The organism is Vibrio sp. 10N.247.311.49 (assembly GCF_041467655.1).
Taxonomy (GTDB): Bacteria; Pseudomonadota; Gammaproteobacteria; order Enterobacterales; family Vibrionaceae; genus Vibrio; species Vibrio crassostreae_C.
Genome location: NZ_JBFSVA010000015.1, coordinates 1 through 57,671, shown reverse-complemented (window position 1 = coordinate 57,671; position 57,671 = coordinate 1). Strand labels below are relative to the sequence as shown.

Genomic DNA, 57,671 nt, shown 5'->3' with positions numbered 1-57,671 from the left:
ACGTGAAAGTTCCGGGCTGGATGGCCAAGCAATTTGAAGGTTTGGATGATGATCCAACGACTCGCCAGTTAGTGGGTGCTAGTCAAGCGATCGATATGGTTCGTACGTTGAGCCGTGAAGGTGTGAAAGACTTCCACTTCTACACGCTAAACCGTGCAGAAATGACTTATGCACTTTGCCATACTTTGGGTGTTCGTCCATAAGTCGCTGCCTTGTAGTTAAGCTCAGGCTCGGATAAAAAGCCATCGGCTGTACCTCTCAAATCTTATAGATACAAAAAAGGCTTGGACTCTAAGAGTTCAAGCCTTTTGCTTTTCAGCTTCTAGCTTAACTTAAGCAAGAGCGCCAAGTTCAAGCAGTACTTCTTCAGCCCATACAATCCATGCTTCACGGATAAGTAGGTTACGACGAAGCGTTAGGCGTTCAAGGCGTGCTTGCTTGTCTAGCGTCGATGGCGTTGCGTAGTAAGCTGCTTCGATTTCTTTGTAGTGAGAAACCAGTTTGCGAGACTCTTCTACTAGCTCAGCAAGTTGTACGCGGTAAGCGTCAGAAGGTTGCACAGCACAAGCCATTAGCTTAGCTGAGAACTCGTCACGAACAGTTGGGTGTGCAGTTGGTTGTTCAAACCATTCACCTAGCGCGCCACGGCCTGCATCAGTGATAGAGTAAACTTTACGATCAGGTTTGCCTTCTTGAGGCTCAAGCACGCAAGTTACCTGGTCGTTCTGAGCCATTTTATTTAGCTCGCGGTAAACTTGTTGGTGGCTAGCTTTCCAGAAGTAACCAATGCTTGCGGAGAATTCTTTTGTGATATCGTAACCAGTAGCATCGCGTGTACTTAAAACGGTTAGAATTACGTGTGGTAATGACATGTCTGAAATCCAAATGGTAAACAGTAAACAAATACTTAAACAACAAGTGTGCTTCTAATGGCACGTTATATTGGTTATGTCTAAGTAGCACCAACTCATCGGTTGGTTATGTCACCTTACAAAGCCGTTTATCACCTAGGTTGACCAGTTTATTGGTCAAGTTGCTGCAGATTATTTTTTTGGAGTGTTTCCGCAGCGGAGCAGTAGTATATCTAAATAATAAGCATAAAGTAGAATACATGGACAAAATAACCCAAAAAACTGACAAAATACTCATTAATTGTTTTATGACAAAATAAAAAGGTCGCACATGGCGACCTTTTGTTCTTTTTTTAGAGGTAAATGCTACTTAGATTATAGTAGGGTTCGCTAATTAACCTGTATTTCGCATACCAGCAGCAATACCTGCAATCGTCACCATTAGTGCTTCTTCTAGCTCTGCTGGTGGTGTCTCACACTTACGAGTTCGGTAAAGCAGCTCTGCTTGAAGCATGTTTAGTGGCTCAACATAGATGTTACGTAGACGAATCGATTCAAGCCCCCAAGGGTCGCTTTGCATCAAGTTCTCGTTATTTTCTACATTCAGCACTGCTTTGATGTCTTTTTGCAGCTGTTCACGCAGTAATTCACCTAGAGGTAACAGTTCTTCGTCAACAAGACGTTGATCGTAGTACTTGGCAATTTCCATGTTGCACTTAGAGTACACCATTTCTAGCATGCCAAGGCGAGTCGAGAAGAATGGCCATTCACGACACATCTCTTCAAGTAGCGCTTGATGGCCTTGGTCTACTGAGTATTGAATCGCTTCACCAGCGCCTAACCATGCAGGAAGAACTAAACGGTTTTGGCTCCAAGAGAAGATCCACGGAATTGCACGTAGGCTTTCTACGCCTCCGTTCGGGTTGCGTTTTGCAGGGCGAGAACCAAGAGGTAGTTTACCTAGCTCCAGTTCAGGCGTCGCTTGACGGAAGTAAGGTACGAATTTCTCTTCACCACGAACCACGTTGCGGTAAGCCTCGCAAGAGACTTGAGACAGAACTTCCATTAGGTCGCGCCACTCTTGTTTTGGCTCAGGTGGCGGCAGAAGGTTCGCTTCTAGAATCGCACTTGCGTATAAGTTGAAACTGTTTACGGCAACATCTGGTAGGCCAAGCTTAAAGCGGATCATTTCGCCTTGTTCTGTTACACGTAAGCCGCCTTTTAAGCTCTTAGGTGGCTGAGAAAGTAGGGCTGCGTGCGCTGGAGCACCACCACGACCAACCGTACCACCACGACCGTGGAATAGAGTCAGCTCAATGCCTTCTTCTTCACAAACCTTAACTAGCTTGTCCATTGCGTCATACTGAGCCCAACCTGCAGACATTACGCCAGCATCTTTTGCTGAGTCAGAGTATCCGATCATTACCATTTGGTGGTTTTGGATAAAGCCACGGTACAAGTCGATGCTCATTAGCTGTTTCATTACGGCTTCTGAGTTGTTCAAATCGTCTAGCGTTTCGAACAATGGACAAACGTCCATGCGGTACGGGCAACCACATTCTTGCAGAAGCAAATGAACAGCCAATACATCAGAGGCTGTACGAGCCATTGAGATTACGTAAGCGCCGAAGGCTTCACGAGGTTGAGCTGCAATTACCTTACAGGTGTCTAAAACCTCTTTAACCTGTTCAGATGGCTCCCAATCGCGTGGTAGCAGTGGGCGTTTAGAGCTTAATTCATTGGTTAAGAAAGCAATCTTGTCTTGCTCGTTCCATTGGTCGTAGTCGCCAATGCCTAGGTAGCGAGTCAGTTCAGACAGTACATCTGAGTGACGAGTACTTTCTTGACGAACATCGAGACGAACTAGGTGTACACCGAACGCTTTTAGGCGGCGCAGAGTATCAAGCAGAGAACCGTCTGCGATTACGCCCATGCCACATTCGTGCAGCGATTGGTAACATGCGTAAAGCGGTGTCCAAAGTTGCTCGATGTTCTGTAGTGTTTCTTTCTTCGGAACCTCTGTGTCATGCAATTTTGCATCCAGCACTTCTAGCGTGTTGTTCAGTAGAGTGCGTAGGTTCTTCAGGATTGCACGGTAAGCTTCGTGTTCATCACCTGCTAGCTCACGAACGGCATCATTACACTTAGTCATCGACAGTTCGGTAATCAGCTCGTTTACGTCGCCTAAGTAAAGATCGGCAGCTTTCCAACGAGATAGGCGCAGAACTTCCTTAGTGATGGTGTGCGTTACGAATGGGTTGCCATCGCGGTCACCGCCCATCCAAGATGAGAAGTGTACTGGGCGTGCATCGATCGGCAGGCCTTCACCAAGATAACCTTTTAGTCGGCCATCCATTTCACGTAGGAAGTCAGGAACGGCTTCCCATAGAGAGTTTTCTACAACCGCAAAGCCCCACTTAGCTTCATCAAGTGGCGTTGGGCGTTGTTGACGAATCACATCTGAGTGCCAACCTTGAGCGATCAGTTGCTCTAGGCGGCGTTCGGTTTTCACGCGCTCTTTGTGTGATAGGTCGCTTAATTCTAATTTAGACAGACACTCGTTGATCTTAACTAGCTTGTTGATCATGGTGCGACGAGTGATTTCTGTTGGGTGTGCAGTCAGAACGAGTTCAATGTTCAGGTCGCGAACGGCTTGAGCCGCGTCTAGCTTGCTGATGTCATTCTGGTTTAATTTGGAAAATAGAGATTGCAGCACGTCTGGTTCACAAACATGCTCCTCACAGTGGCGAGAGATGGTGTGGTACTGCTCTGCCATGTTGGTGAGGTTGAGAAATTGGTTAAATGCACGAGCAACAGGAGTGAGTTGTTCGTTCGGCAGGTTTTTGATTTCTTCAACTAGGCTGTCACGGTCAGCTTTGTTGCCTGCGCGGGCGGATTTGGAAAGTTTACGGATAGTCTCCACTTTCTCTAAGATAACGTCACCATGTGCATCTTGGATTGTGTTACCTAGCAAGCGTCCCAGCATGCTTACGTTACTCTTGAGAGCGGCGTATTTCTCGTTCATTGTCATCCTGCCTCGTAAAAAAATTACATCCATTGTTCCTTGTTAAGTACACAATCTAGCGAAAAGTGCTGTATCTAGTCAAATAAAGCATTCTAAGTTTGCAATTATTAGTTTTCGAAATGCGGGAGAAGTAAATTTTCCAAGACTTCGGAATAAAGTGAAATTTAATTACAAGATCAGGCTTTGGCTGGGATAACAGAATAAAAGCCACCTTTTCGGGTAGCTTTTATACGAAAATATTGGAAGAAAAGTAATAACTAGAAACAATATTTGCGGATCGACTTACTCAGAACATCAATCGTTGGATCGATAAAATCGAAGCTTAGGAACTCATCTGGTTGGTGAGCTTGGTCGATTGAGCCCGGCCCCAGCACTAAGGTTGGGCAAAGTTCTTGAAGGAAAGGTGCCTCAGTGCAGTAGTTGACGGTTTGCGATTCAATCTCACAAACGGATTCCATGCCACCAATAAATGGATGGTCGTGTTGGCACTCATAACCTGGGATAGGTTCGTGCAGTGGCGTAATCTCGATTCTGCCCGGCCATTTTGCTTCCACTTCTTTAAGTGCGCTGCGCAGCATGTTATCCAAGCCATCTAGGCTGATACCTGGCAAAGGACGCACATCATAGTGCAGCTCACAGCAACCACAGATACGGTTGGCACTGTCGCCACCATGGATATGGCCAAGGTTTAGAGTGGGGCTTGGAATTGCGAAACCCGGGTGGTGATACTCTTTGACTAGCTTGTCACGCAGTTGCATTAAAGCGAACAACACTTCATGCATGATCTCGATGGCGTTGACACCTAATGCAGGATCAGAAGAGTGACCTGATTTACCCGTTACTCGCACAGCGTTAGCAACATGGCCTTTATGGCCACGAATCGGCACAAGGCTGGTTGGCTCACCAATAATGCAGTAATCCGGTTTAAACGGTGCATTTTCAGTGAAATGACGCGCACCCAGCATGGTGGTCTCTTCGTCACAGGTTGCCAATACATATAGCGGCTTGGTCTGTTTGCTCCAATCCATCTTCTTTGCCGCTTCATAAACGAAAGCGAAAAAGCCTTTCATATCGGCTGTGCCTAATCCATAGAAGCGATTGTTGTGTTCTGTTAGTGCGTGAGGGTCAAAGTTCCAACGTCCTTCATCAAATGGCACTGTGTCGCTGTGTCCTGCGAGTAGCAAGCCACCTTCGCCCGATCCCATCTTAGCGACCATATTATGCTTGCCGGGTTCGACTTCCACGACTTCAACGCTAAAGCCTACGTCTTTAAACCATTGAGCCATTTTTTCGATCACTTTCTCGTTGCCATGATCCCAGCTTGGATCGGTCGAGCTAATAGAGTCTGTGGAAATTAGGCCTTTGTAGACCTCAAGAAAACTCGGTAATTGCATAATAACTTCACTTCTACTATTGACAGGAAAACCATAAGTCGGTAAAACACATATTAAATCATATTTAATGCATAAGAAATCAAATAAAGCTAAAAATTAAGTATGAATAGTCAAATTTGAAATGTAACTTACCTCAAAAATGGATGTGTTGAGATGTTGAAAACCACGATCATTGGCGCAAGCGGCTACACAGGAGCAGAACTGGCTCTAATGATAAACAGACACCCTGAGCTCACGCTATCAGGTTTATATGTCTCAGCCAATAGTGTAGACGCAGGTAAACCTATTGCGGCACTGCACGGTAAGTTAGCTGGCTTGATTGATATGCCAGTACAACCTTTAACAAATCCGGAAGAAGTAGCTAAACAATCTGATGTGATTTTCTTAGCAACGGCACACGAGGTTAGTCACGACCTAGCGCCAATTTTTCTAGAGAACGATTGCCAAGTCTTCGACCTATCGGGTGCATTCAGAGTTAAAGGCGAAAACTTCTATCAAGAGTTTTACGGTTTTGAACATCAACACGAACAATGGCTAGACAAAGCGGCTTACGGTTTAGCTGAGTGGAACGAACAAGAAATTAAAGAAGCTCAGCTTGTCGCTGTCGCGGGTTGTTACCCAACCGCATCACAACTGGCGATTAAGCCTTTGGTTGAAGCCAAGTTACTGGATGAAAACCAATGGCCAGTGATTAACGCAACCAGCGGTGTGACTGGTGCAGGCCGCAAGGCGACGATGGTCAACAGCTTCTGCGAAGTGAGCTTGCAAGCTTATGGTGTATTCAATCACCGTCATCAACCTGAAATGGCTGCACATTTAGGATGTGATGTGATTTTTACCCCGCACCTCGGCAACTTTAAGCGTGGCATTTTGGCAACCATTACCATGAAATTGGCTGAAGGCGTGACAGAACAACAGATACAAGATGCCTTCGAGCAAGCTTACCAAGGTAAACCTGCGGTGAGATTACTCGAAGAGACATTGCCAAGAATTCAAGATGTAGAGCAGACGCCTTTCTGCGACTTAGGTTGGAAGGTTCAAGGTCATCACATCATCGTTGTTTCAGCGATTGATAACTTATTAAAGGGTGCATCTAGCCAAGCGATGCAGTGTTTGAATTTACGTTATGGTTTTGCGCCATTAACTGCGTTAGTGTAAGGAAATCTAGATATGAGCCTTAATAATCAACCATTAATCATAAAGTTAGGTGGCGCTGCGCTATCTTGTGGTGAAACACTTAGCAAGTTATTTGGTGCTATCTCTGCTTACCAACAACAGGCACAACGACCAATCGTGATTGTTCACGGCGGCGGTTACCTTGTTGATGATTTGATGAATAAGTTGAACCTCGAAACCGTTAAGAAAGAAGGGCTACGTGTTACTCCTTATGATCAGATCCCAGTGATCGCTGGTGCATTAGCGGGCACGGCGAATAAATTACTTCAAGGTCAGGCGATTAAAGACGGTATCAATGCCGTTGGTTTAAGCCTAGCAGACGGTGGTTTATGCAAAGTGAGCGAACTGAACCCTGAACTGGGGGCGGTAGGAAAAGCGGAGCCGGGCGACTCAACCGTTCTGCAAGCGATTCTTAATGCGGGCGCACTGCCTATCATTAGCTCGATTGGTCTGACTGAGCAAGGCCAACTGATGAACGTCAATGCCGACCAAGCTGCGGTTGCCGTTGCAGGCGCACTTGATGCTGAACTGGTACTGCTTTCTGATGTAAGTGGTGTGTTGGATGGCAAAGGTCACCTCATTCCAAGCCTTAATCAACAACAAGCTGATGACCTTATTACAGGCAAAGTGATTACCGACGGCATGATCGTTAAGGTTCAAGCCGCACTAGAAGCCGCTAACGACCTTGGACGACCAATCGAAGTTGCCACTTGGCGATACCCAGAAAAGCTAACACAACTGTTTTCAGGTAAAAGCATAGGAACACAGTTTTTACCTCAGTAGGTTTCACAACGAGTCACTACTTAAAGAATTTAGACAAATTAAATAAACATATAATTATGAAGTCATTTCCAACGCTGACCGCCATGTGCAGTATGGAAACTAGGAGAAAGAAAATGAGCAAAGTTAACGTAAAGAAAGTTGTAGTAGCCTACTCTGGCGGTCTAGACACATCAGTAATCATTCCATGGTTGAAAGAGAACTATGACTGTGAAGTGGTTGCGTTTGTTGCGGATGTTGGTCAAGGCGATGAAGAGTTGATTGGTATCGAAGAGAAAGCAAAAGCTTCTGGTGCATCTGAGTGTTACATCGCAGACCTTAAAGAAGAGATGGTTGCTGACTACATCTACCCAACGCTGAAAACGGGCGCTTACTACGAAGGTAAATACCTACTAGGTACGTCGATGGCGCGTCCAATCATCGCGAAAGCACAGGTTGAAGTCGCACGTAAAGTAGGTGCAGACGCACTGTGTCACGGCTGTACTGGTAAAGGTAATGACCAAGTTCGTTTTGAAGGCGCATTTGCTGCACTAGCACCTGATCTACACGTAATTGCACCATGGCGTGAATGGGATCTAGTGAGTCGTGAAGAGTGTCTAGATTACCTGGCTGAGCGTAACATCCCTTGTACGGCTTCTCTTACTAAGATTTACTCGCGTGATGCAAACGCATGGCACATCTCAACAGAAGGCGGCGTTCTAGAAAACACATGGAATGCACCTAACGAAGATTGCTGGGCTTGGACTGTAGACCCTGAGCAAGCGCCAAACGAATCTGAAACAGTGACGCTTAAAGTTGAAAAAGGCGAAGTGGTTGCGGTTGATGGCGAAACAATGACGCCATACAACGCACTGGTTTACCTAAACGAGAAAGGTGCTAAGCACGGTGTTGGTCGTATCGATATCGTAGAGAACCGTCTTGTTGGCATGAAGTCTCGTGGTTGTTACGAAACTCCGGGTGGCACAATCATGATGGAAGCACTGCGTGCAGTAGAGCAACTGGTTCTTGATAAAGCGGCATTCGAATTCCGTGAAGAGCTCGGTGTTAAGGCTTCTCACCTTGTATACGATGGTCGTTGGTTCACTCCACTATGTAAGTCAATCCTTGCCGCGACAGAAGAGCTAGCACAAGACGTGAATGGTGAAGTGGTTATCAAGCTTTACAAAGGCCATGCAACGGTGACTCAGAAGCGTTCTGACAACAGCCTGTACTCAGAAGAGTTTGCAACCTTTGGTGAAGATGAAGTTTACGACCAAAGCCATGCTGAAGGCTTCATCCGCCTTTACTCGCTATCAAGCCGTATCCGTGCTTTGAATAGCCAAAAGTAATCCTAACAATGAGTTAGTGAGCTAGCCTTTGATGAAAGATTGAAGGTTAGTAAACAGACATTATTATGCAAAGCCCATTCACTATTGATTAGTGAGTGGGCTTTTTACTTTCTATTTGCCTAATAAATCAGCTTCGGTTTTTCCTATCGGATGGCATATAATTCGCGCTCCACGCTAAAAATAATCAATGGATTGAACTGTTGGTGAATAAATATGTGAAAATAATGAATTAATACTTTATTTTCATTTTGAATTGCCGTAAGTTTAAACCATCAGAAAAATACTGAATCTTAATCAGAATTATCATTTGCAAAAACAGTGAGCACTGTGCAATTAGGAGATACACAATGGCATTATGGGGCGGTAGATTTACCCAAGCAGCAGACACCCGGTTCAAAGATTTTAACGATTCTCTTCGTTTTGATTACCGATTGGCTGAGCAAGACATTGTGGGCTCAATTGCCTGGTCTAAAGCTCTACTGTCGGTCAACGTATTAACAGAAGAAGAGCAACAGAAGCTTGAGTTAGCGCTGAATGAGCTAAAACTTGAGGTGATGGAAGATCCTGAACAGATTCTACGTTCTGATGCAGAAGATATTCACAGCTGGGTTGAGCAGCAACTTATCGGCAAAGTCGGTGACTTGGGCAAAAAACTTCACACTGGCCGTTCTCGTAACGACCAAGTGGCGACAGACCTGAAACTATGGTGTCGTCAGCAAGGTAACCAACTGCTACTGGCATTGGATCGCCTACAAAGCCAAATGGTGAACGTTGCTTCTCAGCATCAAGAAACCGTGCTTCCTGGCTACACTCACTTACAACGTGCTCAGCCGGTAACTTTTGCTCACTGGTGCTTGGCTTACGTTGAAATGCTTGAGCGTGATTATTCACGTTTGAATGATGCGATTAAGCGTCTAGACACATGTCCGCTGGGTTCTGGTGCCCTTGCTGGAACAGCTTACCCGATGGACCGTGAAGAGTTAGCTCACAACTTAGGTTTCCGTCGTGCAACGCGCAACTCTCTAGATTCAGTTTCTGACCGCGACCATGTGATGGAGCTAATGTCGATTGCTTCTATCTCTATGCTTCACCTTTCGCGTCTTGCAGAAGATATGATTTTCTACAACTCAGGTGAATCAAACTTCATCGAGTTAGCGGATACCGTGACGTCAGGTTCATCTCTGATGCCACAAAAGAAAAACCCAGATGCGCTAGAGCTTATCCGTGGCAAAACTGGCCGTGTTTACGGTTCATTAGCGGCAATGATGATGACAGTAAAAGCTCTGCCTTTGGCGTACAACAAAGACATGCAAGAAGATAAAGAAGGTCTGTTCGACGCTTTAGATACTTGGAATGATTGTATGGAAATGGCAGCACTCTGTTTTGACGGCATTAAAGTGAACGGCGAACGTACACTTGAAGCCGCGAAACAAGGCTACGCGAACTCAACTGAATTGGCTGATTACCTAGTAGCGAAAGGGATTCCTTTCCGTGAAGCTCACCATATTGTTGGTGTGACGGTAGTGGCGGCGATTGCTAAAGGCTGTGCATTAGAAGAATTAACCATCGCAGAGATGAAAGAGTTCTCTGAGGTGATTGAGGAAGATGTGTATGACATCCTGACCATTGAATCGTGTCTTGAAAAACGTAGCGCGCTAGGCGGTGTATCTCCACAGCAAGTGGCTTACGCGGTTGACCAAGCTGAGAAACGTTTATCACAGCGTGATACGTCCATCGTCAAGGTTCGTCCTGCTCGTCTGACCGATATTGAAGCGTTGGAAGGTATGGTCGCTTACTGGGCGAACATGGGTGAAAACCTACCTCGTTCTCGTAATGAACTGGTGCGTGATATTGGCTCGTTTGCGGTCGCAGAGCATCATGGTGAGGTGACAGGTTGTGCATCACTCTATGTGTATGACTCTGGCCTAGCGGAAATCCGTTCACTGGGTGTCGAAGCTGGCTGGCAAGGTCAAGGGCAGGGTACCGCAATTGTGCAGCACTTGGTTGAGAAAGCGCGACAAATGGCCATCAAGAAGGTGTTTGTGCTGACTCGTACTCCAGAGTTCTTTATGAAGCATGATTTCTTACCAACATCGAAATCTCTGCTGCCTGAGAAGGTACTGAAAGATTGTGACCAGTGTCCTCGTCAACATGCGTGTGATGAAGTGGCATTGGAAGTGAACTTGGTAGAGCAGATAATTGCTAAGGTTAATGTTGCATAAGGCATTGATTTTATAGCTCCTAAAAAAAAGATCAAAAATCTGATCTTTTTTGGGAACAAACTAAGAAAAGCCCGGTCTATTAAAGTACCACTGCTTTTTCTTAGAATTTTCTAAGAAAGCCCTAGAATCGATTGGTTCTGGGGCTTTTTTCTATCTGCTGTTCGGGAAATGACAATAGCTCGAAAATTATGATGAATTATCGGATTGTTTAGCCCTGTCTCTAATCACTACTCTTTATCCAATAAAGACTTCCAGCTAACGTTTTTTGCCCTTTAACGGTAGCACCACAAACTTCATGACCCAATGCAACGACAGCAAGCCACTGAACGCGAAAGCGGCCATCATCAACGCGATGGCATTGATGGTTTTTGGGTCTTCTCTGAAAAACAGCCACCATACTCCCCAACTCAAAATCGACAACACCATCAGCTGATTCATGCAACGCTGGCAGCGACCGAGTTTGTTACGGATTTTTTCACTTTTATTGCAATGAATGCATGTCATCTTGGGTTTGATTCGCGTTATGCTTGTTGCCCTGATAATAACACGTCACAAGATATTGGATCACGGTGACACAGAGAGAGAAAGTCGATGATTGAGCGCCAAGAAACCAAGCAACGTATGAGCCGTATTGTTAAACACAACGGTACTATCTACCTATGTGGCCAAGTTTGTGCTGATGCAACTAAAGACATCACTGAACAAACTCAAACCATGTTAGATAAAGTAGAAGCGCTACTTGAGCAAGCAGGCAGCGACAAAGAGCACATGCTGTCAGCAACGATTTACTTGAAAGACATGAAAGACTTCCAAGAAATGAATGCAGTGTGGGATGCATGGGTACCAGAAGGTCACGCTCCAGCTCGCGCATGTGTGACTGGCGACATGGCTCGCGAAGCGCTACTTGTTGAGATCTCTGTGATTGCTGCTGAGAAGTAATTGCTTAAAGCTTTTAGTGACGCAATGGCTTCAAGAGATTCCAGATACCTCGTCCCTCGGTTCTGGAATGACGAGTTTAGTTTTGGTTTAGCTGATGCGTCACTTTGGTCTGCTTCAGCTTAGATGCGTTTTTAAAACGACCATCACACTGATTGGCTTCGGCTCAGATGTGTGTTAAAAGTTACGTCATTCCCGTTAGCGACGAAGGAGCGTAATCGGGAATCTATAGTTTGCTCGTTGCCAAAAACAAAAAGGAAAGCCAATGGCTTTCCTTTTTAGTATCTAACGTTTGTTAACTGCTAATTGACTGGCGCTAGTCTGAGATTAACAACCAGGGCCACAATCTAGGCAGTGTTTCACCATCTCTGGGCCTAGGTGCAGTTTCGCATTCAGGTCACGTAGGGCAGTTCGTACACCCTCTTCGATTACTGGGTGGTAGAACGGCATGTCTAGCATCTCAGAAACCGTCATCTTGTTCTGGTGTGCCCATGCTAACAAGTGAGCCAAGTGTTCTGCGTTTGGTCCCATCATCTCAGCACCAAGGAAGCGGCCTGTACCTTGCTCGCCGTATACGTGCAGAATACCTTTGTTGCGCAGCATCACTCGAGAACGACCTTGGTTTTCGAAAGACACTTCACCCGTTGCGAAACAGCCACATGTGCCCAAGCGTGTGGTGATCTCTTTGTAGGTTTCACCAACCATCGCGATTTGCGGGTCAGAGAATACTGCCGAGATTTTAGAGCGGCGTAGGCCTGCACGAATCTCTGGGAAGCGACCTGCATTGTCACCCGCAATACGAGCTTGGTCTGCTGCTTCATGCAGTAGAGGCAGTTGGTTACTCGCATCACCAGCGATAAATATTGATGGTAGTGATGTTTGTAGCGTGTAGTGGTCTGCGATTGGCACACCACGTTCATCAAGCTCTAGAGAGGTATTCTCTAAGCCAAGCTTGTCAGTGTTAGGGCGACGACCTGTTGCTGCTAGTACGTATTCAACGACGTTAGTTTCTAATTCACCTTGTTTATTGATGAACTGGATTTCGACACGTGGCTCACCCGATTCAGTGGTAATGCGCTTCATGCTTTCGATTTTCACGTCGGCATCGAGATAGAACTCTTCATTGAAAGCTTTATCTGCATAAGCCATGATCTCTGGATCAGTTACTGGGCCAACTTGACCACCCAAACCGAACAGTTTGGTCTTCACACCTAAGCGGTGCAGTGACTGACCAAGCTCAAGACCAATAACACCAGGGCCAAATACCGCAACCGATTCTGGTAAATCATCCCAGCTGAACACGTCGTCGTTAATGATCAGGCGATCGCCAAGCTCATTCCAAACGGCAGGGTATGCAGGGCGAGAACCGGTCGCGATAACAATACGCTTAGCGGTGACAACCGTGTGGTCATCAATTTGTAGCGTGTTATCGTCTAAGAATTTTGCGTAACCAGAGATCTTGTCTTGCTCTGGGATTTCATCAACGCCTTCTAAAACAAAACCAACAAAACGGTCACGCTCAAACTTCACTCGCTCCATCACTTCACGACCGTTAATCACGATATCGCCTTGTGGGTGAACGCCAAAAGCCGGAGCTTTCTCGATTTGGTGTACGCTTTCTGCAGCTGCAATAAGCAGTTTAGATGGCATACAACCAACGCGAGCACAGGTAGTACCGTAAGGGCCGCCTTCAATCATCACGACACTGTCAGTGTGTGCTTTTGCAGCGCGGTAAGAACCTAGACCTGCCGTACCGCCCCCGATAACTGCTACATCTACATTGACTTGTTTCATAATAATTTTCTCGCAATGGCTGAATTTAGTTTGAACGAACCCCTCCAACTCTGGTGATTTTTTTGAGAGTCAGGATAACGGGTCAGTTTTGTGATTCTGTTTTATTAGGTTTAGCTTGTGACTCTGCTTTTATTGCTAACTATAGGTTAGTAAAAGACAGGCGAGTCACCAGCTATATTCTTTTTCCCAAAACTCAGATAAGAGTGTTTGGAATAGCTAACCCACAAGAGGGTGGGTTAGCTGATACTTCTAAGCCTATATCGGCGATGAAGCGATTAGCCTAGGAAAGTTTCTAGTTCTTCACTACCACCGATGTGTTTGCCACCGATGAATACTTGAGGAACGGTAGTGCGACCAGAGATTGCACGTAGGCTTACTGTTGTTGCATCTTTACCTAGAACCACTTCTTCGTAGTTCAGACCTTTGTCGATTAGGTTCTGTTTTGCTTTCATACAGAAAGGACAGCCTGGCTTAGTGAATACTGTGATTGACTCTTGCTCTTTGTGCTCAGGAGCAAGGTAGTTAAGCATAGTATCTGCATCAGAAACCTTGAACGGGTCGCCTGGTACGTCTTCTTCGATGAACATTTTTTCTACCACGCCGTTTTTAACCAGCATGCTGTAACGCCATGAACGTTTGCCGAAGCCGATGTCGTTTTTCTCAACTAGCATACCCATGCCGTCTGTGAAATCACCGTTACCATCTGGGATGAATGTGATGTTTTCCGCTTCTTGGTCTGCTTTCCAAGCGTTCATTACGAATGTGTCGTTTACTGAAACACACAGAATGTCATCAACACCGTTTTCTTTGAATACAGAGTGTAGCTCGTTGTAACGAGGTAGGTGGCTTGACGAACATGTTGGCGTAAACGCACCTGGTAGGCTGAATACGATAACTGTCTTGTCTTTGAATAGCTCTTCAGTAGTTACGTTAACCCATGCATCACCTTGGCGAGTTGGGAATGTTACTTGAGGGATTGATTGACCTTCTTTAGATGCAAACATATTGATTTCCTTAAATAGTATTTTTAATTTTGTTCTATCAGAGCTTAACGTTTTTCTTCGCTCTGTTTCGTTTCGTTGAGCCCATTATTAGATAAATCCTTTGATAGCTCTAATCGTTTGATGTTATGGTTTTGATAGGTAAATTCTATCAAGAGCATTTTTCTTTTAAATGTTTCTATTAGAACCCTTGTTCTTATTAAAACCTGAGGTAAGAGACTGATCATGAACATTCGTGACTTTGAATACTTGGTGGCGCTCGCAGAGCATAAACACTTCCGAAAAGCGGCAGAAGCGTGCTTTGTCAGTCAGCCGACACTAAGCGGTCAAATACGCAAACTCGAAGATGAAATTGGACTTCAGTTAACCGAGCGTAGTCCAAGGAAGGTGATATTTACAGAATCAGGGTTACAACTTGTTGAACAAGCCAAGCGTATTCTCAATGAAGTGAAAACTTTTAAAGATATGGCGAGTGGACACGGTGAAGCGATGACGGGGCCAATGCACATTGGTTTTATTCCAACCGTGGGTCCTTACATCTTGCCTAAGATTGTTCCTCATCTTAAAGAGAGCTTCCCAGATCTTGAGCTTTACCTGCATGAAGCTCAGACCCATCAGTTAGTGAGCCAACTTGAAGATGGCAAGCTTGATTGCTTAGTACTGGCTGCGGTTGATGAAACGGCGGTGTTCAAAGAGATCGATGTGTATGACGAGCCGTTAAGTGTTGCCGTTCCATGTGACCACGAGTGGGCTCAGCAAGACACTGTCGATATGCTGCAGCTAAATGGACAAACCGTACTTGCGCTAGGTGACGGTCACTGTTTGAGAGACCAAGCCTTGGGCTTCTGTTTTGCTGCGGGCGCCAAAGATGATGAGCGCTTTAAGGCAACCAGCTTAGAAACGCTGCGTAACATGGTCGCGGCGGGGGCGGGGATTACCTTGCTTCCTCAGCTATCGGTGCCGAAAGAGAAGCAGAAAGACGGTGTGTGTTACGTACCTGCTGTGAATCCAACACCTTCACGTCGCATTGTTGTTGCCTACCGTCCGGGCTCTCCATTGAAGGGACGTTTCGAGCAATTGGCTGAGACGATTCGAACTCAACTGGAGAAGACGGCTTAGCGCTTGAATTTAGAGCCTAGTCTGGTCAGATATAGATATAAAAAAAGGGTTGATATGAATGCATATCAACCCTTTTTGTTGGTTCATGTTACTAGGTTCTACAAACCTTAGTTAGAACAGTTCTTCTACTGCTTCACCTGATGAGGTTGAGTAGATGTCATCATTGAAACGTTCAGTGATGTACTCGGTTGGCTCTGTGCCTTTCTCGAAGTACTCGAACATTGATGAGCTATCGAACTTGTTGGTCAGTAAGCCAGTTTCACGGTCGATTCGAACACGGACGATGTTCTCCGGAATTTCTTTACGCTCAGCAGGAACACCCGCTAACGCCGTACCCATAAAATCAACCCATGCAGGTTCTGCTGTTTTCGCGCCAGCTTCTGCACCAGTAATCTGATTTTTACCAAGGTTCGAGTTCGCTTTAGTACGGCCTAGGTTTCGGTTGTGGTTATCAAAACCAACCCATACCGTAGCCACCATGCCAGGGCCGTAGCCGCTGTACCAAGTATCTTTAGAATCGTTGGTGGTACCCGTTTTTCCGCCAATGTCACGACGCTTCAACGGTTGTGCACGCCAACCAGTACCGTTCCAACCAGTGCCAGCGCTCCAATCACCGCCACCCCAGATGTTGCTGTACATCATTTCACGAACAAGGAATGCGTTCTGTTCAGAGATAACTTGAGGTGCGTATTGTACTTTGGCATCCACATCTTGCTCTGCAAACTCATCAGCCATTGGGTCTGATGTCATTTGCTGTTGGCAATCGTCTTTACAAACCACTTTTGGTGTCGCTTCAAATTCAGTCTCACCAAATGGTGTCTCAATGCGACTGATGTAGAAAGGTTCAACGTAGTAGCCGCCATTAGCGAATACTGAGTAACCTTGAGCTACTTTCATTGGCGTTAAGCTACCCGCACCCAGAGCAATGGTTTCAGAGCGCGGAACTTCATCAATATCAAAGCCAAATCGAGTTAGGTAGTTACGAGTATCATCTAGACCTACTTCGCGCAGTACACGTACCGCCATTACGTTTTTAGACTGAGCTAAGCCAATACGTAAACGAGTTGGACCCACGTAAGTCGGTGGCGAGTTCTTTGGTCGCCATGCGGTACCTTGGCTCTTATCCCATTGGTTAATCGGTGCATCGTTGATCAGTGAGGCTAGCGTTAAGCCTTTCTCAATCGCTGCTGAGTAGATAAAGGGTTTGATACCAGAACCCACCTGACGAATAGATTGCGTTGCACGGTTGAACTTGTTGTGGACAAAGTTAAAGCCACCGACCATCGACAATACCGCGCCGTTGTTCGGGTTCATTGCAACAAATGCTGTGTTCGCATTCGGTACTTGGCTTAGTCGCCATACAATCGGTGTTTCTGATTCTGCAGTCGCTGACTCTTCTGTCGGCTCTTCAGAGACTTCATCGCCGGTAACGGCTTCATGGCGAACCCAGATTTGTTCACCAACCGCCAGAATTTCTTTCGCTTGAGAAGGCGCTGGTCCTTGGCGGTTATCCGTTAGGAATTTACGCGCCCAGTTCATGCCTTGCCATTCGATAGTGCCTTCACCTTGGTTCTTAACCCAAATTTGAGCACTTTTCGAATCAACCGCGGTAACAACAGCAGGGACTAGGTCACCATAGGTTGGTTGAGACTTAAGGTGTTTAACGATTTGTTCTTGATCCCACGCTGATTGCGCAGTCTGCCACAATACTTTTTCAGCACCACGGTAGCCGTGACGCTCATCGTAGCCAAGTAGGTTCTTAATTGCGGCTTGGTTCGCTGCTTTTTGCAGTTTCGAATCAACGGTCGTGTAGACCTTCATGCCTGATGTATAAGCTTCTTCACCATAGCGTTCCACCATCCAAGCACGTGCAACTTCAGCAACATATGGCGCGCTCAGTTCGATCTCTGCACCGTGGTATTTCGAGATAAGCTCTTCGCTACGAGCGTCATCGAACTCTGCTTGAGTGATGTATTTCTCGTCTAACATACGACGCAATACAACGTTACGACGGTTAGTCGCGCGCTCAACAGAGTAAATAGGGTTCATTGTCGAAGGTGCTTTTGGCATACCCGCAAGGGTCGCAATTTCACTCAGCGTGAGATCAGGAAGATCTTTACCGAAGTAAACACGTGCTGCCGCGCCAAAACCATACGAACGGTGACCAAGGAAGATCTTGTTGACGTAAAGCTCCATGATCTCTTCTTTACTAAGAAGTTGCTCAATGTGGATCGCAATGAAGATCTCTTTGATCTTACGCATAATCTTTTTCTCATTAGATAAGAAGAAGTTACGCGCAAGCTGCTGAGTAATGGTACTAGCACCTTGTTTGGCTGAACCCGACATTGCAACCACGAGTGCTGCACGTGTGATACCGATTGGGTCAATACCTGGGTGTTCATAGAAACGGCTATCTTCGGTGGCAATCAGAGCCTCAACTAAGTGGCGAGGAATCTCGTCATAAGTGACTGGATTACGACGCTTTTCACCAAATTGAGAGATCAGCTTACCGTCTTGACTGAAGACTTGCATCGGCGTTTGGAGTTCTACGTCGCGCAAAGTGGCAACATCAGGCAACTCTGGTTTTACGTAAAAATAAAACCCGAAAATTGTACTGACTCCAAGAATCATGCAAATCAATGTAAATATGAATAATCGCTTTATGAACTTCACCGGATAATCCCTGATTAGTTAAGGCTGATAAGCAGCAAACCCTTGTACTCTAGGCTAAAAACTTAGCTTTCGTTTATTAACGCTTATTTAACTAATAATCACAACCCCTAGATAATCAACGAAATGCTTGGCACTTCAGGAGCTAGGTCACATGGGTTCATCATTAATTACAGGTATAGATATAAATCATCACAGCATCAAAGCCGTGGTACTAAAACCCGTGGGGGAGTTGTATGCCCTAGTGGGATACAAAGAGCTGCCGATTTCGGACGACATTTTTACAGCTAACCATACTTTGGAGTATCAGAAAACTGTTAAGAAACTTAAAGAACTTAGGAAAGGACTGCCTTTTGGCTGTCGCAACGTCGCCATTTCGGTACCTGATAACACGGTGATCAGCAAAGTACTGCAAATAGAGAGTGAGTTAGAAGACAGAGAAAAAGAGTTTTCTATCTATCAAACCTTCGCCCATCAATCTCCCTTTCCTATCGAGGAGCTGAGTTTAGATTTTGTAAAGCTGGAAGACAAACGATTTGGTAAAGGTTCGACAAGCAGTTATCAGGTATACGCCACTCGTAAAGAAGTTGTGGATAGCCGAGCGGATGCATTAACCAAGGCTGGCTTCAAACCTGTGGTGGTGGATACACAGGCGCATGGGCTACTTAATATCTGGCAATTGGCCTCGCGCCTGTATCCCGATAAGAAAAACTGGTTGCTAGTGGATGTTGGAATCGACCAAACCTCGCTAGGGGTTATCCCGCAGAATTCGGCGCCTTTCTATAAAGACATCGCCTTTGGCACTCAAGATCTTCGCAGCTCAGATGACCCGAGTGATATCGAGAGCGTGTTCGGTACTATGGAAGAGACACATCAATTCATTGTTAACCTGATTGAGAAGCTCAAGCGTCAATTGCAGCTCTATTCATCGGGAAATGCGCAGCAACCTATCTCAGGGATTTGGTTGATGGGCGAGGGCGCCAGCATCCCTATGGTAACCGAAGAGCTAGAACGCCATTTTCAGTTGAGCTGCGAGTCATTGAATCCTTTGTCTTTATTTGAGAATAAGGTCGCCAAGAGACGCCGACTGCCGATTGACTGGCAACACTTTGGTATCGCGGCGGGTATGGCGATGAGTGGGCTCAAGTGGCAGGGAGAGAAGCATGTTGCATCAAATTAACCTGCTGCCGTGGCGTGATGAGATTCGTGCTCAGCACAAGAAGCGTTTTATCCATCTGGTCATTCTTGGCGTCATCATTGCGCTTATAGGGCAATGGGCGGTTGGTCACTATTTTCACGATCAACAAGCCAAGCAGCAAGCTCGCCTCAATTACCTCAATCAGTACATTGCTGAGCTCGACCGACAAATTCAGTCGTTAAAAGTCGCAGAGCAAGAACACAAAGCCATTCTGACTCGACTTGATGTGGTTGAGTCGCTGCAGCTTGGCCGTAATAAGACCACCGACTTCATGAACTTGATGCCGGAGCTGATTCCAGAGGGTGTCTATGTCGACAAGATAAAGATGAATGGTCAGGAGATTGAAATGTCGGGCATCAGCGACAGCACTGCTCGTCTCGCCACCATGTTGGACAACCTCGAACGTTCAGATTCTTTGAAAGGGGTCGAGATGCACTCTATCGTTCATAACCGCCAGCGCTTCAATAAAGAGTTTCAGACCTTCAAGGTCTCTTTTGTGTTTAGCCCTGTGTCTTTAGAAAACACAACCGCGAGCAGAAAAGATAAGGGGGCGCATCATGGCTAACCTTCAAAATAGGATTAGTAGGCAAAACAGGATGAGCTTGCAAGATCTCGATGTTGATGAGATCACCGAATGGCCATTGTTGCCTCAGCTTCTCGTGATTCTGGTGTTGATGGTGTTAATCCAAGGTGTTGGCACTTGGCTGTATCTGCTGCCGCTCGACGAGGAACTGAAACAGATGAAGCAACAGGAGCAGACCTTAAAAACGACCTTGAGGATAAAGGCGAATAAGGTTGCAGCCTTGCCTAAGTTGCAGAGCCAGTTGGATGAGCTAACTAGTCGCTACGATTATCTATTAGAGCAGCTGCCCGTTCAAAAGGAGTTAGCGAGCATGTTGGCCTCCGTGAATGAGCTCGGCTTGGATAACTCGCTGACCTTCACACGAATCGATTGGGGGCAAAAGCAGAATAAGGAGTTTCTCTATCGATTGCCTCTCAATATAGAGCTGACAGGTGACTATCACGAGATTGGTGACTTCTCTGCTGCCATCGCCAAGCTGCCGCGTATTATTAGCTTTGATGATGTGAATTGGCAGCGAGTCAGTCAAGAAAGTAGCACGCTGCACTTTAGGGTTCGAGCTTATACCTACCAGTTTAAATCGGAGGTTAATGATGAAACCCAATAGCGCGTTTTACTCAATCGTATTGATGCTTGCGTTGTCAGGCTGCAAAGCTAATCAAGACTCACTGCAAGATTTTGTGGCGCAGGTTGAAGCCAAGGCGAGAAAAGATGTCGAGCAACTTGTCCCAGCAACTGAATTCACGGCGGCGACTTATCAGCGCCGATCTTTGCGTCCTCCCTTTGAACTGCCTAAAGAAGCCATTGTGCAAAACCAACCCTTGGTTAAGAAAGACTGTTGGCAACCCAGCGCCCGTTCTCGTAATGGCAAGTTAGAGAAGTACCCGCTGAGTAAGCTTCGTTTAAGAGGCGTGATGGGCAGTGGCTCAAGCGTGTTTGGCTTAGTGCAAACACCCAAAGGCAACGTGGTAAACGTCAAGAAAGGCCAGTTTATCGGCTTAAACAATGGCCGAGTTACTAAGGTGACGAGCCAATACGTTCAGATTAATGAAACTCTTCCAGATGGCTTAGGTTGTTGGCATAAGCGCAACGTTAGGCTGGCTCTGAAGTAAACCAATGTCACATGATGTGGATATGAGATGTAAATATGATTAAAGGAATAAGTGGATTAGTGAGCAAGGCTCTACAAGGTTTTGCTGTGTCTGTGATGTTGGTTGTTAGCGTGCTCAGCCATGCCGAGAGCTTACCGAACAAATTGGAGAATATTGATTTTAGGGTCAATAAGGATAAAGACGCCGTCATCATTATTGAGCTGGCGACCAGCACAGCAGTGGTGGATGTTCAACGAGCTCAGGAAGGGTTAAGTATCGAGCTAATCAATACTCAAGTTGATGATGACAAGCTCTACCTGCTGGATGTGAAGGATTTCGCTACCTTGGTTGAAGGCATTGAAGTCTATAAAGAGACACCAAGCACTCGGCTTCTAGCGACGATTAGCAATGACTATCAGTATGAATACAACCTAAAGGGGCGCTTTATTGAGGTGGTGATCAGCAAACCGGTGCTCGATGAAGCGACCAAAGAAAAAAGCGTTCTAGAGAAAGAGGGCAAGCTGATATCGATTAACTTCCAGGATATCCCGGTACGAAATGTCCTGCAACTGATTGCTGATTACAACGACTTCAATCTCGTGGTGTCTGATTCGGTAGCCGGAAACCTGACGTTACGCTTAGATGGCGTACCTTGGCAGCAAGTTCTCGACATTATCTTGCAAGTTAAAGGCTTGGATAAGCGTGTTGATGGCAATGTTATCTTGGTCGCGCCGAAAGCGGAGCTCGACCTTCGAGAGCAACAAGCGTTAGAGAAATCGCGCTTAGAAGAGGAGTTAGGGGAGCTTAAATCGGAAATCATCAAGATTAACTTTGCTAAAGCCACCGACATCGCTGACATGATTGGAGGTGAAGGTGCGGTCAGCATGTTGTCCGATCGTGGTTCGATTACCATTGATGAGCGCACCAACTCACTGCTCATTCGTGAATTGGAAGAAAACATTGCCGTGATCCGAGGCATCATTGAATCGTTAGACATTCCCGTGAAGCAGGTACAGATAGAGGCACGTATTGTCACGGTTACTGAGGGTAATCTTGATGAGCTTGGCGTGCGCTGGGGCGTTTCCTCAACCAACGGAAGCTTCACCGTTGGTGGCTCAATCGAAGGTAACCACCCATCAGCGATTACGCCGTATGACGACGATAGCGGCAGCAGCGTGATTGATGACTATCTCAACGTCAATTTAGGGGCAACATCGCCGAACGCCTCGAGTATTGCGTTTCAGGTGGCCAAACTGGGTTCAGATACCTTACTCGATCTTGAACTGTCGGCACTGCAACAAGAGTCAAAAGCTGAAATCATTTCTAGTCCACGCTTAATCACCACCAATAAAAAGCCGGCTTATATTGAGCAAGGTACTGAAATTCCTTACTTAGAGTCATCTTCAAGTGGCGCTACGTCGGTTGCATTTAAGAAAGCCGTGTTGAGTCTTAAGGTGACACCGCAGATCACGCCCGATAATCGTTTGGTATTGGATTTGAGCGTGACTCAAGATAGGCCAGGGCAAGTGGTAAAAACTGGAACCGGTGAAGCGGTCGCCATTGATACGCAAAGAATAGGTACGCAAGTGCTTGTTAATAATGGTGAAACTGTCGTGCTTGGCGGGATATTTCAGCACAGCGTGAGCAGTACAGTGGATAAAGTTCCTCTGTTGGGGGACCTGCCAGTTTTGGGCGCATTGTTCCGTCGCAGCTATGAAAATGTGGGTAAAAGTGAACTACTTATTTTTGTCACACCCAAAGTTGTGATTCAGTAATGAACAATTAGATTAAAAATAAAGTTGCATTAGTGGCACCTAACCTTGATAATTTCGGGTCTTATCACGAATTATCTGTGAGGAATCGGTGCCACGGGCCTTTTAATTTCAGTACTTGTACTGACCTACCTTGTGGCGATGTCATTGAATTAACGTTGTAAATTACTGCTAAAAACATGGCTGAGAAACGCAATATTTTTCTTGTTGGCCCAATGGGCGCCGGCAAAAGTACAATTGGTAGACACCTAGCTTCCCAACTTCATATGGAGTTTCTAGACTCTGACACTGTGATCGAAGAGCGCACTGGCGCAGACATCGCATGGGTTTTTGATGTTGAGGGCGAAGAAGGTTTCCGTAAGCGCGAAGAATCTGTAATCAATGATCTGACAGAAGAACAAGGTATTGTTCTTGCGACAGGTGGTGGTTCAGTGTTGAGCAAAGAAAACCGTAACCGTCTATCTGCACGAGGCATTGTTGTATACCTAGAGACAACAATTGAAAAGCAACTTGCTCGCACTAACCGCGACAAGAAACGCCCTCTACTTCAAACAGACAACCCGCGTGATGTGCTAGAAGATCTAGCTGTATCTCGCAACGCACTATACGAAGAAGTGGCGGACTACACAGTTCGTACTGACGACCAAAGTGCAAAAGTGGTAGCCAACCAGATCGTAAAAATGCTAGAAGAACGTTAAGTTCATTTTTTCGGAGAGCAAACCCATGGAACGGATTACGGTCAATCTAGCTGAGCGTAGCTACCCTATCTCTATTGGCGCCGGGTTATTTGAAGACCCGGCGTACCTTTCTTTTTTATCAGGTAAGCAGAAAGTTGTTGTTATCAGTAATGTGACAGTAGCGCCTCTTTATGCTGATAAAATTTTATCGCTATTGGATCAAGTCGGCTGTCAGACATCTCTTCTCGAGCTGCCAGACGGTGAACAGTACAAAACCCTTGAAACGTTCAATTCAGTGATGAGCTACATGCTTGAAGGAAATTACAGCCGCGATGTGGTGGTGATTGCTTTAGGAGGTGGTGTTATCGGTGACTTGGTCGGTTTTGCTGCCTCTTGTTACCAGCGCGGTATTGATTTCATTCAAATCCCGACGACCCTTCTTTCTCAAGTGGACTCTTCTGTTGGTGGTAAAACCGCAGTAAACCATCCTCTTGGTAAGAATATGATCGGCGCTTTTTACCAACCGAAATCTGTGATCATCGATACCAACTGTTTATCAACGCTTCCAGAGCGTGAGTTTGCAGCGGGCATTGCTGAGGTGATCAAATACGGCATCATTTACGATGAAGCCTTCTTTGATTGGTTGGAGCAGAATCTAGAGAAACTTTATCAACTTGATGAAGAAGCACTGATTACCGCGATTGCTCGTTGTTGTGCAATTAAGGCTGAAGTGGTGGCTCTAGATGAAAAAGAGTCAGGAATCAGAGCGTTATTGAACCTAGGTCATACATTTGGTCATGCGATTGAAGCAGAACTAGGCTATGGTAATTGGCTACATGGTGAAGCTGTGTCGTCAGGCACTGTAATGGCAGCTAAAACAGCTCAATTACAGGGACTGATCTCTCAGCAGCAACTTGAGCGAATTATTTCTATACTCAAGAGTGCGAAACTACCAATCCATACGCCAGAAAGCATGTCTTTTGAAGACTTTATGAAGCACATGATGCGCGATAAAAAAGTGCTGTCTGGTCAGTTGCGTTTGGTAGTACCAACAAGTATTGGTACTGCTGAAGTGGTTGCTGATGTGCCTCAAGACATCATTAAACAAGCGATCGATTTCTGCCGTACTCTTTAAATTTGGTTGTGAGGTTGCCTAGCTAAACTCTAGGCAACTGAAGCGTTTTACTGATCGATCTTATCAGTAGGGATCCCCAATGAGTTTGGCTCATGAATTAAGAGTATTAGAGTTAGAATCTCAAGTTGAGCTGCTAGAGCGCTTACAGCTTTTGACTAACTTTGGTTCAAACCTTGTGACGGTGGCGGGCAAAGCTGGCTCTGGCCGATCTTGGTTGGCTCAGCGTTATCTTGAAGCATGGTCGACAGAAAAAAATCAGTGTTTACTGCTTTGTCATCCAAGCCAAGACGATCAACAACGCCGTGCGCTCATTCTTAGCCAAATTGTTTCTGATCCCCTGTTTAATCAACATGATTCTTTATCGGATAGCCTAACAAGGTTACTGGATGGAGAACCGTGTAATGTGGTTATCGTCGTTGATGATGCCCAACGACTTTCTGAGCTATTGGTATCCGAATTATGGATGTTGGTACTGGAAGCTCAATCAAACCCTCAATGGACGATCAATATCGTTCTCTTCTCGGAACCTGGCCACTTAGATACGTTATTAACGCGTTTGAGCTACGGTCAACAACACAAACCTATCGATCTTGAGATCGATGACCTTTCGCAACCAGAAGCTGAACATTTCTTTGAATCACTGGTGATTCGATATGTTGATGATGAGTCTGAAACTTGCGTGCGACGTGCGTTTAATAAAGCGCAACCTCTGCCCGGTGAGTTAATGGCTTTAGGAGAATTGAAAGTGGAAAAAAGGATTATTATTCGCTCAATTATTGGCTCACCCATCAATATCGCGATTGTGGTGGCCTTGCTGTTGATTTTAATTGGTGGTGGTTATTGGTGGATGTTCAGTCAACCAACCCCTGACGATAAAGCGCAATCTCTTATCGCTCCGATTGAACAGACAGCTATCCCAACTTTTGAAGTGGAAAGTGGTACCGAGCAAGCTGGAATCGACGGAATGGACGATTCTGAAGCCGAAGCTGACATGAGTTATCAAGGTGCTGATGACGACAGCTCATCTTTGCCACCGACTGTCGTTGAAGATACCGCGAGTGTTGGAGAAGTCGAACAAGATCAGCAGCGTGTCGTAATCACCTCTGATGTGGTTGATGCCTTGCTTGATGATAAACCTGAAAGTGCCGATACCAGTGCGATTGATGCTGCTGTTGAAGAAAACACAGGTGCCGCGGTGAGTTCGCAATCAGATGCAGACAAAGTGGAGTCACAGCCTTCAGCCGATGAAGCAACAGACCTAACACAGTCCACGCCACCGACTAAGAAAATTACATTCTCATTTTCTCGCGAAGAGTTACAAGCTATCTCTCCGCGAGCTTATACTTTGCAGTTGAGTGCGATGACCTCATTGGACGACGTACAGTCTTTCATTGAAGAGTATGACCTTGAGAACAAGGTTCGTATTTACCCAACACTTCGCAACGACACCAAGTGGTTTATTATCACTTATCAAGATTACCCAACGATTCAAGTGGCGAGAGACGCGGTAAGTGCGTTATCAAAACCCCTTCAACAGTTGGAACCTTGGGCAAAATCGATGAATCAAGTGCATCGAGAGATAGAACGTGCGAAATAACCCTGAGCTTAGCCTCAAAATATGTTACATTCCGCAGCCTTATTTTTGAGTTGATAGATAGAGCAGTAAATGAAAAAGCAGCGTGCCTTTCTAAAATGGGCTGGTGGTAAATATGGCCTAGTTGAAGACATCCAACGTCACCTGCCACCTGCTCGTAAATTGGTAGAACCGTTTGTCGGTGCCGGCTCAGTATTTCTGAATACTGACTTTGAACAGTACCTGCTTGCAGATATCAATCCCGATCTTATCAACCTGTACAACCTGCTTAAAACCGATCCTGAAACTTATATCACGGAAGCGAAGCGCTGGTTCTGTCCTGAGAACAACCGTAAAGAAGCCTTCTTAGATATTCGCGCTGAGTTCAATGGTACAGATAACGTCATGTATCGTTCATTGGCTTTCTTGTATATGAACCGATTTGGCTTCAATGGCCTATGTCGTTACAACAAGAAGGGCGGTTTTAACGTTCCATTTGGTTCTTATAAAAAACCTTACTTCCCAGAAGCTGAGCTGGAATTTTTTGCCGAGAAAGCGAAAAAAGCCACCTTCGTCTGTGAGGGATACCATGAAACCTTTAGCCGCGCGCGCAAAGGCTGTGTGGTTTACTGCGATCCTCCATACGCACCACTGTCGAACACGGCTAACTTTACCTCTTACGCAGGTAATGGCTTTAGCTTAGATGACCAAGCTGCACTGGCGGATGTTGCTGAAAAAGCAGCGATGGAACGCGGTATTCCTGTTTTGATTTCAAACCACGATACGACATTAACTCGTCGCTTATATCATGGTGCGGAGTTGAACGTGGTTAAGGTGAAACGTACCATCAGCCGCAATGGCGCTGGCCGTAATAAAGTTGATGAGCTATTGGCGCTTTTCCATAAAGAGAAAAACCAGCAGCACGCATCAGCGGAACAGTAATGGTCAGAATATCCGCCAAACTCATTAAATTGAGTGACCAACGGATACTTTCTTAAACTAATCTTTCGAACTGCTAGGATCTGCTTAGGTGCTTAGGTAGAATTGCACACCAAATAGTCTTGGGATTGAGTCTTGTATTTGTGTATGAGATGTCACCAAGGCGGTGATATTCGCAATTTACTCACTCTTAAGAGGTTTGGTATGAAAGATTTTCTAATCGCTCCATCGATTTTGTCTGCAGATTTTGCTCGTCTTGGTGAAGACGTAGAAAAAGTACTCGCAGCTGGTGCCGACGTTGTGCACTTTGATGTGATGGATAACCACTACGTACCTAACCTGACTTTTGGCGCGCCTATTTGTAAAGCGCTGCGCGACTACGGTATTACGGCTCCTATCGATGTTCACCTTATGGTTAAGCCAGTAGACAGCATCGTGCCTGAGTTTGCTAAAGCAGGCGCATCAATGATTACCTTCCACGTTGAAGCATCAGAGCACATCGATCGCACTCTACAGCTAATCAAAGAGCACGGCTGTAAAGCGGGTGTGGTTCTTAACCCTGCAACACCGCTTTCTTGCTTAGATTACATCATGGACAAAGTAGACATGATTCTACTAATGTCTGTGAACCCAGGCTTCGGCGGTCAATCTTTCATTCCTCACACGCTAGATAAACTACGTGCTGTTCGTAAGCTGATTGATGAGTCAGGCCGCGACATTCGCCTTGAGATTGATGGCGGTGTGAAGGTGGATAACATCCGTGAAATCGCAGAAGCGGGCGCAGATATGTTCGTTGCGGGTTCAGCTATCTTCAATCAACCAGATTACAAAGAAGTGATTGATGAGATGCGTGCAGAGCTTGCAAAAGTAAACGCATAATCGTAAAACTACAGATAGATTGAATATTAAGGGGCTAATTTGCCCCTTTTTTACGTCTTATAGCTCAACTCATAAGACGAACATAATAAATAGGAAAGTAAGATGTCATTAAGCTCAATAAAACTGATCGCCTTTGATTTGGATGGAACCTTGTTAGACAGCGTGCCTGATTTGGCCGTTGCTGCTGACCAAGCTTGTCAGGAGTTGGGTTTCCCTTCAGTGAGCGAAGAACAAGTTCGCGACTACGTAGGTAATGGTGCTGATGTTCTTATCGGACGTTCACTCAGCCGCAACCTGACGGTTGACCCAAGCCTAGAGCCAGAGCTACTGAAAAAAGCACGCATCCTGTTTGATGATTTCTATGAGCAGGGCGGTCACAAGCTAAGTCACCTTTACCCATCGGTTAAAGAGACGCTGGCTGAGCTGGATAAAGCCGGCTTCACTATGGCGCTGGTTACCAACAAGCCATCGAAGTTTGTACCAGACGTACTGGCGCAACACGGTATTGATAAGTACTTTGTTGATGTGTTGGGTGGCGACTCTTTCCCAGAGAAAAAACCGAACCCAGTCGCTCTGAACTGGTTGCTAGAAAAGCACAATGTAAAAGCGGAAGAGATGTTGATGGTTGGCGATTCAAGCAACGACATTAAAGCGGCTAAGAATGCAGGTTGTCACTCGTTTGGTCTGACTTACGGTTATAACCACGGCGAGCCGATTTCAGCATCAAACCCTGACTATGTCGCGGATAACGTCGCGCAATTACTAGATGTCGTTCTAGTTTCAGCATAAAGCGGACAAAAGTTAGCTAACCTACTAGCAAAATACTTATCAATGAGTACACTGGATGAGCCGTACAGAAGAGCTGTGCGGCTTTTCTATATTTAAGTTAAGAAGCTAAGCGTTCAATAAACTTAGCGAATAAGCAAAGGAATTAAAACCATGAGCAAGCCCATCGTATTGAGTGGTGTTCAACCATCTGGTGAACTAAGTATCGGTAACTACTTGGGTGCTCTACGTCAATGGCAACAGATGCAAGATGATTACGATTGCCAATACTGTGTTGTAGACCTTCACGCAATTACGGTTCGCCAAGACCCGAAAGCACTGCATGAAGCGACTCTAGACGCACTAGCAATCTGTCTTGCTGTCGGTGTTGATCCAAAGAAGAGCACGCTATTTGTTCAGTCACACGTACCAGAGCATGCTCAACTTGGTTGGCTTCTTAACTGTTACACGCAAATGGGTGAACTGAGCCGTATGACTCAGTTTAAAGATAAGTCTGCACGCCACTCAAATGACGTAAACGTAGGCCTATACGACTACCCAGTGTTGATGGCTGCAGACATCCTGCTTTACGGTGCTCATCAAGTGCCTGTAGGTAGCGACCAGAAACAACACTTAGAGTTAGCGCGTGATATCGCAACTCGCTTCAACAACATCTACGGTCCTGAAACGCCAATCTTCCAAGTACCAGAACCTTACATTCCAACAGTGAATGCACGTGTAATGAGCCTGCAAGATGCGACGAAGAAGATGTCTAAGTCAGACGACAACCGTAAGAACGTGATTACTTTGCTAGAAGAACCTAAGTCGATCATCAAGAAGATCAACAAAGCGCAAACCGATGCAGAAACACCACCACGCATTGCTCACGATTGGGAAAACAAAGCGGGTATCTCTAACCTAATGGGTCTGTACTCTGCAGCGACAGGTAAAACGTTCGAAGAGATCGAAGCGCAGTACCAAGGCGTTGAAATGTACGGTCCGTTCAAGAAAGACGTAGGCGCAGCATTGGTTGAGATGCTTGAGCCGATTCAAGCTGAATATCACCGTATCCGTGCTGACCGTGCCTACATGGACGCAGTAATGAAAGCCGGTGCTGAAAAAGCCTCTGAACGTGCTGCAGTGACACTGAAAAAAGCATACGAAGCAGTAGGTTTTGTTACTCGCCCATAGGGTGAACTAACACAACTCGCTTGAGAATTTGAGCCCAAAGTAGCTGTTGTTTACTTTGGGCTTTTTCATGCCCATTCCATTTGCCTTCCTCGAAACCCCCTTGTTTGAATTGATAATTTACCCAGTATTTAGCTAGCATATCCATCGCTGTAATGCTGTGCAGATGATCTTATTTGGTACCCTCAAGCTTTATAAAATTACACTCGTTTCTATATATGTTGGAAATATATAACGTGCCAAACAATTGATGATTCCAAAGTGATAAGTTCCTCATTTTCTTGCCAACTGACTTATTCCTTTCATAAATAAACCTGATAGTTACCACAAAATACATGACTGCCCATAGATGGCAGTGACTATAACTCGATGAACTCAGGTGAAACGGATGGCTCTTTTACACAAACCTTCATTGCTAGCAGTGGCAATTGGTAGCTTGTTAACTACAAGCGCACACGCTGATTTGTTTATTTCACAATATGTGGAAGGCGGCAGCTATAACAAAGCGGTTGAGATTGCCAATAGTGGCGATAGCAGCATTAGTTTAGATGGTTACTCATTGGCGAAATCTGCCAATGGCAACAGATCATGGGGTGCCACTTTACCTTTAGATGGACACGTTTTAGCACCCGGTGAAGTACTCGTGGTCGCACATTCTAGTGCGAGTGATGAGATTAAAGCTCAAGCTGACATCATTAATGCCTCTATCGCCAATCATAATGGTGACGACCCGCTGGCTATCTTGAATTCAGACGGCTCGGTACATGATGTTGTTGGTTTGATGGGCGATGTGGACTGGGGCAAAGATGTTACTTTGGTTCGTGCGACACAAACACCTTCTGCGACGTTTGATGCTTCACAATGGGTATCGCTACCAAAAGACAGCATTGAAGGCCTAGGTTCACTAGACAGCGTTGAACTGCCAGAAGCGTTCACTTGTACACAAGATGGCTCTGACCCAGTATTCACCACCATTCAAGAAATCCAAGGTGAGGGCGCTACATCGCCATTCATCGATGGCTACCCATACATCACCGACGATGAATATTTCGTAAAAGGTGTGGTAAGTGCGGTAACAACAGGCCTAACTAAAGGCTTCTACCTGCAAGCACTTGAGGATGATTTCAACTCAAGCACTTCTGAGGGTCTATTTATTCATACCAACCAGTCGAGCTCAGAGCTAGTAGCCGGTGATGTAGTGTGTGTGAAAGGCAAGGTTCAAGAATACTACAGCCACACTCAGCTGAAAGTAGAAAACAACCAATGGCTAAAACAGGGCGAGCAGCAGGCACCTGAAGCTACGGCGATTGAAGTGCTAGACAGTGACGAGAACTTCGCTGCAACGCTTGAACGCTACGAAGGCATGTTGGTGAAAACAACCGAAGCGCTTGATATGCGTGTGACGCGTGCCTTTGGTTATGACTACGCAGGTCGTCGTAACAACATGGTACTGGCGCATGAGCGTATTAACATGCAGCCGAACCAGCTTTTCGCCGCGGGATCTGACGAAGCGAAGCAGCAAACTGAAGACAACGCAGACCGCCGTCTTTTCGTTGAAACCGATCAAAAAGCGGCTGATGGACAAGTCCCTTTCTACCCAGATTTTGGCCGCACTGATATCGACCAAGATGGTTCAACAGAAGATTACATCCGCATTGATGACACCATTGTTGGCCTAGAAGGCGTGCTGACTTACAGCTACGGTGAGTACCGTTTAATTGCGACTAACCAGATCTCGGCTGAAAACTATGTGCGTAACGATCCGCGTACCGACAAACCAGACATGGATGAAGGCGACCTACGTATTGCGACCTTCAACGTATTGAACTACTTCAACTCTCCATTTGGTGGCGACGCGAATCAGCACGGCAATAACCGTGGCGCGAACACCATCACTGAGTTTGAGATGCAGCAAGAGAAGATTGTGAACGCGATTCTTCGCTTAGATGCAGACATCATTGGCTTGATGGAAATTGAGAACAATGGCTTTGGTGAAGGCTCTGCCATTCAGCAACTTGTAAACCAACTGAATGATCGCATTGAGCGTAAGAAAGACCGTTATACCTTTGTGGCTGTCGACTCGAACGAAGACGGCGTAACCGACGAGATGGACTCTATTGGTACTGACGTTATCACAACGGGTGTTATCTACCGTAAGAAGGTGGTTAAGCTTAAAGACAGCCGTGTTATCGCGATGCCAAGCCAACAAGCACCAGAGGTGTTAGACGATTCAGGCAAGGTGATTGAAGACGGTAAGAACTACCAACGTGACTCATTGGCGCCAACCTTTAAAGTTAAAGGCACCAAAGAGAAACTCACCGTAGCGATCAACCACTTTAAATCGAAAGGCTCTAAGTGTTGGGAAGATGCTGCTCCGATTGAGCAGGGCGGCCAAGGCGGCGTTGATGCCGATAAGCAAGGTTCATGTGAGAACTTCCGTGTTGCTGCGGCGGTTGCATTAGGTGAAGCGCTCGATGGCATCAAAGGTCACAAAGTGATCCTGGGTGATATGAACTCGTACGGCATGGAAGATCCAATGCTGGTGCTAACCGATTACTCGGAAGAGAAATACGGCAAGCAGATCAAAGCAGCTCGTAATACCTACATTGATGGTGTTGAGCAGTTTGGTGATAGCGGTGCGGTGATTACGAAGAACTACGGTTATATCAATGCTGTGGCTCAAAAGCACCCAGACAGCTGGAGCTACTCATACAATGATGAAGTTGGCGCTCTAGACCACCTGCTGATCAGCGAAAGCCTGAAAGATAGGGTTGTCGATGCTACCGATTGGCACATCAATGGTGGTGAGTCGACGTTGTTTGACTACAACGAAGAGTACAAAGGTGACCTACCTAAGTACCAAGATCACTTCCGTTCATCGGATCATGATCCTGCCGTTCTTGAGCTAAGAGTAGGCGGTTCATTTGGCTTCGGTGCTCTTATGTCACTATTTGGCTTAGCAATGTGGCGTCGTCGTAAGTAGCTCAATCACAAATAGATTGGCTTGCCATACAAGTAAGCCAATTCAGATAACTTAACGCTATCTGTAAACAATTAAGGTCAACTTAGGTTGGCCTTAATTATTGGCGAAATGCAGTTTCCACTTGCCTTTCGCTATGGGTATTGCACAATACCGCCCCTATATCTCCCAATCCTTTAGTATTTAGCAAACGATTTCGACCCATGTTACTTATCATCGATAACTACGACTCTTTTACCTATAACTTGTATCAGTATTTCTGTGAGTTAGGGGGAACTGTAAAAGTTGTTCGCAACGATGAGATTGATATTGCGGGCATCGAAGCGCTAAATCCTAGCCATCTTGTTATCTCGCCGGGCCCATGTACGCCCGATGATGCGGGAATTTCGCTGCAGGTGATTGAACACTTCGTTGGTAAGCTGCCGATCTTAGGTGTGTGTCTTGGTCATCAAGCCATTGCTCAAGTGTTTGGTGGTGAAGTGGTGAGAGCCAGACAAGTGATGCACGGTAAAACCTCGCCTATTCGTCATAACGGGAAGAGTGTTTTTCAAGGTCTCAATAACCCTCTGACTGTGACTCGTTACCACTCTTTAGTGGTGAAAAACGGCACATTACCAGACTGTTTTGAGCTGACGTCTTGGACGGAATTTGAAGATGGTAGCATGGATGAGATCATGGGTTATCAACACAAAACCTTGCCGATTGATGCCGTCCAATTTCACCCTGAATCGATTAAAACAGAGCAAGGACACCAGCTTCTCGCTAACTTCCTAGCACGCTGAGTGTTTAAATTTGACTCTTTCTCCGTCCAAATAAGCCAGTTTAACGTATTCCATTACCCGTTAAGCGTTTAAATTCGGGCGCTATGCGTCTTCATCCCTCTGACGCCGATCACTTTTTATAACATTTCTCCCTCGTCAGGCTAAGTTTTTAGCCTATGCAAAATTATTCGCGTTATTTCGTCTCGAACCCAATATACCGCAATGCCAGTAAGGCTTTGCTGTTGCTGGTTATACGTTTAGGTAAAAAAAGCTTCATAAAACAGATTAATTGATGCATAAATAGTCATAGGTAGTGACGTTTAGCTGGTTGTAAGGGATGGCTAAAGAATAATCTACTATTGAAAAGGTTAATTAAATGTAAATATAATGCTGCAGCGGGATTATGGCGAGACAAAATATCTTTGTCTCACTTATGAACCATTACGCTTATTTGCGAAGCTTGCGGTATCGAGAAGGAATGTACGATGACAGTGGAAAATAAAGTAGAACGTAGTCTGTTTAATGAGGTGATGGTGCCTTGTTATAACCCAATGGAAATGATCCCAGTAAAAGGGGAAGGCGCACGCGTTTGGGACCAACAAGGCCGAGAGTATATCGACTTTGCTGGTGGTATCGCTGTGAGCTGTTTGGGTCACTGTCACCCAGCAATGGTTAATGCTGTTACCGAGCAAGCAAACAAGATTTGGCACCTAAGTAATGTAATGACTAACGAACCTGCACTGCGTCTAGCGAAGAAGCTAACTGACGTATGTTTTGCAGAAAAAGTATTCTTTGCGAACTCTGGTGCAGAAGCGAACGAAGCAGCACTTAAGCTAGCTCGTCGTTGGGCTGCGGATGTTCACGGTCCTGAGAAATCTGAAATCATTGCATTCAAACAAGGTTTCCACGGTCGTACTTTCTTTACTGTAACCGTTGGTGGTCAAGAAGCTTACTCAGATGGCTTCGGTCCAAAACCTGGCGATGTAACTCACCTACCTTACAACGATATTGCCGCTCTAGAAGCGCATATCTCTGATCGCACTTGTGCCATCATGATGGAACCTCTGCAAGGCGAGGGCGGTATCATCTCTCCAACGGCTGAGTTCGTGAATACGGTTCGTGAACTGTGTGACAAGCACAATGCATTGTTGATTTTTGATGAAGTACAAACAGGTAATGGTCGTACTGGTAACTTCTATGCTTACCAAGGTCTGGGCGTGACGCCAGACATTCTAAGCACAGCGAAGTCTCTAGGTGGCGGTTTCCCTATCGGCGCAATGCTGACGACGTCTGAACTGGCTACACACCTTAAGGTTGGTACGCACGGTTCTACTTACGGTGGTAACCCACTGGCGTGTGCAGTAGCAGAAGCCGTTGTTGATGTAGTTAGCCAACCTGAAACTCTGGCTGGCGTGAAAGAGCGTGAAGCTCTGTTCCGCGATGGCCTAGCTAAGATTAACGACAAGTATCAAATTTTCAGTGAAGTTCGTGGTAAAGGCCTACTACTAGGTGCTGCGCTTAACGAAGAGTGGCAAGGGCGTGCACGTGACGTATTAGTAGCAGCAGGCGAACAAGGCTTGATGGTACTGGTTGCGGGTGCAAACGTGGTTCGTTTTACTCCATCACTGGTTATCACTACACAAGAAATTGAAGAAGGCTTATCAAAACTAGACAAAGCAATCGCTACGCTAGTTTAGCCTGAGCGGCGTCATAGGAATGATCGCCACTAGAGCGATCCCATGACGTTCTGCTAAAGGCCCAAGCTTCTGGTTTTGGGCCTATTTTGCATCTGGAGGGAATATTGATGCTAGTTGTTCGCCCAATAAAACTATCTGATTACGATGCGCTGCATACCTGCGCCGTTGAGTCAGGACACGGATTCACATCTCTTCCGGTTAACGAAGAACTGTTAACTAACCGTATTACTCACTCTGAATACAGCTTTGCCAAACAAGACGTGACTGAACCTGGTGACGAAGGCTACCTAATGGTTGGCTTCGACACAGAAACCGGTGAAGTTGCTGGTACCACAGGCATTGAAGCTTCAATTGGTTGGGACGTTCCGTTTTACTCTTACCACATCAGTAAAGTGGTTCACTCATCGCAAAAGCTTGGCGTGAATAACGTGGTGAAGCTGCTGACTTTCGGTAATAACTACACAGGCTGCAGCGAAATTTGTACGCTGTTCTTACGTCCTGATTACCGCAAAGGCTTAAACGGTCGACTGATGTCTAAGTGTCGTTTCCTACTGATGGCTGAGCACCCAGAGCGTTTCTCAAAAACGATCTTTGCTGAGATGCGTGGTGTATCAGATGCGGAAGGCAATTCTCCTTTCTGGCAATGGCTGCAAGAACATTTCTTCTCGATTGACTTCACGCTTGCCGATTACCTAACCGGTATTGGTAAGAAAGGCTTCATTGCTGACCTAATGCCTAAGCTACCTATCTACGTGAACCTACTGAGCAAAGAAGCTCAAGCTGTGATCGGAGAGGTTCATGACAATACGCGCCCTGCACTTAAGTTGCTGGAACGTGAAGGTTTCACCAACCGTGGCTATGTCGACATCTTTGATGGGGGCCCAACGGTTGAGTGTGATCTAAGAAATATCGAATCTGTGCGTCACTCAATTCGAGCACAGGTTCAAATTGCAGAGCACTCTAGCTCTAAAGACTTCCTAATTGGTAATACCTCGTTTGAGAACTTCCGCGCAGTAGCCGCGAAAGGTGCGTATGACCAAGCAAGCGACACAGTGATTTTATCATCTGAAGTAGCAAGCGCTCTTGAAGTAAAAGAAGGCGAATTCGTTCGCATGTTGGCTCAATAAGAGCGGCGATTATCTGTCGAAGATTTTAAGGATAGAAGTATGACTCAGTGGATAGCAGGACAGTGGGTGGCAGGTCAAGGTGACGCCATGACATCAGTAAGCCCATACAACAATGAAGTAGTGTGGCAGGGTGATAGCGCGACACCAGCACAGGTTGAATCTGCAGTAGCAGCAGCTCGTGAAGCCTTCTTGGTTTGGAAAAAACTGAGCTTTGCAGAGCGTGAAGCGATCGTGTTGAACTTTGCTGAGAAAGTTAAAGAGAACAGCGAAGAAATCGCGCAAATCATCGCGAAAGAGACGGGTAAACCGATTTGGGAAACTCGCACTGAAGCGGGCGCAATGGCGGGCAAGATTGCTATTTCAATTCGTGCTTACCATGAGCGTACCGGTGAAGCTTCTCGTGAAGCGGCAGGCAACCAGATTGTACTGCGTCACCGTCCATTAGGCGTGATGGCAGTATTTGGTCCTTATAACTTCCCTGGTCACCTACCTAACGGTCATATTGTTCCTGCACTGCTATCGGGTAATACCGTGGTATTTAAGCCTTCAGAGCAGACACCTTGGACGGGTGAGTTTGCGATGAAATTATGGCAAGAAGCGGGTCTTCCTGCTGGCGTAATCAACTTAGTACAAGGCGCTAAAGAGACAGGTATCGCACTGGCCGATGCTAAAGGTCTTGATGGCGTGCTGTTCACAGGTAGCGCTAATACTGGGCATATCCTGCATCGTCAATTCGCGGGCCAACCGGGCAAGATGCTGGCACTAGAGATGGGTGGCAATAACCCTATGGTGATCAGTGACCAATATGGTGACGCAGACGCAACGGTATACACCATTATCCAATCGGCGTTCATCAGTGCGGGTCAACGTTGTACATGTGCTCGTCGTTTGTACGTGCCTGTTGGCGAGAAGGGGGATCTGCTACTCGATAAGCTGGTCGCAGCGACGCAAAAGATTCGTGTTGATCAGCCATTCGCTGAACCAGCACCCTTCATGGGTCCTCAGATCTCTGAAGCTGCGGCTAAGTTCATTCTGGACGCGCAAGCGAATCTACAATCGTTAGGCGGCGTCAGCCTAGTAGAAGCAAAAGCGGGTCAAGCGGCGTTTGTTTCTCCGGGTATTATCGACGCAACCAACATTGCTGAGCTGCCGGATGAAGAGTACTTCGGTCCACTGCTACAAGTGGTTCGTTACCAATCGCTAAAGCAAGCGGTTGAGCTAGCTAACGACACTCGTTTTGGTTTGTCTGCGGGTCTTGTATCAACAGATGATTCTGAATGGGAATATTTCGTTGACCATATCCGTGCGGGTATTGTTAACCGTAACCGTCAGCTAACAGGCGCAAGTGGTGATGCACCATTTGGTGGTCCGGGTGCTTCAGGCAACCTACGCCCAAGTGCTTACTATGCGGCGGACTACTGTGCTTATCCTATGGCTTCAATGGAAGGCGGTGAAACTCAACTTCCAGCAACGTTTAGCCCGGGTATTGAGCTTTAATTTAGGCTAATGAGTCTTAGGCTCATGCGTTAAGCTTGAAATAGGGAAGTGGTGCTATCGCTTCCTTTTTCCATCACGCCCAACACCTAGATTGGGCGGTAGATAATAATAGAAAAGTATGTCACAGGCTGATGGCTGCTGACTCTGTGTCTCAGCCTCTCCCTTTCTAATCCAAATTACTAGCTTGCTAGAACCTTTGACAAGGAGTCACCATGACGCCCGATCTACTCTTTAAATCACTTTGGGACGATTACATTCACAGGCTTTGTCCATCGGCTGAGAAAGTGCATCACTTGCTGAAAGAAGACGAAGCTCTGATTAATGATCACATTGCACTGCGTACTTTCAATGTTGCTCCGCTAGGTATTGAAACATTGGCTAAGCCTTTCCTTGAGCTAGGTTATAAAGCGTGTGGCGATTACTTGTTTGAGAGTAAGAAGCTAGTCGCGAAGCATTACGAGCACCCAGATCCAAATCAACCTAAAGTGTTCATTAGTGAGTTGAAGGTCGAAGAGTGTTCAAGTGACTTACAACAGATCGTTGCTAAATTGGTTGAGCAAGTCGACGTAAGCAAGCTTCAAGGCCATGAGTTCTTGTTTGGTGGTCGTCTTTGGGATTTGAGCTTCGCTGACTTCCAAGTACTAGCGAAAGAGAGCGAATACGCGTCTTGGCTCGCGGCTCATGGATATGGTGCAAACCACTTTACGGTGAGTGTGAACCAGCTAAATGAATTTGATGAAGTGCAGGCGGTGAATGACTACCTGAGCGAGTCAGGCTTCACGATCAATGCATCTGGCGGTCAGGTTAAAGGCTCTCCAGAGGTCTTATTAGAGCAATCATCAACAATGGCAGACAAAGTCCCAGTTTCATTTGTTGAAGGCAATGAGATGATTCCTGGCGGCTTCTATGAGTTCGCTAAGCGTTATGCGATGGTCAACGGTGAGCTTTACACAGGTTTTGTTGCAGCATCAGCTGACAAAATCTTCGAAAGCACTAACGGTTAAAGAAAGATACGAGTACGGACTTTACCCTAAAGATGCAGATAGGCTTCGCTTCGAGAGTGTTTGCGCTTCGAAGCTGTAGGTGTTTCATTCGTATTTTCTTTGTAGATCTTTAGAAAACAAAAAAGCCACCAAATTTGCATTTGGTGGCTTTCAAATTTTAGGCTCAGTTAATCGAGATTAACGAGTGCCATATACCACGATAGTTTTACCGTGTGCAGAAATTAGGTTCTGCTCTTCTAGCATCTTCAAGATACGACCAACTGTCTCACGAGAACAACCAACGATCTGGCCAATCTCTTGGCGAGTGATCTTGATTTGCATGCCGTCAGGGTGAGTCATTGCATCTGGTTGTTTTGCTAGGTTTAGTAGCGTTTGTGCGATACGACCAGTTACGTCAAGGAACGCTAAGTCACCAACTTTTTGGCTAGTTACTTGTAGACGGTTTGCCATTTGCGCTGATAGACGCATTAGGATGTCTGGGTTCACTTGGATAAGTTGACGGAATTTCTTGAAAGAAATTTCAGCTACTTCACAAGGAGATTTTGCACGAACCCAAGCTGTACGCTCTTGGTCTTCTTCGAATAAGCCTAGCTCACCGATGAAGTCGCCTTGGTTTAGGTAAGAAAGAATCATTTCCTTACCTTCTTCGTCTTTGATAAGAACTGCCACAGAACCTTTAACAATGTAGTACAAGGTTTCTGCCTTTTCACCAGCATGAATCAAAGTACTTTTTGATGGGTACTTATGAATATGACAGTGTGAAAGGAACCACTCTAATGTTGGATCGGTTTGAGGTTTACCTAGAACCATAATATCTCACTTCCTCTGCAGGGTATGCTTGCCGCTTTCCGTATTTTAGCTAAGCCTGGATTGACTTGTAGGATAAGAGCACTCGTTGAGCGCTGCAAGCTATCTTGTGTTTCGTTTAAGAATAGTATCCTTTTTCAGGTACTATTTCTTGATTTTAATCGTGACCAAGCTACGATTTTTTACGCAAAATTGTGCACATGATCACGGTATGAAAAGTAATCAACCAGAATGGTGCTCTGTTAACCAATTTTTCCGGTTTCGATGAGTTGTTGTAGGATCGGCCTTACAATGAGCTCCATAGCAAAACTCATCTTCCCTCCTGGTACCACAAGCGTGTTGTGGCGAGACATAAATGAGCCATCAATCATAGCTAAAAGGTAAGGGAAATCGACGTTTTTGATGCCGCGCAAACGTATAACAACGAAGCTTTCGTCTAAACTTGGAATCCCTTTGGCGTTGAGAGGGTTAGATGTATCTACGGTTGGAACACGCTGAAAGTTGATGTGAGTGCGCGAAAATTGCGGGGTAATGTAGTTAAGGTAATCATCCATCGAACGAACAATGGAATCCATTACGGCTTCGCGTGAGTGGCCACGATCGCGGGTGTCACGAACGAATTTTTGAATCCACTCTAGGTTTACGATAGGTACCATGCCAATCAGCAAATCGACGTGTTGAGAAACGTTAATGTCGCCATCAACCACACCGCCGTGCAGGCCTTCGTAAAACATCACATCGGAGTTTTCAGGGATCTCTTGCCATGGCGTGAAGGTGCCCGGCATTTGATTGTAAGGCACGGCTTCATCGAAGGTGTGTAGGTAGCTTCTTACTTTACCTGTACCTTCGTTACCGTATTTACGGAAGAACTCTTCTAGCGCACCAAAGTCGTTGGCTTGTGGACCAAAGTAGCTGATGTGCTTACCTTGCTCGCGCGCTTTACGGATCTCGACATCCATCTCTGGTCGAGTGAAGCGATGGAAACTATCCCCTTCAACCCAAGCGGCCTTCACGTCCATCATATTGAACATTTTACGGAAGGCTTCTGAGGTGGTGGTGGTGCCGGCTCCAGATGAACCCGTCACCGCAATAATTGGATGTTTAGCGGACATGACAACCCTTGTCTTTTGAGTAACTTACTTGTTAGCAATCGTTTACCACTATAACACGGCTCCTTTATGAGCGCAGCTTAGAAGCGTTTTGTGACTTGAATATCAACGGTTTCATGCAGCTCAGAAAACACAATGCTGACTTCTCCTGAAGCTAATTGATGTTTCACTTGATCAATCTTGTTTTGCAGTGAAACCTCTACGTCGCCGTAGTCTGTGCCTTCACGCAGCACGAACTCTTTGATGAGGTTTTCCAGTGTCTCTGGCGCAATGTCTTGCCATGGGATGATCATAAATACTTCTCTCTTTTATGTTCATAAATAGGTTTATTGATGTAGAAATGCGTGTGCTTAGTATTGTTTTACTTCTATTTACTAAGGCTCGGTCATTATGCCGAATCTTGGATACTTTCATAGTAGGCAGGCAAGGCTTCTTCTAACCAAAACCTTGGCTTGAGTGTACTGCCAGTAATAAACCCAACATGGCCGCCTTTTTGAAACAGTCGATAATCGATGTTATCGGGCAGAACAAATTTTGGGATCACATCATCGGTCATGAAAGGGTCGTCTTTGGCATGAATGATCTGAGTCGGTAGTTTGATCTTATTGAGCTTAGGCAGAGCAGAACATTGCGCATAATAATCTTGGGCATTTTTGAAGCCGTGCAGAGGCGCAGTGATTCGTTCATCAAACTCATACAGTTTGGTGATGTTCTTGATGGCTTCAGCGGTGATGCCAAGTTTTTCCTGCAGCAGGTTAACCTTTTTTAGCGCATTCGATTTTAGAGAGTTGAGCAGGTACTTCTTATAGAGCTTGGAGAAACCACGCTCAATACGACTAGAGCAACACGCTAAGTCAAAAGGAGCAGATACGATGGTCGCCGCCGACAGCAATGGGTCGTCTGCGTACTCAGCCAAATAGTTCGCCAGCATGTTTCCACCTAAAGATATGCCAACCGCAACCTTAGGGTTATTCGGAAACTGGGCGTGCAGGTGTCTTAGAAAAAAGCGCGCATCTTCGACTTCACCTGAATGGTAAGCGCGAGCCAGGCGATTGGGTTTTCCGCTGCAGCCTCTGAAGTGCATCATCACGGACAACCAACCATCTTTAGCAAACGCATTCATTAATCCATTGGCATAAGGGCTCTCAAAGCTACCTTCTAAACCGTGGAATAGAATGAATATCGGCTTGCTACTGCGATCATTTTTATTTGAGGTGTCACCGTCTGGTGATTCGCTCCAAGCAAGATCAAGAAAGTCACCATCGGGTGTTTCTAAGGTTTGCCAGTGAGGATGAAACAGCGCCTGCTTTCGAATAAACCGTGGCACTAAGGTTTGTAAGTGCGGATTAGAGAGACCAGCAGCTGCGGTAAATATTGTCATAAAAACGATCCATGCTTCTTTATACGGGTTTTGATAACGTGTTGAGTTTGTAACGAAACGCCCACGTTTTTATTTGAGCTTGGTTGATTCTCGGCATAAGCGCAAGGCTTCACTTATACGAGATACAAAAACAGACTATGGGTAACCGTTTGAATAATATCAAGGTTAAGCTTGGATCTTGATTGAATAAAAGGGAAAGAGAACGAGCTAGGGCTGTGGTGCTGGTTCAGAAAAAGCGTCGCAGAGGTTTTCAGCCCCTAATAAACGACAGTACTGAAAAGTGAGCGGTGATTGCTGGTTAGCGTACAGTTGTAGGGAGTTTATACAGTCGACCAGATCGGACTGTTGTTGCTTTTCAAGCTGTAACTCAAACTTTAGCGCTTCACGGTATAGAGAGTCGACAACGTGTGCTTTGAGATGTTTACGTAGCTCTCGATAGCTATGAAGCAGGGTTTCAGAGCGGCTTAAACACTGTTGAACTTTATGCCACTCTTCTTCAGCAAAAGACAATTGCTGCTGATCAAGCCATTTGAGAAGCAGCAGTAGATTGACGTTGCCGTGGAACTGGTTTTGCAAAGCTAAGCACGCATCCTTTACACCGCGCACACTGTAATACTGAAGGCTAAATTGCCATAGTCGTTCCAGTGTTAGTGATATTGGGGCGTGCTCTGGGCTCATAAGCTATCCATATCCTGTTCCATCTGCTCAAGCTCTTCTTGAGTGGACATCCAATCCATTTCAACTTCTTCTAGCTGTGACTTACTGCTCGCTTGGAGAGCGAGTACTTTATTCAGTTTAGCCTTATTTTCAGCTTCATACAGTGATGTGTCGGATAATTCTTGCTCAGCTTCTTCAAGAGCCTGCGTTAATTTATCCATCTGCTTTTCAAATTGAGTGAGCTTTTTACGCAGTGGTGCCGTCAGTTTACGGAACTCGGCTTCTTTACGTTTCTGCTCTTTTTTCGCTGCTGCACTGTTGGCGCCGTCTTTGGCTGGTGCCAATGCTTGTGCTTCTTTGCGCTCAACTTTCTGTTGCTCGGTTAGCCACTTGTAGTAATCGCTTAGGTCACCATCAAACGGTGCGACTTGGCGGTCGTGTACAAGGTATAAATCATCGGTAGTTGCACGCAGTAGGTAACGGTCGTGCGATACGATAACCATTGCGCCTTCAAACGTCTGCAGGGCAAAAGTCAGCGCTTGACGCATGTCGAGATCCAAGTGGTTGGTTGGTTCATCGAGTAGCAACAGGTTCGGTTTTTGCCATACCAGTAGCGCCAGAACTAAACGCGCTTTTTCACCACCAGAGAAGGGTGCCACTTTATCGAGCGCTTTTTCACCTTGGAAACCGAAGCTACCTAGGTAATCACGCAATTGTTGCTCGGTGTGTTTAGGGGCAATCTGCATCATGTGCTGCAGCGGTGTTTCTTCTGGGTGCAACGTTTCTAACTGGTGCTGTGCAAAGTAACCAATCTTAACGCCTTGCGAATAACTCAGTTCACCGCCTTGCTGTTTAAGTTCGCCAGAAAGCAGTTTAATCAGTGTTGATTTACCAGCACCATTTCGACCAAGTAGACCAATACGGCTACCCGGTACTAGGTTCAGGCGAATTTTCTCTAGAATCAGATTGTCATCATAGCCCGCTGATACTTCATCCATCATCATGATTGGATTTGGTAGCGCGTCTGGTTCTCTAAACTCAAAGCTGAATGGATTATCAAACTGAGCAGGCAGCACTTGTTCCATTTTCTCTAGCGCTTTAATACGGCTTTGCGCTTGGCGAGCCTTTGACGCTTTGTAACGGAAACGGTCAATGTAGCTCTGCATGTGAGACATCTGTTTCTGCTGCTTTTGGTACATCGCTTGTTGCAGAATCAGTTTTTGCGCTCGTTGGGTTTCGAACGATGAGTAGTTACCCGTGTACTCATTGAGCTGCTGATTTTCAACGTGCACGATGCGGTTGACGATAGGGTCTAAGAAGTCCCTATCGTGCGAGATAAGTACTAGTGTGCCAGGGTAGCTTTGTAACCAACGTTCTAGCCACATTACTGCGTCTAAATCCAAGTGGTTGGTAGGCTCATCGAGTAGCAGTAGGTCACTGCGACACAGTAGGGCTTGCGCTAGGTTCAAACGCATACGCCAACCACCTGAGAATTGAGTCAGGTTCCATGTCATTTGTTCTTGGCTAAAGCCTAGGCCATCCAGTAACTCGGCAGCACGTGCCTTGATGCTGTAACCACCAATGGTTTCAATCTTGCCATGGATCTCTGCTACCAATGTGCCGTTATCGGCTTGTTCAGCTTTCTCTAGTTGATCTTCAAGGCCGCGGTATTCACGGTCGCCATCAATCACGTATTCAATTGCTGTTCTTTCTAATGCAGGTGTTTCTTGAGCAACCCAAGCCATTTCCCAATGGGCTGGTTTACTGAATGAACCTGCATCAATCGACAGTTCGTCCTTAATTAAGGCGAATAGCGTAGATTTACCACAGCCGTTTTTACCAACCAAACCGATCTTGTCGCCAGGGTGAAAAGTCGCAGATGCTTGGTCGAGGAGTGGCTTACCGCCGCGTAGCAATTGAATATCAGAGAAAGTAATCATAATTGAAATAGCATAGAAATTAGAGGTGAACAGACGCCTGCATAGTAGGCTGAAACCAGATAAAAGTCGATCACAATGCAATTTGCGTTATGATGCCAATAACATATTAATAACTTTTATTTAAATTCTAGTGGCCTTGCCACCGTTTAGCCCTTAAAGGAATGTTTCAAAGGAATGAGTATTACTCCCTCGATAGACAAACCCGTGCCAAAGGTATTAGTGATCTATGCGCACCCAGAGCCGCAAACCTCTATCGCTAACCAGATCATGGTTAAAAAGATAGAGTCGCTTGGGAATGTTAAAATCCACGATCTTTATGCCCTCTATCCTGACTTCTTTATTGATGTGCCTTATGAGCATGAACTGCTTCTGCAGTACGATGTGATTGTGTTCCAGCATCCTCTGTTTATGTATTCTTGTCCTTCGTTATTGAAGGAGTGGTTTGATCGAGTATTAGGCAAGGGCTTTGCGTTTGGTGAGCAAAGTGCACTTAAGGGTAAGCATTGGCGCAGTGTTATCACCACGGGTGGTAAAGAAGAGGCGTTTGGTGCTGCAGGCTATAATAAGTATCCCTTACAAGAGATCTTGCAACCGTTTGAGCTAACTGCCGCTTTGTGCCAGATGCACTGGATGTCACCTTTAGTTTTACATTGGGCTAGAAATGTCTCGGATATGACGCGTTACCAACACGCAGAAGCGTATCGAAATTGGTTGCGAGACCCGCTACAAGATATAGGAGCAGATGATGGCTCTGACTAATGATTTTCTACAAAGTAGCGTTATATTTTTAGCGGCTGCTGTGGTTGCGGTTCCTATCGCGCAGCGAGCTGGCTTGGGTTCAGTACTCGGTTACTTGTTAGCTGGTGTCGCGATTGGCCCTTGGGGACTTGGCTTAATCAGTGACGTAGAGGCGATTCTGCACTTCTCCGAATTCGGGGTAGTACTGCTGCTCTTCCTGATTGGCTTAGAGCTTAACCCGAAAAAATTGTGGCAGATGCGAGCCCCCATTCTCGGGCTGGGTGGCGCGCAAGTGCTGATCACCACCCTGATTATTACCGCCATCGCCTGTATGTTCGGTTTAACGTGGCAAACTAGCCTAGTGATAGGTATGGGCTTAGCTTTGTCTTCGACCGCAATCGCGTTGCGGGTTATTGAAGAGCGTGAACTCGGTGGTAAAGAAGCGGGGCAGTCTGGCTTTGCAGTGTTACTTTTCCAAGATATTGCAGTAATCCCTATGCTAGCAATGCTACCTTTGCTAGCAGGTAATACAGGCGGCAGCTGGGCGGACATGCTTTGGATGCTGGGTGGTGTGATTGGTCTGCTGGTCGGTGGCCACTTCTTATTGAGGCCTTTGTTCCGCTACGTCGTTATGAGTGGTGTGCGTGAGCTATTTACTGTTGCAGCGTTGTTACTTGTGATTGGTATTGCCGTCATCATGCAACAGATTGGCTTGTCGATGGCATTGGGTACTTTCCTAGCGGGCGTGCTTCTAGCTGAAAGTGAATATCGACATGAGCTTGAAATTGCGATTGACCCATTCAAAGGGTTGTTGCTTGGTCTGTTCTTCATCTCTGTGGGTATGGCGGTAAATTTAGGTTTACTTGCTGAAAGCCCATTCGCGATACTGATTGCTGTATTAGCTCTCGTGGTTTTGAAAGGCTTAGTGCTGTATGGGCTAGCTCGTATTTTCGGTACTCAAGCCAAAGCCCGTAGTCGCATGGCGATGATTCTCAGCCAAGGTGGTGAGTTCGCTTTCGTTATTTTTACCGCGGCGAGTGCTCAAGGTATCTTAAGCGGCGAACAAGTGTCGTTCTTACTGGTGGTTGTGAGTTTGTCGATGGTGACCACGCCATTGATGCTTAAACTGCAAGACCGATTCTTTGCACGTCAGCTTAATCAAATCAGTGAAAGTGCGATGTCTTCGGATGTGGTTGATCGCAGCCCTCGAGTGATTATTGCGGGCTTTGGTCGTTTTGGTCAGATCATTGGTCGTCTGATGTATGCCAACAAGATTCGTATCACTGTCCTTGAAAGTGATGCCAGCCAAATACACATCCTTAGAAAGTTCGGCTACAAGGTGTTTTACGGAGACTCGACTCACCTAGAGCTATTACGCGCAGCCGGTGCTGATAAAGCAGAGGCGATTGTGTTGTGTACTGACTCCCCTGATGAAATCATGAAAACCGTCGATTTATGTAAGCAGCACTTCCCACGCTTAAAGATCTTGGCGCGTGCACGAAGCCGTGTTGAAGCGTATCAACTACTTAACCACGGTGTGAGTAACTATTCGCGTGAAACCTTCCTTGGAGCATTGGATTTAGGTCGTCAAACATTGACTGAACTTGGCATGCATCCATATAAAGCGAAGCGAGCAGAAGCACACTTTAGAAAGTTGGATAATGGTATGCTGAAAGAGTTGCTGCCTCAGCATAACGAAGATGCCGAGTTAGCCCAAAGAGCGAAAGAGGCTCGTAAAGAACTTGAAGAGATCTTTGGACACGAGATGGAAAACGATCACCAATCTCGAAACTATTGGCAGTAGCTTGAAGTGATAACTCATGCTTGAGCTTAGAAATAGAGCTTGGGCATAGAAATAACAGACTATAGAACTAACCTAATAATAAACGCGGTCTCTGCTTAACTTATCAATAAAGTGAGTGGGAAGAACCGCGAATCCAGAGCAGTAAAGGATATGAACGTGAAACAGAAAAAACGCTTTATCGCAGGGGCAAGCTGCCCAAGTTGCAGTACTCAAGACACACTCCGTTGGTGGATTGAAAATAATATCGAGCTGGTGGAATGTGTCGATTGTGACTTCACAGAACAGCGTAAACCGAAAACTGTAGAGAAATCTGAACACGCGAATCAAGAAATGATCGGTATTTTTAAGCCAGAATGATTGAGTTTCGTTAATTGATCCCCATAATATCCCGGTACAGAATTTTTCCTAAGCTCAACTGTTCGAGCTTAGTCCAAACCTCCTTGGAGCTCTCATGAAAATTGAAAAGAACGTAGTAGTTAGTGTTGCATATCAAGTGAAACTTGAAGATGGTGTAGTAGTTGACCAATCAACTGCAGAAGCTCCACTAGATTACCTTCACGGTCACAACAACCTAATTACAGGTCTTGAAAAAGAGCTTGAAGGCAAAGTAGCTGGCGACAAGTTCTCAGCAACGGTTACTCCAGAAGACGCTTACGGCGAGCACAACGATGACTTAGTTCAACGTGTTCCTGCAGACGTATTCCAAGGTGTTGAGCAAATCGAAGTTGGCATGCGTTTCCTAGCTGATACTGACCAAGGTCCAATCCCAGTTGAAGTTACTGAAGTAGATGGCGACGAAGTTGTTGTTGATGGTAACCACATGCTAGCTGGCCAAACTCTAACGTTTGACGTTGAAGTTGTAGCGGTTCGTGAAGCGACTGAAGAAGAAGTTCAACACGGTCACGTACACCAAGAAGGCGGCTGTGGCGGTCACGACCACGATCATGACCACGAAGGCGGTTGCTGTGGTGGCGAAGGCCATGACCACGGTGAAGAGAAAAAAGACGGCTGCTGCGGCGGCGGTAGCTGTGGTTCTCACTAATACCGAATTAACGGTTTAGTTTAAGAATCTTGAAAGCCTCCCTTGTGGAGGCTTTTTGCGTTTAGGAGTCTCGCTTTTTGACCTCGCTTTTCTCTACCAAACTAAGTGTCCGCAAATCTAAGCATTCGTAAAAGTTTGGTTTTCGTTATCAGACATCGAACCATGGATGTGGTATTGATAGCACAACATTATAAGACGACGTCAGTGGAGAGTTTGTATGTCACAGCCTTTTTCAATTGCCATTCATGGTGGTGCAGGAACCATCTTGCGCGAGCAAATGAGCTATGAATTAAAAGCGGGTATTACCGAGGCTTTGGAAAAATCGGTTTTGGCTGGTTATCAAATATTGCAATCGGGTGGTGATGCTCTGGATGCGGTAGTGGCATCGGTTAAGGTGATGGAAGACAGCCCGCACTTTAATGCCGGTAGGGGCTCTGTTTTAACGCATGATGAATTTGTTGAGATGGACGCTTCTGTGATGCATGGCCGCGAAATGGATGCAGGTGCTATTGCAGGCGTTCGCCATATCAAAAACCCAATTGAGCTTGCACGTGATGTGATGCGGAAAAGCGACCATGTGTTGCTGATTGGTGAAGGTGCCGAGAAGTTTGCGTTTGAGCATGACTACACCTTTACCGAGCAAGACTACTTCTTTACTGAGCGCCGCTATGACCAACTTCAGTCGATGAAAGAGAAAGGCATCTTTGCTCTGTCTGAAGCGAAATATGATCAGCAGCAAGCTGAGAAATACCCTGACGATAAAAAGTACGGCACGGTTGGTGCGGTCGCATTAGACCAAGCGGGTAACTTAGCGGCAGCAACCAGTACCGGTGGCGTGACCAATAAGAAATACGGTCGTGTGGGTGACTCTCCGATCATTGGTGCAGGAACCATCGCTGAAAATGGCAATGTTGCCGTCTCAACAACCGGGATGGGTGAGTTCTTCCTACGTAAAATGGTCGCCAGTGATGTCGCAGCACGAATGCGTTATCTGAAAGAAGATGTGCACACCGCTTGTGAAACGATCATTCAAGGTGAATTGAAAACCATGGGTGGAGAAGGTGGCTTGATCGCTATCGATGGCCAAGGCGATATACATTTTGGTATGAACAGCTCAGGAATGTATCGTGCAAGCGTTGATACTCAAGGTCGTGTTGAAGTGAAGATTTATGCCGACGACTAAGTTGGTATCGGCTTAATTGGCTTTAGCTTATTCACTGAGATGAAATAAACAAAAGGGCGACAGATAAGTATCTGTCGCCCTCTTAGTTTTCTATGTCCCGTCCTGAAATGTGTTTACACATTGAGGACGAGAAACTAACGATATGCGTCGTTAGATTTAATTGGTTATTTTGAACCGCACTTAATAGTGTGGAGGTGGCGTCTCTTCTGATGCGTCAGCTAGATTAGAGCCATCCATATTTTTTACTTTGCCAACCACGAACTTCATCTGATCTTGCATTCTCGTGATTAACATTTGTTGTTGGCTAAGCGCTTCATTGAGTTCTTCAATGGTCTGTTCTTGGAAAGCTAGCTGACACTCTAGGTCATTTACGCGGCTTTCTAGTTGTTCAACTCGCTTTTCTGTCATCGTTCTTAATCCACATTCCAAGCTTGGGCAATGCCCGCAGAGGTGCCCGATATCACACGGTTCTTATCATCAAAGGCTGCATCATACACTACCGCACGAGGAGGGCGAGCATCTTTTAATGGCTCAGCATCGTGGCGAGAAATTCGCTTGCCATCCTGAGTATTCCACACACTCACTTGGCTGGATGGTGTGCCCGTCACCAACATACTACCGTCATCAGAAAAACGCGCACTCGAGAAAATCAACTGTCGAGACCAGCTTTGCAATTGCGCTTGAGGTTCGCCCGTTTCAAGATCCCAAATCATCGCTTGATTGCCGCCATCAGAGGTAAAAGCCAGTTCACCATCGCGTTGTAGCGCGACTCGTACTATTCTTTGTTCATGCTCAAAGGTGCGCAACACCAAGCCCGACTCGGTATCCCAAAGGTAAGCTTTGTAGTCGTTGCCGCCTGATAATGCGTAGCGGCCATTAGAAGAGAGGGAGACTGAATTCACTTTTTCTCGGTGAGCAAGGAACTCCAGACGGCGTCCGGTGACTAAGTCCACATAGATGGCTTTTCCATTAGAAAGGCCAAGCAGTACTTTTTCACCATTGCTAGAGATATCGACATCGCGAATCAAGCCGTCGGAGATAGACCAGAGCCCTTGTGCTTGAGTCCAAGATAAGTCCCAAACGGCGAAGTTCATCTGGCTAGCGGTAATGGCAAAACGGCCATTGTCCGAGATACGGATACGCGATACTTGGTTTTCTAACTGGTCTTGTGGACCAAGCTGAGCCAACTCTTGGTCTTCGGCGAGGTCCCAAAGGAGCAGTTGCTTTTGCTGAGAGTAGAGCAGGGCGAAGCGTCCATCTCTGCTGAGTGCAAAGCTGGTGGCACCATTGGGCTCAATTTCCCAACGCTGCTCATCATCTTGGAAGAAAAAGCAACCATTTAACAAGGTGATGACAATTGTACATAGCAATGAGTGGAAAAATATTCGCATCACATCTAATAATCCGGTTTGTGTCGAAAGACATATGACTAGTATATTGTTATAACTAACGTATTCACACCAATCTAATCATTAGATTTGTGCACAATAACCAATGGCTTGGCCATTAATTGGAGAATTCAATGAAATCAGTTTTAAAAGTATCACTGCTTGCCGCAACGGTTATGCTAGCAGTTGGTTGTCAGAAAGAAGAACCAAAGGCAGAAGCTCCACAGGTAGAAGAAGTTAAAGTTGAAGCAGTAAACTTTAAAACAGAAGATGACAAAGCGGCTTACGCAATCGGTGTATCTTTCGCTAACTACCTAAGCACAAGCATTGATAAGCCAAGCGAGCTAGGTATCAACCTAGACAAAGATATGGTTCTTCAAGGTATCGAAGACGTATTCGCAGAGAAAACAGCACTTAACGAAGAAGAAACTCGCGCAGCTCTTGAAGCTCTAGACAAGCGTGTTGCTGAAACGATGCAAGCACAAGCGGCAGAAAAATCTGCAGAAGTGAAGAAAGCCGGTGATGACTTCCGCGCTGAGTTCGCTAAAACTGAAGGCGTTAAGCAAACTGAATCTGGTCTACTTTACCAAGTAATGACTGCTGGTGAAGGCGCTTCTCCAAAAGACACTGATACCGTTCAAGTACACTACAAAGGTACGCTAACAGACGGTACTCAGTTCGACAGCTCTTACGATCGTGGCGAACCAGCAACATTCCCACTAAACCGCGTAATCCCAGGCTGGACTGAAGGCGTACAACTGATGCAAGTTGGTTCTAAGTACAAGTTCGTTATCCCGCCAGAGCTAGCATACGGTGAGCAAGACACACCGACTATCCCAGCTAACTCAACGCTAGTATTCGAAGTAGAACTACTAAACATCGATAACGCTGAAGCAGCTCCTGCACAGTAATATCGGTTAAAAGCCTCGTACTAAAATACGTTGATTGAATAAAAAGCCTAACTTTGAGTTAGGCTTTTTTTATGATTTGAAGATGAGTATTTGATTTTTAAACTTGTTCTAAATCACTAGTTGCAATGTTAGCTAGGTGTGCAATTAAAATTTTCTGATAAACTTACATAAATTTGTTGATTTTTCACACGAAGGTAAGGAATAAGTGACTACTACAGAAACAGTCAATGCAGATGTGTTACTTGAAATGGAATCAGTCCACGTTATGCCATTCAGTGAACACGATAAAATCATTCTAAGATCTTATGAGGCCGTTGTTGACGGTATTGCGAGCCTTATTGGTCCGTTTTGTGAAATCGTTTTGCACTCTTTAGAAGACCTCAATACTTCTGCGATTAAAATTGCCAACGGCGAAAATACAGGTCGTCAGGTTGGCTCGCCGATTACCGATCTTGCATTGAAGATGCTAAAAGATATTGAAGGTTCTAAGCGTAACTTCTCACGTTCATACTTCACTCGCGCTAAAGGCGGAGTGTTGATGAAGTCGATCACGGTTGCTATCCGCAACGGTGAAGACCGAGTGATTGGCCTACTGTGTATTAACGTGAATCTAGACGCGCCATTCTCACAAGTGCTGCAATCGTTCATGCCTACACAAGACGCAGACGAAGCCGCATCATCGGTTAACTTCGCTAGTGACGTTGAAGAACTTGTCGACCAAACGGTTGAACGCACCATTGAAGAAATTAACGCTGACAAATCGGTATCGAACAATACTAAGAACCGTCAGATCGTGATGGAGCTGTACGACAAAGGTATTTTCGATATTAAAGACGCGATCAACCGCGTTGCTGAGCGACTGAACATCTCTAAGCACACCGTGTACCTATACATCCGCCAACGTAAAACAGAGGATGAAGAGGGTTGCTAAGCTATACACTCCTAGTGAATGGGCCAGTCTATGGCTCACAGTCAGCAAGAAGTGCCTACCAGTTTGCCGTGGCTCTGATTAAACAGGGCCACAAACTTCACAGTGTGTTCTTCTATCAAGATGGCGTGAGTAACGGCTCAGACCTTACCGTACCGGCTAACGATGAATTTGATTTAGCTTCTGCTTGGCAAAAGCTGGCTGATGAACACGATGTTAGCCTTGAAACCTGTGTGGCAGCTGCGCTAAGACGCGGAGTGATTAGCTCTGAAGAAGCAGAGCAACATCAACTAAGTGCCTCTAACCTAGCCACTGGATTTACTCAAGCCGGATTAGGGAGCTTATCGGAAGCGCTACTAACGCAAGATAGGGTTGTGCAGTTTTGAGAAAGTTAGCCTTTATATTTAACAGTTTCCCTCATACGACCGCTGCGGGTAGAGAAGGGTTAGACGCCCTGCTTGCTGCGTCCGCATATAGTGAAGACATTGCCGTGTTCTTTGTTGGCGATGGCGTGACACAGCTTCTCAAAGCGCAGCAGCCCGACGAAACACTATCGCGTGACTACATCTCTGCATTCAAACTTATGGACCTGTACGACATCGAACAGGTGTATGTGTGTCAGCGTAGTCTGAGTCAGTTTGGTCTTTCAGCAGACAACCTGCTGATCGATGTGACCACCGTTGAAGCCGACGAGTTAACGCAGAAGTTAGCTCAGTGCCAACAGATACTGACTTTCTAGGGGACGCTATGCTTCATATTGTAAAATCAGTCGACAAACTTAAACTCGCATTGACCTATTCTCAGCCACAAGATCAGTATCTTTTGGTGGAAGATGCGGTGTATGTTTGCCTTCCCAATCATGAGTTATTCACTCAAATCTGCGCAGTAGAGCAGGTGTCGGTGTTAAAACCAGATCTCGATAGCCGAGGTTTACAACTACTTGTCTCAAGTACCATTGATCAAGTTGACTTCGATGGCTTCGTTAAACTGACGGTTTTGAGCGACAAATCAGTGACTTGGTAAGCGTCTTTTATCAGTTTGGTTAAAATTAGACCATCCTGAGCTCTAGACGGCTAAAAAAGATCTGTATATTTCTTGACACACCTCCCACTGCTGAATAGAATTTTGCGTCCCTAATTACGACTTGTGATTAGGGATAGATTTTTCACAAAGCTTACTTTCAAGTAAATTTCAGGAGCTAGTTAATGGCAACTATTAACCAGTTGGTTCGCAAACCTCGTGTAAAGCAAGTTGTTAAAAGCAACGTGCCTGCACTAGAAGCGTGCCCACAAAAACGTGGTGTATGTACTCGTGTTTACACTACTACACCTAAAAAACCTAACTCGGCACTACGTAAAGTATGTCGTGTACGTCTAACTAACGGTTTCGAAGTAACTTCGTACATCGGCGGTGAAGGCCACAACCTACAAGAGCACAGTGTTGTACTAATCCGTGGCGGTCGTGTAAAAGACCTTCCGGGTGTTCGTTACCACACTGTTCGCGGCGCACTTGACTGTGCTGGCGTTAACGACCGTAAACAAGGTCGTTCTAAGTACGGTGTGAAACGTCCTAAGTCTTAATTGATTCTCTTTTTTAAAAAGAAATCGTTAAGTAAGGCCAAACACTATTTTATTTATTATTCTGAAAAGTTTTGGAAAAAACCTGAAGAAGACAACGGAGAATATCCATGCCACGTCGTCGCGTAATAGGTCAGCGTAAGATCCTTCCAGATCCTAAGTTCAAATCTGAATTGCTGGCAAAATTCGTTAACATCCTTATGGTTGACGGAAAGAAATCTACTGCAGAAAAAATCGTTTACACTGCACTAGATTCAATGGCTGAGAAGTCTGGTAAAGACCACTTAGCTGTATTTGAAGAAGCTCTTGAAAATGTTCGCCCAGCGGTAGAAGTTAAATCTCGCCGTGTAGGTGGTTCAACTTACCAAGTACCTGTAGAAGTTCGTCCGGTTCGCCGTAACGCTCTTGCTATGCGTTGGGTAGTTGAAGCTGCGCGTAAGCGTGGTGAAAAATCTATGGCTCAACGCCTAGCGGCTGAAATGCTAGACGCGTCTGAGAACAAAGGTACTGCGGTTAAGAAACGTGAAGACGTTCACCGCATGGCTGACGCAAACAAAGCGTTCGCACATTACCGTTGGTAATACCTTTTTAGTGCTGCAAGGTTCCTTGCAGCACTTCTTTAGTTCCTATGCTTATGCTAGGAACTATTGCTATTTCTAGGGCAAGCAATTTTTAGCGAAGTATCGCTTTTAACGCCTAATCTAGACATAGCAATAGTCCCTAAGTCTCTAATAAGAGGATTCAACCGTGGCTCGTAAAACTCCTATAGAGCAATACCGTAATATCGGTATCGTTGCTCACGTAGATGCAGGTAAAACAACCACAAGTGAACGTATTCTGTTCTATACCGGTCTTTCTCACAAAATCGGCGAAGTTCACGATGGTGCAGCAACCATGGACTGGATGGAGCAAGAGCAAGAGCGCGGTATTACGATCACTTCAGCAGCAACCACTACGTTTTGGCGTGGTATGGAAGCTCAGTTCTCGGACCACCGTATTAACATCATCGACACTCCTGGACACGTTGACTTCACAATCGAAGTAGAACGTTCTCTGCGTGTGCTTGATGGTGCAGTTGTTGTGTTCTGTGGCTCATCTGGTGTTGAACCTCAGTCAGAGACAGTATGGCGTCAAGCTGATAAGTACCAAGTTCCACGTATGGTTTTCGTTAATAAAATGGACCGTACCGGCGCTGACTTCTTGCGCGTAGTTGAACAGATCAAGGACCGCTTAGGCGCAACTCCTGTTCCAATTCAACTGAACATTGGTGCTGAAGAAAACTTCCAAGGCGTTGTCGATCTTATCAAGATGAAGGCAATTAACTGGAATGAAGCTGACCAAGGCATGACTTTCACGTACGAAGATATTCCTGCAGACATGCAAGAAATGGCTGAAGAATATCGTACAGAACTTGTTGAAGCTGCTGCAGAAGCAAATGAAGAGCTGATGGATAAGTACCTTGAAGAAGGTGAACTAACAGAAGCTGAAATCAAACAAGGTCTTCGTACTCGTACCCTTAATAATGAAATCGTACTTGCTACTTGTGGTAGTGCATTCAAAAACAAAGGTGTACAAGCTGTTCTAGATGCAGTTGTTGATTTCCTTCCTTCTCCAGTCGATGTACCTGCAATTAAAGGTATCGATGAAGATGAGAACGAAGCAGAGCGTCACGCAGACGACAAAGAACCGTTCTCAGCGCTAGCATTTAAGATTGCAACAGACCCATTCGTTGGTACTTTAACTTTCATCCGTGTTTACTCTGGTGTTGTTGAAAGCGGTAAAACAGCTTATAACTCTGTGAAGAAACAACGTGAACGCTTAGGTCGCATTGTTCAAATGCACTCAAACAAGCGAGAAGAAGTAAAAGAAGTACGAGCAGGTGACATCGCAGCCATCATTGGCCTGAAAGATGTGACTACTGGTGAAACCCTTTGTGACCAGAACCATAAGATTGTTCTTGAGCGCATGGAGTTCCCAGACCCAGTTATTCAGATCGTTGTAGAGCCAAGCTCTCAAGCTGATCAAGATAAAATGACTATCGCTCTAGGTAAACTAGCAGCGGAAGACCCATCGTTCCGCGTTGATATGGATGCGGAAACTGGCCAGACTCTGATTTCTGGTATGGGTGAACTACACTTAGATATCATCGTTGACCGTATGAAGCGCGAATTTAGCGTGAACTGCAACGTTGGTAACCCGCAAGTGGCTTACCGTGAGACTATTCGTGGTACAGCGAAAGCGGAAGGTAAATTTATCCGTGAACATGGTGGTAAAGGTCAGTACGGTCACGTATGGCTGAAACTAGAACCATCAGAAGCTGGCGAAGGCTTTGTCTTTGTGGATGAAATTGCCAATGGTATCGTACCGAAAGAGTTTATCGCTTCAGTTGCTAAAGGCGTTGAAGAGCAGATGAACAATGGTGTGCTTGCTGGCTATCCAGTTTTGGATATCAAAGCTACACTATATGATGGTTCTTACCATGAAACAGATTCAAGTGAGATGGCGTTTACAATCGCTGCCTCTATGGCTTTCAGAACGGGTGCACTTGAAGCGCAACCGGTTCTGCTTGAGCCTATGATGAAAGTTGAAGTAACTACTCCAGAAGACTGGATGGGTGACGTTGTTGGCGATATTAACCGTCGTCGCGGCATCATCGAAGGTATGGACGAGGGGACAGCTGGCCTGAAGATAATTCGTGCACAAGTTCCGTTGTCTGTCATGTTCGGTTACGCAACTGATTTACGTTCTGCGACACAAGGTCGTGCTTCTTACTCTATGGAGTTTAGTGAGTACGCTGAAGTGCCTAACAATGTTGCAAAAGCAATCATTGCAGAGCGTGGTTAAACAAAAGGAAGGCATTTTTTTTCATTTTTTGAAAGAACAATGCGTCCAAATATTGCGCTAACGAGAGTTGGCGCATAAAATAGCAATTTCTGGCGCGTCTCGCTCAATAATGAACGTGGCGAATCATAACTAGGAAGGAACACGATTGTGTCTAAAGAAAAATTTGAACGTACGAAACCGCACGTAAACGTTGGTACTATCGG

At 45.8% G+C, this 57,671-nt stretch carries 55 protein-coding genes (1 of these 55 running past the window's edge); 38 read left to right on the top strand and 17 right to left on the bottom strand.

Translation table 11 applies throughout. The features are described from left to right. Positions 1 to 203, top strand: partial view of a methylenetetrahydrofolate reductase gene (metF, locus tag AB6E54_RS15205; RefSeq protein ID WP_010435323.1) — the end only. It extends 682 nt beyond the left edge of the window; only the last 203 of its 885 coding nucleotides appear in the window; its start codon lies off the left edge, out of view; its stop codon occupies positions 201 to 203. A gap of 129 nt (positions 204 to 332) precedes the next feature. On the opposite strand, the gene AB6E54_RS15200 is transcribed toward metF, so the two are convergent. The 3 genes from AB6E54_RS15200 to argE form a co-directional block, all read right to left on the bottom strand. Continuing rightward, positions 333 to 872, bottom strand: a complete 540-nt coding sequence (locus AB6E54_RS15200) for a PadR family transcriptional regulator (protein ID WP_010435321.1) — start codon at positions 870 to 872, stop codon at positions 333 to 335. Positions 873 to 1,245: 373 nt separating this feature from the next. Then, positions 1,246 to 3,882, bottom strand: coding sequence for a phosphoenolpyruvate carboxylase (gene ppc, locus AB6E54_RS15195; RefSeq protein ID WP_372107222.1), 2,637 nt, complete (start codon positions 3,880 to 3,882; stop codon positions 1,246 to 1,248). Between the two features lie 251 nt (positions 3,883 to 4,133). Further along, a complete protein-coding gene (gene argE / locus AB6E54_RS15190; protein WP_004729680.1) occupies positions 4,134 to 5,270 on the bottom strand; it encodes an acetylornithine deacetylase in 1,137 nt (378 codons plus the stop codon). Positions 5,271 to 5,423: 153 nt separating this feature from the next. On the opposite strand from argE, the gene argC reads away from it, so the two are divergent. The 4 genes from argC to argH all read left to right on the top strand — a co-directional run bounded on the left by argC (position 5,424) and on the right by argH (position 10,776). Next, on the top strand, positions 5,424 to 6,428 hold the full coding sequence (gene argC / locus AB6E54_RS15185; RefSeq protein WP_017061139.1) for an N-acetyl-gamma-glutamyl-phosphate reductase: 1,005 nt from the start codon (positions 5,424 to 5,426) through the stop codon (positions 6,426 to 6,428). A 12-nt stretch (positions 6,429 to 6,440) separates the two neighbouring features. Further along, complete coding sequence (gene argB, locus AB6E54_RS15180; RefSeq protein WP_017061138.1) at positions 6,441 to 7,229, top strand: acetylglutamate kinase; 789 nt, start codon at positions 6,441 to 6,443, stop codon at positions 7,227 to 7,229. A 113-nt stretch (positions 7,230 to 7,342) separates the two neighbouring features. Next, positions 7,343 to 8,554 carry an argininosuccinate synthase gene (locus AB6E54_RS15175; protein WP_017061137.1) on the top strand — a complete coding sequence of 404 codons (1,212 nt, stop codon included), beginning with the start codon at positions 7,343 to 7,345 and terminating at the stop codon, positions 8,552 to 8,554. A gap of 347 nt (positions 8,555 to 8,901) precedes the next feature. Further along, entirely contained in the window at positions 8,902 to 10,776 is a 1,875-nt protein-coding gene (gene argH, locus AB6E54_RS15170) for an argininosuccinate lyase (RefSeq protein WP_017061136.1), read from the top strand. A 255-nt stretch (positions 10,777 to 11,031) separates the two neighbouring features. On the opposite strand, the gene AB6E54_RS15165 is transcribed toward argH, so the two are convergent. Then, positions 11,032 to 11,280: a DUF3624 domain-containing protein gene (locus AB6E54_RS15165; RefSeq protein WP_029235423.1), complete on the bottom strand. Its 249-nt coding sequence runs from the start codon at positions 11,278 to 11,280 to the stop codon at positions 11,032 to 11,034. Positions 11,281 to 11,367: 87 nt separating this feature from the next. On the opposite strand from AB6E54_RS15165, the gene AB6E54_RS15160 reads away from it, so the two are divergent. Next, the gene (locus AB6E54_RS15160) at positions 11,368 to 11,715 is read left to right on the top strand and encodes a RidA family protein (protein ID WP_004729674.1); all 348 of its coding nucleotides are present in this window, start codon (positions 11,368 to 11,370) and stop codon (positions 11,713 to 11,715) included. Between the two features lie 324 nt (positions 11,716 to 12,039). Here the strand turns inward: AB6E54_RS15160 and AB6E54_RS15155 are convergent, their stop codons facing one another. The 3 genes from AB6E54_RS15155 to AB6E54_RS15145 all read right to left on the bottom strand — a co-directional run bounded on the left by AB6E54_RS15155 (position 12,040) and on the right by AB6E54_RS15145 (position 14,734). Continuing rightward, a complete protein-coding gene (locus tag AB6E54_RS15155; RefSeq protein ID WP_102370803.1) occupies positions 12,040 to 13,506 on the bottom strand; it encodes a dihydrolipoyl dehydrogenase in 1,467 nt (488 codons plus the stop codon). 275 nt (positions 13,507 to 13,781) lie between these two features. Then, positions 13,782 to 14,510: a glutathione peroxidase gene (locus tag AB6E54_RS15150; RefSeq protein WP_017061133.1), complete on the bottom strand. Its 729-nt coding sequence runs from the start codon at positions 14,508 to 14,510 to the stop codon at positions 13,782 to 13,784. A gap of 44 nt (positions 14,511 to 14,554) precedes the next feature. Continuing rightward, positions 14,555 to 14,734: a hypothetical protein gene (locus AB6E54_RS15145; RefSeq protein WP_017096544.1), complete on the bottom strand. Its 180-nt coding sequence runs from the start codon at positions 14,732 to 14,734 to the stop codon at positions 14,555 to 14,557. Between AB6E54_RS15145 and oxyR the strand changes: the two genes are divergently transcribed. Continuing rightward, positions 14,733 to 15,626: a DNA-binding transcriptional regulator OxyR gene (gene oxyR / locus AB6E54_RS15140; RefSeq protein WP_017061132.1), complete on the top strand. Its 894-nt coding sequence runs from the start codon at positions 14,733 to 14,735 to the stop codon at positions 15,624 to 15,626. The two genes, AB6E54_RS15145 and oxyR, sit on opposite strands and share 2 nt — an antisense overlap. A 111-nt stretch (positions 15,627 to 15,737) precedes the next feature. On the opposite strand, the gene AB6E54_RS15135 is transcribed toward oxyR, so the two are convergent. After that, positions 15,738 to 18,299 carry a penicillin-binding protein 1A gene (locus tag AB6E54_RS15135; protein ID WP_032546261.1) on the bottom strand — a complete coding sequence of 854 codons (2,562 nt, stop codon included), beginning with the start codon at positions 18,297 to 18,299 and terminating at the stop codon, positions 15,738 to 15,740. A gap of 151 nt (positions 18,300 to 18,450) precedes the next feature. Here AB6E54_RS15135 and pilM point away from each other — a divergent pair, with 151 nt between their 5' ends. The 18 genes from pilM to AB6E54_RS15045 all read left to right on the top strand — a co-directional run bounded on the left by pilM (position 18,451) and on the right by AB6E54_RS15045 (position 39,159). Continuing rightward, positions 18,451 to 19,476, top strand: a complete 1,026-nt coding sequence (gene pilM / locus AB6E54_RS15130) for a type IV pilus assembly protein PilM (RefSeq protein ID WP_017061130.1) — start codon at positions 18,451 to 18,453, stop codon at positions 19,474 to 19,476. Continuing rightward, positions 19,460 to 20,059, top strand: coding sequence for a PilN domain-containing protein (locus AB6E54_RS15125; protein ID WP_102333882.1), 600 nt, complete (start codon positions 19,460 to 19,462; stop codon positions 20,057 to 20,059). The genes pilM and AB6E54_RS15125 overlap by 17 nt, the downstream gene beginning before the upstream one ends. Further along, on the top strand, positions 20,052 to 20,681 hold the full coding sequence (locus tag AB6E54_RS15120) for a type 4a pilus biogenesis protein PilO (RefSeq protein ID WP_017061128.1): 630 nt from the start codon (positions 20,052 to 20,054) through the stop codon (positions 20,679 to 20,681). The genes AB6E54_RS15125 and AB6E54_RS15120 overlap by 8 nt, the downstream gene beginning before the upstream one ends. Next, positions 20,668 to 21,186 (top strand): pilus assembly protein PilP, encoded by a 519-nt coding sequence (locus AB6E54_RS15115; protein ID WP_017063694.1) that lies wholly within the window; start codon positions 20,668 to 20,670, stop codon positions 21,184 to 21,186. Before AB6E54_RS15120 ends, AB6E54_RS15115 begins: the two co-directional genes overlap by 14 nt. Positions 21,187 to 21,221: 35 nt before the next feature. After that, positions 21,222 to 22,940 carry a type IV pilus secretin PilQ gene (locus tag AB6E54_RS15110; protein ID WP_032545762.1) on the top strand — a complete coding sequence of 573 codons (1,719 nt, stop codon included), beginning with the start codon at positions 21,222 to 21,224 and terminating at the stop codon, positions 22,938 to 22,940. Between the two features lie 176 nt (positions 22,941 to 23,116). Continuing rightward, positions 23,117 to 23,635, top strand: a complete 519-nt coding sequence (gene aroK / locus AB6E54_RS15105) for a shikimate kinase AroK (protein WP_017061125.1) — start codon at positions 23,117 to 23,119, stop codon at positions 23,633 to 23,635. Positions 23,636 to 23,660: 25 nt separating this feature from the next. Then, positions 23,661 to 24,749 carry a 3-dehydroquinate synthase gene (aroB, locus tag AB6E54_RS15100; protein ID WP_372107220.1) on the top strand — a complete coding sequence of 363 codons (1,089 nt, stop codon included), beginning with the start codon at positions 23,661 to 23,663 and terminating at the stop codon, positions 24,747 to 24,749. Between the two features lie 79 nt (positions 24,750 to 24,828). Next, positions 24,829 to 26,346: an AAA family ATPase gene (locus AB6E54_RS15095; protein ID WP_017068836.1), complete on the top strand. Its 1,518-nt coding sequence runs from the start codon at positions 24,829 to 24,831 to the stop codon at positions 26,344 to 26,346. Positions 26,347 to 26,415: 69 nt separating this feature from the next. Next, a complete protein-coding gene (locus AB6E54_RS15090; protein ID WP_048605377.1) occupies positions 26,416 to 27,264 on the top strand; it encodes a Dam family site-specific DNA-(adenine-N6)-methyltransferase in 849 nt (282 codons plus the stop codon). A 201-nt stretch (positions 27,265 to 27,465) separates the two neighbouring features. Then, complete coding sequence (rpe, locus tag AB6E54_RS15085; protein WP_017068835.1) at positions 27,466 to 28,140, top strand: ribulose-phosphate 3-epimerase; 675 nt, start codon at positions 27,466 to 27,468, stop codon at positions 28,138 to 28,140. Positions 28,141 to 28,242: 102 nt separating this feature from the next. Continuing rightward, positions 28,243 to 28,929: a phosphoglycolate phosphatase gene (locus tag AB6E54_RS15080; protein WP_017061120.1), complete on the top strand. Its 687-nt coding sequence runs from the start codon at positions 28,243 to 28,245 to the stop codon at positions 28,927 to 28,929. 150 nt (positions 28,930 to 29,079) lie between these two features. Then, positions 29,080 to 30,096, top strand: a complete 1,017-nt coding sequence (gene trpS, locus AB6E54_RS15075; RefSeq protein WP_016796005.1) for a tryptophan--tRNA ligase — start codon at positions 29,080 to 29,082, stop codon at positions 30,094 to 30,096. A 385-nt stretch (positions 30,097 to 30,481) separates the two neighbouring features. Then, positions 30,482 to 33,076 carry an ExeM/NucH family extracellular endonuclease gene (locus AB6E54_RS15070; protein WP_372107218.1) on the top strand — a complete coding sequence of 865 codons (2,595 nt, stop codon included), beginning with the start codon at positions 30,482 to 30,484 and terminating at the stop codon, positions 33,074 to 33,076. Positions 33,077 to 33,276: 200 nt separating this feature from the next. Beyond that, the gene (locus tag AB6E54_RS15065) at positions 33,277 to 33,855 is read left to right on the top strand and encodes an aminodeoxychorismate/anthranilate synthase component II (RefSeq protein ID WP_171313449.1); all 579 of its coding nucleotides are present in this window, start codon (positions 33,277 to 33,279) and stop codon (positions 33,853 to 33,855) included. Between the two features lie 464 nt (positions 33,856 to 34,319). Continuing rightward, positions 34,320 to 35,531 carry an aspartate aminotransferase family protein gene (locus AB6E54_RS15060; RefSeq protein WP_372107216.1) on the top strand — a complete coding sequence of 404 codons (1,212 nt, stop codon included), beginning with the start codon at positions 34,320 to 34,322 and terminating at the stop codon, positions 35,529 to 35,531. A gap of 107 nt (positions 35,532 to 35,638) precedes the next feature. Beyond that, entirely contained in the window at positions 35,639 to 36,658 is a 1,020-nt protein-coding gene (gene astA / locus AB6E54_RS15055) for an arginine N-succinyltransferase (protein ID WP_102333879.1), read from the top strand. Positions 36,659 to 36,697: 39 nt separating this feature from the next. Continuing rightward, the gene (astD, locus tag AB6E54_RS15050) at positions 36,698 to 38,155 is read left to right on the top strand and encodes a succinylglutamate-semialdehyde dehydrogenase (RefSeq protein WP_017071310.1); all 1,458 of its coding nucleotides are present in this window, start codon (positions 36,698 to 36,700) and stop codon (positions 38,153 to 38,155) included. A 212-nt stretch (positions 38,156 to 38,367) separates the two neighbouring features. Beyond that, a complete protein-coding gene (locus AB6E54_RS15045) occupies positions 38,368 to 39,159 on the top strand; it encodes a DUF1338 domain-containing protein (RefSeq protein ID WP_372107215.1) in 792 nt (263 codons plus the stop codon). A gap of 177 nt (positions 39,160 to 39,336) precedes the next feature. Here AB6E54_RS15045 and crp read toward each other — a convergent pair whose 3' ends face one another. The 6 genes from crp to AB6E54_RS15015 all read right to left on the bottom strand — a co-directional run bounded on the left by crp (position 39,337) and on the right by AB6E54_RS15015 (position 45,053). After that, positions 39,337 to 39,969, bottom strand: a complete 633-nt coding sequence (crp, locus tag AB6E54_RS15040) for a cAMP-activated global transcriptional regulator CRP (RefSeq protein ID WP_004729651.1) — start codon at positions 39,967 to 39,969, stop codon at positions 39,337 to 39,339. A gap of 239 nt (positions 39,970 to 40,208) precedes the next feature. Further along, positions 40,209 to 41,078, bottom strand: a complete 870-nt coding sequence (locus AB6E54_RS15035; RefSeq protein ID WP_010435210.1) for a phosphoribulokinase — start codon at positions 41,076 to 41,078, stop codon at positions 40,209 to 40,211. Between the two features lie 77 nt (positions 41,079 to 41,155). Further along, positions 41,156 to 41,368, bottom strand: coding sequence for a YheU family protein (locus AB6E54_RS15030; protein WP_010435208.1), 213 nt, complete (start codon positions 41,366 to 41,368; stop codon positions 41,156 to 41,158). A 95-nt stretch (positions 41,369 to 41,463) separates the two neighbouring features. Next, the gene (locus tag AB6E54_RS15025) at positions 41,464 to 42,456 is read right to left on the bottom strand and encodes a hydrolase (protein ID WP_372107213.1); all 993 of its coding nucleotides are present in this window, start codon (positions 42,454 to 42,456) and stop codon (positions 41,464 to 41,466) included. Positions 42,457 to 42,663: 207 nt separating this feature from the next. Beyond that, positions 42,664 to 43,134: a TIGR02444 family protein gene (locus AB6E54_RS15020; RefSeq protein ID WP_372107212.1), complete on the bottom strand. Its 471-nt coding sequence runs from the start codon at positions 43,132 to 43,134 to the stop codon at positions 42,664 to 42,666. Further along, entirely contained in the window at positions 43,131 to 45,053 is a 1,923-nt protein-coding gene (locus tag AB6E54_RS15015; protein ID WP_017061112.1) for an ABC transporter ATP-binding protein, read from the bottom strand. The genes AB6E54_RS15020 and AB6E54_RS15015 overlap by 4 nt, the downstream gene beginning before the upstream one ends. Positions 45,054 to 45,227: 174 nt before the next feature. Here AB6E54_RS15015 and kefG point away from each other — a divergent pair, with 174 nt between their 5' ends. The 5 genes from kefG (at position 45,228) to AB6E54_RS14990 (ending at position 49,820) form a co-directional block, all read left to right on the top strand. Beyond that, entirely contained in the window at positions 45,228 to 45,812 is a 585-nt protein-coding gene (kefG, locus tag AB6E54_RS15010; RefSeq protein ID WP_372107210.1) for a glutathione-regulated potassium-efflux system ancillary protein KefG, read from the top strand. Continuing rightward, on the top strand, positions 45,799 to 47,595 hold the full coding sequence (gene kefB / locus AB6E54_RS15005) for a glutathione-regulated potassium-efflux system protein KefB (protein WP_372107209.1): 1,797 nt from the start codon (positions 45,799 to 45,801) through the stop codon (positions 47,593 to 47,595). Before kefG ends, kefB begins: the two co-directional genes overlap by 14 nt. A gap of 156 nt (positions 47,596 to 47,751) precedes the next feature. Continuing rightward, the gene (locus AB6E54_RS15000) at positions 47,752 to 47,952 is read left to right on the top strand and encodes a YheV family putative zinc ribbon protein (protein ID WP_019825339.1); all 201 of its coding nucleotides are present in this window, start codon (positions 47,752 to 47,754) and stop codon (positions 47,950 to 47,952) included. Positions 47,953 to 48,046: 94 nt separating this feature from the next. Next, a complete protein-coding gene (slyD, locus tag AB6E54_RS14995) occupies positions 48,047 to 48,637 on the top strand; it encodes a peptidylprolyl isomerase (protein WP_017063705.1) in 591 nt (196 codons plus the stop codon). A 217-nt stretch (positions 48,638 to 48,854) separates the two neighbouring features. Continuing rightward, complete coding sequence (locus tag AB6E54_RS14990) at positions 48,855 to 49,820, top strand: isoaspartyl peptidase/L-asparaginase family protein (protein WP_017066209.1); 966 nt, start codon at positions 48,855 to 48,857, stop codon at positions 49,818 to 49,820. 180 nt (positions 49,821 to 50,000) lie between these two features. Here the strand turns inward: AB6E54_RS14990 and AB6E54_RS14985 are convergent, their stop codons facing one another. Together AB6E54_RS14985 and AB6E54_RS14980 are read right to left on the bottom strand one after the other, a co-directional pair. Then, positions 50,001 to 50,228: a SlyX family protein gene (locus AB6E54_RS14985; protein WP_009848930.1), complete on the bottom strand. Its 228-nt coding sequence runs from the start codon at positions 50,226 to 50,228 to the stop codon at positions 50,001 to 50,003. 5 nt (positions 50,229 to 50,233) lie between these two features. Continuing rightward, the gene (locus AB6E54_RS14980; protein WP_372107248.1) at positions 50,234 to 51,211 is read right to left on the bottom strand and encodes a WD40 repeat domain-containing protein; all 978 of its coding nucleotides are present in this window, start codon (positions 51,209 to 51,211) and stop codon (positions 50,234 to 50,236) included. Between the two features lie 131 nt (positions 51,212 to 51,342). On the opposite strand from AB6E54_RS14980, the gene fkpA reads away from it, so the two are divergent. The 8 genes from fkpA to fusA all read left to right on the top strand — a co-directional run bounded on the left by fkpA (position 51,343) and on the right by fusA (position 57,468). Beyond that, entirely contained in the window at positions 51,343 to 52,119 is a 777-nt protein-coding gene (gene fkpA / locus AB6E54_RS14975) for an FKBP-type peptidyl-prolyl cis-trans isomerase (protein WP_017061105.1), read from the top strand. Between the two features lie 205 nt (positions 52,120 to 52,324). After that, positions 52,325 to 53,050, top strand: a complete 726-nt coding sequence (locus AB6E54_RS14970) for a transcriptional regulator (RefSeq protein WP_004729851.1) — start codon at positions 52,325 to 52,327, stop codon at positions 53,048 to 53,050. Next, positions 53,044 to 53,433 (top strand): sulfurtransferase complex subunit TusD, encoded by a 390-nt coding sequence (gene tusD / locus AB6E54_RS14965; protein WP_017063709.1) that lies wholly within the window; start codon positions 53,044 to 53,046, stop codon positions 53,431 to 53,433. The genes AB6E54_RS14970 and tusD overlap by 7 nt, the downstream gene beginning before the upstream one ends. Further along, complete coding sequence (tusC, locus tag AB6E54_RS14960) at positions 53,430 to 53,786, top strand: sulfurtransferase complex subunit TusC (protein ID WP_017063710.1); 357 nt, start codon at positions 53,430 to 53,432, stop codon at positions 53,784 to 53,786. The genes tusD and tusC overlap by 4 nt, the downstream gene beginning before the upstream one ends. Positions 53,787 to 53,794: 8 nt before the next feature. Beyond that, on the top strand, positions 53,795 to 54,070 hold the full coding sequence (tusB, locus tag AB6E54_RS14955) for a sulfurtransferase complex subunit TusB (RefSeq protein WP_372057610.1): 276 nt from the start codon (positions 53,795 to 53,797) through the stop codon (positions 54,068 to 54,070). Between the two features lie 182 nt (positions 54,071 to 54,252). Further along, positions 54,253 to 54,627, top strand: coding sequence for a 30S ribosomal protein S12 (gene rpsL / locus AB6E54_RS14950; protein WP_004737194.1), 375 nt, complete (start codon positions 54,253 to 54,255; stop codon positions 54,625 to 54,627). A gap of 107 nt (positions 54,628 to 54,734) precedes the next feature. Next, positions 54,735 to 55,205 carry a 30S ribosomal protein S7 gene (rpsG, locus tag AB6E54_RS14945; protein ID WP_010435163.1) on the top strand — a complete coding sequence of 157 codons (471 nt, stop codon included), beginning with the start codon at positions 54,735 to 54,737 and terminating at the stop codon, positions 55,203 to 55,205. 166 nt (positions 55,206 to 55,371) lie between these two features. Next, on the top strand, positions 55,372 to 57,468 hold the full coding sequence (fusA, locus tag AB6E54_RS14940; RefSeq protein WP_017061101.1) for an elongation factor G: 2,097 nt from the start codon (positions 55,372 to 55,374) through the stop codon (positions 57,466 to 57,468). Here fusA and AB6E54_RS14935 read toward each other — a convergent pair. Next, a partial coding sequence (locus tag AB6E54_RS14935; RefSeq protein ID WP_210439060.1) for a hypothetical protein occupies positions 57,465 to 57,671 on the bottom strand: 207 nt, incomplete at its 5' end. The genes fusA and AB6E54_RS14935 overlap by 4 nt on opposite strands.

Excerpts from the sequence above, each read along its gene's own strand:
- rpe (WP_017068835.1), top strand. The coding sequence starts at position 27,466 with ATGAAAGATTTTCTAATCGCTCCATCGATTTTGTCTGCAGATTTTGCT.
- tusB (WP_372057610.1), top strand. The coding sequence starts at position 53,795 with ATGCTTCATATTGTAAAATCAGTCGACAAACTTAAACTCGCATTGACC.
- kefB (WP_372107209.1), top strand. The coding sequence starts at position 45,799 with ATGGCTCTGACTAATGATTTTCTACAAAGTAGCGTTATATTTTTAGCG.
- AB6E54_RS15060 (WP_372107216.1), top strand. The coding sequence starts at position 34,320 with ATGACAGTGGAAAATAAAGTAGAACGTAGTCTGTTTAATGAGGTGATG.
- AB6E54_RS15015 (WP_017061112.1), bottom strand. The coding sequence starts at position 45,053 with ATGATTACTTTCTCTGATATTCAATTGCTACGCGGCGGTAAGCCACTC.
- AB6E54_RS15035 (WP_010435210.1), bottom strand. The coding sequence starts at position 41,078 with ATGTCCGCTAAACATCCAATTATTGCGGTGACGGGTTCATCTGGAGCC.
- kefG (WP_372107210.1), top strand. The coding sequence starts at position 45,228 with ATGAGTATTACTCCCTCGATAGACAAACCCGTGCCAAAGGTATTAGTG.
- slyD (WP_017063705.1), top strand. The coding sequence starts at position 48,047 with ATGAAAATTGAAAAGAACGTAGTAGTTAGTGTTGCATATCAAGTGAAA.
- fkpA (WP_017061105.1), top strand. The coding sequence starts at position 51,343 with ATGAAATCAGTTTTAAAAGTATCACTGCTTGCCGCAACGGTTATGCTA.
- trpS (WP_016796005.1), top strand. The coding sequence starts at position 29,080 with ATGAGCAAGCCCATCGTATTGAGTGGTGTTCAACCATCTGGTGAACTA.
- AB6E54_RS15110 (WP_032545762.1), top strand. The coding sequence starts at position 21,222 with ATGATTAAAGGAATAAGTGGATTAGTGAGCAAGGCTCTACAAGGTTTT.
- AB6E54_RS15045 (WP_372107215.1), top strand. The coding sequence starts at position 38,368 with ATGACGCCCGATCTACTCTTTAAATCACTTTGGGACGATTACATTCAC.
- ppc (WP_372107222.1), bottom strand. The coding sequence starts at position 3,882 with ATGACAATGAACGAGAAATACGCCGCTCTCAAGAGTAACGTAAGCATG.
- AB6E54_RS14990 (WP_017066209.1), top strand. The coding sequence starts at position 48,855 with ATGTCACAGCCTTTTTCAATTGCCATTCATGGTGGTGCAGGAACCATC.
- AB6E54_RS15175 (WP_017061137.1), top strand. The coding sequence starts at position 7,343 with ATGAGCAAAGTTAACGTAAAGAAAGTTGTAGTAGCCTACTCTGGCGGT.
- argC (WP_017061139.1), top strand. The coding sequence starts at position 5,424 with ATGTTGAAAACCACGATCATTGGCGCAAGCGGCTACACAGGAGCAGAA.
- crp (WP_004729651.1), bottom strand. The coding sequence starts at position 39,969 with ATGGTTCTAGGTAAACCTCAAACCGATCCAACATTAGAGTGGTTCCTT.
- astD (WP_017071310.1), top strand. The coding sequence starts at position 36,698 with ATGACTCAGTGGATAGCAGGACAGTGGGTGGCAGGTCAAGGTGACGCC.
- aroK (WP_017061125.1), top strand. The coding sequence starts at position 23,117 with ATGGCTGAGAAACGCAATATTTTTCTTGTTGGCCCAATGGGCGCCGGC.
- AB6E54_RS15070 (WP_372107218.1), top strand. The coding sequence starts at position 30,482 with ATGGCTCTTTTACACAAACCTTCATTGCTAGCAGTGGCAATTGGTAGC.
- AB6E54_RS15200 (WP_010435321.1), bottom strand. The coding sequence starts at position 872 with ATGTCATTACCACACGTAATTCTAACCGTTTTAAGTACACGCGATGCT.
- rpsL (WP_004737194.1), top strand. The coding sequence starts at position 54,253 with ATGGCAACTATTAACCAGTTGGTTCGCAAACCTCGTGTAAAGCAAGTT.
- aroB (WP_372107220.1), top strand. The coding sequence starts at position 23,661 with ATGGAACGGATTACGGTCAATCTAGCTGAGCGTAGCTACCCTATCTCT.
- AB6E54_RS14985 (WP_009848930.1), bottom strand. The coding sequence starts at position 50,228 with ATGACAGAAAAGCGAGTTGAACAACTAGAAAGCCGCGTAAATGACCTA.
- AB6E54_RS15150 (WP_017061133.1), bottom strand. The coding sequence starts at position 14,510 with ATGTTTGCATCTAAAGAAGGTCAATCAATCCCTCAAGTAACATTCCCA.
- argH (WP_017061136.1), top strand. The coding sequence starts at position 8,902 with ATGGCATTATGGGGCGGTAGATTTACCCAAGCAGCAGACACCCGGTTC.
- AB6E54_RS15120 (WP_017061128.1), top strand. The coding sequence starts at position 20,052 with ATGGCTAACCTTCAAAATAGGATTAGTAGGCAAAACAGGATGAGCTTG.
- AB6E54_RS15165 (WP_029235423.1), bottom strand. The coding sequence starts at position 11,280 with ATGACATGCATTCATTGCAATAAAAGTGAAAAAATCCGTAACAAACTC.
- AB6E54_RS15025 (WP_372107213.1), bottom strand. The coding sequence starts at position 42,456 with ATGACAATATTTACCGCAGCTGCTGGTCTCTCTAATCCGCACTTACAA.
- AB6E54_RS15020 (WP_372107212.1), bottom strand. The coding sequence starts at position 43,134 with ATGAGCCCAGAGCACGCCCCAATATCACTAACACTGGAACGACTATGG.
- AB6E54_RS15095 (WP_017068836.1), top strand. The coding sequence starts at position 24,829 with ATGAGTTTGGCTCATGAATTAAGAGTATTAGAGTTAGAATCTCAAGTT.
- AB6E54_RS14980 (WP_372107248.1), bottom strand. The coding sequence starts at position 51,211 with ATGCGAATATTTTTCCACTCATTGCTATGTACAATTGTCATCACCTTG.
- AB6E54_RS15145 (WP_017096544.1), bottom strand. The coding sequence starts at position 14,734 with ATGATCAGTCTCTTACCTCAGGTTTTAATAAGAACAAGGGTTCTAATA.
- AB6E54_RS15080 (WP_017061120.1), top strand. The coding sequence starts at position 28,243 with ATGTCATTAAGCTCAATAAAACTGATCGCCTTTGATTTGGATGGAACC.
- AB6E54_RS15115 (WP_017063694.1), top strand. The coding sequence starts at position 20,668 with ATGAAACCCAATAGCGCGTTTTACTCAATCGTATTGATGCTTGCGTTG.
- AB6E54_RS15160 (WP_004729674.1), top strand. The coding sequence starts at position 11,368 with ATGATTGAGCGCCAAGAAACCAAGCAACGTATGAGCCGTATTGTTAAA.
- astA (WP_102333879.1), top strand. The coding sequence starts at position 35,639 with ATGCTAGTTGTTCGCCCAATAAAACTATCTGATTACGATGCGCTGCAT.
- AB6E54_RS15065 (WP_171313449.1), top strand. The coding sequence starts at position 33,277 with ATGTTACTTATCATCGATAACTACGACTCTTTTACCTATAACTTGTAT.
- rpsG (WP_010435163.1), top strand. The coding sequence starts at position 54,735 with ATGCCACGTCGTCGCGTAATAGGTCAGCGTAAGATCCTTCCAGATCCT.
- oxyR (WP_017061132.1), top strand. The coding sequence starts at position 14,733 with ATGAACATTCGTGACTTTGAATACTTGGTGGCGCTCGCAGAGCATAAA.
- AB6E54_RS15155 (WP_102370803.1), bottom strand. The coding sequence starts at position 13,506 with ATGAAACAAGTCAATGTAGATGTAGCAGTTATCGGGGGCGGTACGGCA.
- argE (WP_004729680.1), bottom strand. The coding sequence starts at position 5,270 with ATGCAATTACCGAGTTTTCTTGAGGTCTACAAAGGCCTAATTTCCACA.
- AB6E54_RS15090 (WP_048605377.1), top strand. The coding sequence starts at position 26,416 with ATGAAAAAGCAGCGTGCCTTTCTAAAATGGGCTGGTGGTAAATATGGC.
- argB (WP_017061138.1), top strand. The coding sequence starts at position 6,441 with ATGAGCCTTAATAATCAACCATTAATCATAAAGTTAGGTGGCGCTGCG.
- AB6E54_RS15125 (WP_102333882.1), top strand. The coding sequence starts at position 19,460 with ATGTTGCATCAAATTAACCTGCTGCCGTGGCGTGATGAGATTCGTGCT.
- pilM (WP_017061130.1), top strand. The coding sequence starts at position 18,451 with ATGGGTTCATCATTAATTACAGGTATAGATATAAATCATCACAGCATC.
- AB6E54_RS15030 (WP_010435208.1), bottom strand. The coding sequence starts at position 41,368 with ATGATCATCCCATGGCAAGACATTGCGCCAGAGACACTGGAAAACCTC.